At 66.5% G+C, this 55206-nt stretch carries 55 protein-coding genes and 1 pseudogene (1 of these 56 only partly in view); 36 read left to right on the plus strand and 20 right to left on the minus strand.

The window, feature by feature from the left end; translation table 11 throughout:
* Nucleotides 1-353, plus strand: a pseudogene (locus tag EBB59_RS13805) (hypothetical protein); the annotation flags it as partial.
* A gap of 186 nt (nt 354-539) precedes the next feature.
* Here the strand turns inward: EBB59_RS13805 and EBB59_RS07535 are convergent.
* Nucleotides 540-1262 (minus strand): DUF481 domain-containing protein, encoded by a 723-nt coding sequence (locus EBB59_RS07535; RefSeq protein WP_158601745.1) that lies wholly within the window; start codon nt 1260-1262, stop codon nt 540-542.
* 180 nt (nt 1263-1442) lie between these two features.
* On the opposite strand from EBB59_RS07535, the gene EBB59_RS07540 reads away from it, so the two are divergent.
* The 11 genes from EBB59_RS07540 (at nt 1443) to EBB59_RS07590 (ending at nt 11188) form a co-directional block, all read left to right on the plus strand.
* Nucleotides 1443-2429 carry a helix-turn-helix transcriptional regulator gene (locus EBB59_RS07540; protein WP_122101546.1) on the plus strand — a complete coding sequence of 329 codons (987 nt, stop codon included), beginning with the start codon at nt 1443-1445 and terminating at the stop codon, nt 2427-2429.
* A gap of 46 nt (nt 2430-2475) precedes the next feature.
* The gene (locus tag EBB59_RS07545; RefSeq protein WP_122101547.1) at nt 2476-2781 is read left to right on the plus strand and encodes a hypothetical protein; all 306 of its coding nucleotides are present in this window, start codon (nt 2476-2478) and stop codon (nt 2779-2781) included.
* A 72-nt stretch (nt 2782-2853) separates the two neighbouring features.
* Nucleotides 2854-4986: a prolyl oligopeptidase family serine peptidase gene (locus tag EBB59_RS07550; protein ID WP_122101634.1), complete on the plus strand. Its 2133-nt coding sequence runs from the start codon at nt 2854-2856 to the stop codon at nt 4984-4986.
* A 95-nt stretch (nt 4987-5081) separates the two neighbouring features.
* Nucleotides 5082-7229, plus strand: a complete 2148-nt coding sequence (locus EBB59_RS07555) for a S9 family peptidase (protein ID WP_211327709.1) — start codon at nt 5082-5084, stop codon at nt 7227-7229.
* A 105-nt stretch (nt 7230-7334) separates the two neighbouring features.
* A complete protein-coding gene (locus tag EBB59_RS07560; protein WP_122101635.1) occupies nt 7335-7709 on the plus strand; it encodes a YbaN family protein in 375 nt (124 codons plus the stop codon).
* Nucleotides 7710-7762: 53 nt separating this feature from the next.
* Nucleotides 7763-8023: an LPS translocon maturation chaperone LptM gene (lptM, locus tag EBB59_RS14215; protein WP_245979160.1), complete on the plus strand. Its 261-nt coding sequence runs from the start codon at nt 7763-7765 to the stop codon at nt 8021-8023.
* A gap of 41 nt (nt 8024-8064) precedes the next feature.
* On the plus strand, nt 8065-8901 hold the full coding sequence (gene dapF, locus EBB59_RS07570; RefSeq protein WP_122101550.1) for a diaminopimelate epimerase: 837 nt from the start codon (nt 8065-8067) through the stop codon (nt 8899-8901).
* On the plus strand, nt 8898-9587 hold the full coding sequence (locus tag EBB59_RS07575; protein WP_122101551.1) for a DUF484 family protein: 690 nt from the start codon (nt 8898-8900) through the stop codon (nt 9585-9587). The genes dapF and EBB59_RS07575 overlap by 4 nt, the downstream gene beginning before the upstream one ends.
* A gap of 7 nt (nt 9588-9594) precedes the next feature.
* Complete coding sequence (gene xerC / locus EBB59_RS07580) at nt 9595-10500, plus strand: tyrosine recombinase XerC (protein WP_122101552.1); 906 nt, start codon at nt 9595-9597, stop codon at nt 10498-10500.
* Complete coding sequence (locus tag EBB59_RS07585) at nt 10497-10799, plus strand: hypothetical protein (RefSeq protein WP_122101553.1); 303 nt, start codon at nt 10497-10499, stop codon at nt 10797-10799. Before xerC ends, EBB59_RS07585 begins: the two co-directional genes overlap by 4 nt.
* Nucleotides 10799-11188 carry a hemerythrin domain-containing protein gene (locus EBB59_RS07590; protein ID WP_122101554.1) on the plus strand — a complete coding sequence of 130 codons (390 nt, stop codon included), beginning with the start codon at nt 10799-10801 and terminating at the stop codon, nt 11186-11188. The genes EBB59_RS07585 and EBB59_RS07590 overlap by 1 nt, the downstream gene beginning before the upstream one ends.
* Nucleotides 11189-11201: 13 nt before the next feature.
* Here the strand turns inward: EBB59_RS07590 and EBB59_RS07595 are convergent, their stop codons facing one another.
* Both EBB59_RS07595 and EBB59_RS07600 read right to left on the minus strand, forming a co-directional pair.
* Nucleotides 11202-11639: a hypothetical protein gene (locus EBB59_RS07595; RefSeq protein ID WP_122101555.1), complete on the minus strand. Its 438-nt coding sequence runs from the start codon at nt 11637-11639 to the stop codon at nt 11202-11204.
* Nucleotides 11640-11890: 251 nt separating this feature from the next.
* On the minus strand, nt 11891-12127 hold the full coding sequence (locus tag EBB59_RS07600; protein ID WP_122101636.1) for a DUF3297 family protein: 237 nt from the start codon (nt 12125-12127) through the stop codon (nt 11891-11893).
* A 338-nt stretch (nt 12128-12465) separates the two neighbouring features.
* Between EBB59_RS07600 and EBB59_RS07605 the strand changes: the two genes are divergently transcribed.
* From EBB59_RS07605 to EBB59_RS07620, 4 genes are all read left to right on the plus strand, one after another.
* Nucleotides 12466-13395: a L,D-transpeptidase family protein gene (locus tag EBB59_RS07605; protein ID WP_425451814.1), complete on the plus strand. Its 930-nt coding sequence runs from the start codon at nt 12466-12468 to the stop codon at nt 13393-13395.
* Between the two features lie 26 nt (nt 13396-13421).
* Nucleotides 13422-14201, plus strand: coding sequence for a M23 family metallopeptidase (locus EBB59_RS07610; protein WP_122101557.1), 780 nt, complete (start codon nt 13422-13424; stop codon nt 14199-14201).
* 263 nt (nt 14202-14464) lie between these two features.
* Entirely contained in the window at nt 14465-15514 is a 1050-nt protein-coding gene (locus tag EBB59_RS07615) for a class I SAM-dependent methyltransferase (protein ID WP_122101558.1), read from the plus strand.
* Entirely contained in the window at nt 15511-16221 is a 711-nt protein-coding gene (locus EBB59_RS07620) for a pseudouridine synthase (protein WP_122101559.1), read from the plus strand. Before EBB59_RS07615 ends, EBB59_RS07620 begins: the two co-directional genes overlap by 4 nt.
* 9 nt (nt 16222-16230) lie before the next feature.
* Here the strand turns inward: EBB59_RS07620 and EBB59_RS07625 are convergent, their stop codons facing one another.
* Both EBB59_RS07625 and EBB59_RS07630 read right to left on the minus strand, forming a co-directional pair.
* On the minus strand, nt 16231-16788 hold the full coding sequence (locus tag EBB59_RS07625) for a DUF1415 domain-containing protein (RefSeq protein ID WP_122101560.1): 558 nt from the start codon (nt 16786-16788) through the stop codon (nt 16231-16233).
* A 113-nt stretch (nt 16789-16901) separates the two neighbouring features.
* Complete coding sequence (locus tag EBB59_RS07630; protein ID WP_122101561.1) at nt 16902-17384, minus strand: YajQ family cyclic di-GMP-binding protein; 483 nt, start codon at nt 17382-17384, stop codon at nt 16902-16904.
* Between the two features lie 82 nt (nt 17385-17466).
* Here EBB59_RS07630 and EBB59_RS07635 point away from each other — a divergent pair, with 82 nt between their 5' ends.
* Complete coding sequence (locus EBB59_RS07635) at nt 17467-18345, plus strand: DMT family transporter (RefSeq protein ID WP_245979164.1); 879 nt, start codon at nt 17467-17469, stop codon at nt 18343-18345.
* A gap of 232 nt (nt 18346-18577) precedes the next feature.
* Here the strand turns inward: EBB59_RS07635 and EBB59_RS07640 are convergent, their stop codons facing one another.
* Nucleotides 18578-19189: an OmpW/AlkL family protein gene (locus tag EBB59_RS07640; RefSeq protein ID WP_122101562.1), complete on the minus strand. Its 612-nt coding sequence runs from the start codon at nt 19187-19189 to the stop codon at nt 18578-18580.
* A gap of 241 nt (nt 19190-19430) precedes the next feature.
* Between EBB59_RS07640 and EBB59_RS07645 the strand changes: the two genes are divergently transcribed.
* Genes EBB59_RS07645 through lpdA form a run of 3 tightly spaced genes read left to right on the plus strand, consistent with a single transcriptional unit; the run spans nt 19431 to nt 23778 of the window.
* On the plus strand, nt 19431-20855 hold the full coding sequence (locus tag EBB59_RS07645; RefSeq protein ID WP_122101563.1) for a dihydrolipoyllysine-residue acetyltransferase: 1425 nt from the start codon (nt 19431-19433) through the stop codon (nt 20853-20855).
* 9 nt (nt 20856-20864) lie between these two features.
* Complete coding sequence (locus EBB59_RS07650; protein WP_122101564.1) at nt 20865-22004, plus strand: mechanosensitive ion channel family protein; 1140 nt, start codon at nt 20865-20867, stop codon at nt 22002-22004.
* Nucleotides 21991-23778: a dihydrolipoyl dehydrogenase gene (gene lpdA, locus EBB59_RS07655; RefSeq protein WP_122101565.1), complete on the plus strand. Its 1788-nt coding sequence runs from the start codon at nt 21991-21993 to the stop codon at nt 23776-23778. The genes EBB59_RS07650 and lpdA overlap by 14 nt, the downstream gene beginning before the upstream one ends.
* Nucleotides 23779-23799: 21 nt before the next feature.
* Here the strand turns inward: lpdA and EBB59_RS07660 are convergent, their stop codons facing one another.
* Complete coding sequence (locus EBB59_RS07660; protein ID WP_122101638.1) at nt 23800-23997, minus strand: DUF2061 domain-containing protein; 198 nt, start codon at nt 23995-23997, stop codon at nt 23800-23802.
* Between the two features lie 214 nt (nt 23998-24211).
* Here EBB59_RS07660 and EBB59_RS07665 point away from each other — a divergent pair, with 214 nt between their 5' ends.
* From EBB59_RS07665 to EBB59_RS07705, 9 genes are all read left to right on the plus strand, one after another.
* Nucleotides 24212-24607: a hypothetical protein gene (locus tag EBB59_RS07665; protein WP_122101566.1), complete on the plus strand. Its 396-nt coding sequence runs from the start codon at nt 24212-24214 to the stop codon at nt 24605-24607.
* Nucleotides 24607-25410 carry a F0F1 ATP synthase subunit A gene (atpB, locus tag EBB59_RS07670; protein WP_122101567.1) on the plus strand — a complete coding sequence of 268 codons (804 nt, stop codon included), beginning with the start codon at nt 24607-24609 and terminating at the stop codon, nt 25408-25410. Before EBB59_RS07665 ends, atpB begins: the two co-directional genes overlap by 1 nt.
* A 61-nt stretch (nt 25411-25471) precedes the next feature.
* Nucleotides 25472-25756 carry a F0F1 ATP synthase subunit C gene (gene atpE / locus EBB59_RS07675; RefSeq protein WP_100309728.1) on the plus strand — a complete coding sequence of 95 codons (285 nt, stop codon included), beginning with the start codon at nt 25472-25474 and terminating at the stop codon, nt 25754-25756.
* 97 nt (nt 25757-25853) lie between these two features.
* Complete coding sequence (locus EBB59_RS07680) at nt 25854-26324, plus strand: F0F1 ATP synthase subunit B (protein WP_122101568.1); 471 nt, start codon at nt 25854-25856, stop codon at nt 26322-26324.
* Between the two features lies 1 nt (nt 26325).
* Nucleotides 26326-26853 (plus strand): F0F1 ATP synthase subunit delta, encoded by a 528-nt coding sequence (locus EBB59_RS07685; protein WP_122101569.1) that lies wholly within the window; start codon nt 26326-26328, stop codon nt 26851-26853.
* A 102-nt stretch (nt 26854-26955) separates the two neighbouring features.
* Nucleotides 26956-28506: a F0F1 ATP synthase subunit alpha gene (gene atpA / locus EBB59_RS07690; RefSeq protein WP_122101570.1), complete on the plus strand. Its 1551-nt coding sequence runs from the start codon at nt 26956-26958 to the stop codon at nt 28504-28506.
* An 87-nt stretch (nt 28507-28593) separates the two neighbouring features.
* Entirely contained in the window at nt 28594-29460 is an 867-nt protein-coding gene (gene atpG, locus EBB59_RS07695) for a F0F1 ATP synthase subunit gamma (protein WP_122101571.1), read from the plus strand.
* Between the two features lie 45 nt (nt 29461-29505).
* Nucleotides 29506-30927, plus strand: a complete 1422-nt coding sequence (atpD, locus tag EBB59_RS07700) for a F0F1 ATP synthase subunit beta (RefSeq protein ID WP_122101572.1) — start codon at nt 29506-29508, stop codon at nt 30925-30927.
* 26 nt (nt 30928-30953) lie between these two features.
* Nucleotides 30954-31379 carry a F0F1 ATP synthase subunit epsilon gene (locus EBB59_RS07705; protein WP_122101573.1) on the plus strand — a complete coding sequence of 142 codons (426 nt, stop codon included), beginning with the start codon at nt 30954-30956 and terminating at the stop codon, nt 31377-31379.
* A 126-nt stretch (nt 31380-31505) separates the two neighbouring features.
* Here the strand turns inward: EBB59_RS07705 and EBB59_RS07710 are convergent, their stop codons facing one another.
* Complete coding sequence (locus EBB59_RS07710; protein ID WP_122101574.1) at nt 31506-31907, minus strand: GtrA family protein; 402 nt, start codon at nt 31905-31907, stop codon at nt 31506-31508.
* Nucleotides 31908-32022: 115 nt separating this feature from the next.
* On the opposite strand from EBB59_RS07710, the gene glmU reads away from it, so the two are divergent.
* Nucleotides 32023-33396 carry a bifunctional UDP-N-acetylglucosamine diphosphorylase/glucosamine-1-phosphate N-acetyltransferase GlmU gene (gene glmU, locus EBB59_RS07715; RefSeq protein ID WP_122101575.1) on the plus strand — a complete coding sequence of 458 codons (1374 nt, stop codon included), beginning with the start codon at nt 32023-32025 and terminating at the stop codon, nt 33394-33396.
* 339 nt (nt 33397-33735) lie between these two features.
* Nucleotides 33736-34266: an integrase core domain-containing protein gene (locus tag EBB59_RS07720; protein ID WP_122101576.1), complete on the plus strand. Its 531-nt coding sequence runs from the start codon at nt 33736-33738 to the stop codon at nt 34264-34266.
* Here the strand turns inward: EBB59_RS07720 and EBB59_RS07725 are convergent.
* The 6 genes from EBB59_RS07725 to EBB59_RS07750 all read right to left on the minus strand — a co-directional run bounded on the left by EBB59_RS07725 (nt 34263) and on the right by EBB59_RS07750 (nt 41606).
* Nucleotides 34263-35504, minus strand: coding sequence for a sensor histidine kinase (locus EBB59_RS07725; protein ID WP_425451815.1), 1242 nt, complete (start codon nt 35502-35504; stop codon nt 34263-34265). The two genes, EBB59_RS07720 and EBB59_RS07725, sit on opposite strands and share 4 nt — an antisense overlap.
* 70 nt (nt 35505-35574) lie before the next feature.
* Nucleotides 35575-36909, minus strand: a complete 1335-nt coding sequence (locus tag EBB59_RS07730; RefSeq protein WP_122101639.1) for a sigma-54-dependent transcriptional regulator — start codon at nt 36907-36909, stop codon at nt 35575-35577.
* An 88-nt stretch (nt 36910-36997) separates the two neighbouring features.
* Entirely contained in the window at nt 36998-38227 is a 1230-nt protein-coding gene (locus EBB59_RS07735) for an FtsX-like permease family protein (RefSeq protein ID WP_122101578.1), read from the minus strand.
* Nucleotides 38228-38234: 7 nt separating this feature from the next.
* Complete coding sequence (locus EBB59_RS07740) at nt 38235-39536, minus strand: ABC transporter permease (protein WP_122101579.1); 1302 nt, start codon at nt 39534-39536, stop codon at nt 38235-38237.
* A gap of 58 nt (nt 39537-39594) precedes the next feature.
* Nucleotides 39595-40278 carry an ABC transporter ATP-binding protein gene (locus EBB59_RS07745; protein ID WP_122101580.1) on the minus strand — a complete coding sequence of 228 codons (684 nt, stop codon included), beginning with the start codon at nt 40276-40278 and terminating at the stop codon, nt 39595-39597.
* 50 nt (nt 40279-40328) lie between these two features.
* Nucleotides 40329-41606: an efflux RND transporter periplasmic adaptor subunit gene (locus tag EBB59_RS07750; RefSeq protein ID WP_122101581.1), complete on the minus strand. Its 1278-nt coding sequence runs from the start codon at nt 41604-41606 to the stop codon at nt 40329-40331.
* Nucleotides 41607-41780: 174 nt separating this feature from the next.
* Here EBB59_RS07750 and glmS point away from each other — a divergent pair, with 174 nt between their 5' ends.
* Nucleotides 41781-43613: a glutamine--fructose-6-phosphate transaminase (isomerizing) gene (gene glmS, locus EBB59_RS07755; protein WP_122101582.1), complete on the plus strand. Its 1833-nt coding sequence runs from the start codon at nt 41781-41783 to the stop codon at nt 43611-43613.
* A 754-nt stretch (nt 43614-44367) separates the two neighbouring features.
* On the opposite strand, the gene EBB59_RS14480 is transcribed toward glmS, so the two are convergent.
* Both EBB59_RS14480 and EBB59_RS07765 read right to left on the minus strand, forming a co-directional pair.
* Entirely contained in the window at nt 44368-44964 is a 597-nt protein-coding gene (locus EBB59_RS14480; protein WP_342769034.1) for an RHS repeat-associated core domain-containing protein, read from the minus strand.
* Complete coding sequence (locus tag EBB59_RS07765; RefSeq protein ID WP_122101583.1) at nt 44961-46013, minus strand: transglutaminase family protein; 1053 nt, start codon at nt 46011-46013, stop codon at nt 44961-44963. The genes EBB59_RS14480 and EBB59_RS07765 overlap by 4 nt, the downstream gene beginning before the upstream one ends.
* Nucleotides 46014-46198: 185 nt before the next feature.
* Between EBB59_RS07765 and EBB59_RS07770 the strand changes: the two genes are divergently transcribed.
* Nucleotides 46199-47623, plus strand: a complete 1425-nt coding sequence (locus EBB59_RS07770; protein WP_122101584.1) for a nicotinate phosphoribosyltransferase — start codon at nt 46199-46201, stop codon at nt 47621-47623.
* Nucleotides 47624-48085: 462 nt separating this feature from the next.
* On the opposite strand, the gene EBB59_RS07775 is transcribed toward EBB59_RS07770, so the two are convergent.
* The 4 genes from EBB59_RS07775 to EBB59_RS13455 all read right to left on the minus strand — a co-directional run bounded on the left by EBB59_RS07775 (nt 48086) and on the right by EBB59_RS13455 (nt 53484).
* The gene (locus tag EBB59_RS07775) at nt 48086-49360 is read right to left on the minus strand and encodes an aminotransferase class V-fold PLP-dependent enzyme (protein ID WP_122101585.1); all 1275 of its coding nucleotides are present in this window, start codon (nt 49358-49360) and stop codon (nt 48086-48088) included.
* A gap of 1 nt (nt 49361) precedes the next feature.
* The gene (locus EBB59_RS07780; RefSeq protein WP_122101586.1) at nt 49362-51749 is read right to left on the minus strand and encodes a TonB-dependent receptor plug domain-containing protein; all 2388 of its coding nucleotides are present in this window, start codon (nt 51747-51749) and stop codon (nt 49362-49364) included.
* Between the two features lie 304 nt (nt 51750-52053).
* Entirely contained in the window at nt 52054-53178 is a 1125-nt protein-coding gene (locus tag EBB59_RS07785; RefSeq protein ID WP_122101587.1) for a Fic family protein, read from the minus strand.
* A gap of 84 nt (nt 53179-53262) precedes the next feature.
* Complete coding sequence (locus tag EBB59_RS13455) at nt 53263-53484, minus strand: hypothetical protein (RefSeq protein WP_147455535.1); 222 nt, start codon at nt 53482-53484, stop codon at nt 53263-53265.
* 87 nt (nt 53485-53571) lie between these two features.
* Here EBB59_RS13455 and EBB59_RS07790 point away from each other — a divergent pair, with 87 nt between their 5' ends.
* From EBB59_RS07790 to EBB59_RS07800, 3 genes are all read left to right on the plus strand, one after another.
* Nucleotides 53572-54078 carry a sigma-70 family RNA polymerase sigma factor gene (locus tag EBB59_RS07790; RefSeq protein WP_122101588.1) on the plus strand — a complete coding sequence of 169 codons (507 nt, stop codon included), beginning with the start codon at nt 53572-53574 and terminating at the stop codon, nt 54076-54078.
* On the plus strand, nt 54075-55049 hold the full coding sequence (locus tag EBB59_RS07795) for a FecR domain-containing protein (protein WP_122101589.1): 975 nt from the start codon (nt 54075-54077) through the stop codon (nt 55047-55049). Before EBB59_RS07790 ends, EBB59_RS07795 begins: the two co-directional genes overlap by 4 nt.
* A gap of 88 nt (nt 55050-55137) precedes the next feature.
* Nucleotides 55138-55206, plus strand: partial view of a secretin and TonB N-terminal domain-containing protein gene (locus EBB59_RS07800; RefSeq protein ID WP_122101590.1) — the beginning only. 2886 nt of this gene lie beyond the right edge of the window; only the first 69 of its 2955 coding nucleotides appear in the window; it begins with the start codon at nt 55138-55140; its stop codon lies off the right edge, out of view.

Below are 55206 nucleotides of genomic sequence, written 5' to 3' on the forward strand. Positions count from 1 at the left end.
GCTTGCGGATGCTGCCCCCCGACGATCGGGCGATGTTCAGCGCACTGCGCGGCCAAACGCCCGCCCACGTTGGCGACGCAGTGGTCGCGCAGGCGTTGCTGGAAGCCAAGCGAAGCGGCATCCACGAGACGGAACAAGTGGCCGGTGTGACGATGCTGGGCGACCAATTACACGTGATCGGCACGACGCCGGGCCAACGCATCTGGCTGGAGGTGACCGCCGAAGCGCCGCCGCTGCAAGAGAGCATCCAACAGACGCTGCAAGCCAACCAGCAACGCGAGGAGCAACTGGCGGCGCAGAACCAGCAGCAGGCACAGCAACAGACGCAGGCCAGGGCGTTGTCGCTCGGCTGAGCGGTTCCCACGGGCTGGGCTGGCCGTGCCTTCGAGCGGTCGAGGAAGATCCCGTCATGCGTCGGTGATGGCCTGGTGGCTTTCCGCGCGCCGGCCGGCTTCCACATCGGGGCCGGTGGGCGCCGGCGGAAGAAGAAACGGCGCCGGGAATGCCCGGCGCCGTCGGATACCTCGTCCGTGGCGGGATCAGAAACCGTAGACCACGTTCACCGTGGTGAGGGTGTCGGTCTTCTTGATGCCCGGCAGCACGTCGGTGTTGTGGCGGGTTTCCACGCCGGCCTTCAGCGCCAGCGCGTCGGTCATCTTGACCAGCACGCCGATGTCGTTGCGGATGAAGGTGTTGGCCTTGCCGCTTTCGACAAGCAGGGTGTCGTAGATCGCCACGTTGTCGTTGAACTGGTGCTTGAAGTCCATCGAGCCACGGGCGATCGCGCCGTTTTCGTGCACGCGCAGGTTCTGCAACTTGGACCAGCGATAACCGGCGCCGACCTCGAAGGTCAGGTGAGTGGCTTCGCTCTCGATGGCGCGGAAGCCGTAGTTGGCCGAAGCTATGTTCTGGTATTCGTAGCTGGCGTAGTGATCGCGCTCGGTGCGCAGATTGCCGACGATGTAGCTTTTCTCGTTCAGGTCGCGCGCGGCGCTGCCGAAGGCTTCGTAACGGTAGGCGCTTTCCTTGCCGTTGGCCTTGCCGTTCAGGAAGGCGGCGCCGGCGGCATAGGCCCACGGGCCTTGCACGCGTTTGGCGCGCAGCTTGCCGACCAGACTCTGGCTGTCGGTGTTGCCCTTGGAAATGGCGAGACCCATTTCGCCGGTGCCGCTCCAGCCTTCGTCGGTGGCGTCGTGGGCATTGGCGATGGCGGGGGTGGCCAGCAACGAGGCGACGGCCAAAGCGATCAATCGGGTTTTCATCATGAATCCTTATAAAACTGAATGCGCCCCGGATGGGGGTGCTGCATCCTGGGCCAACGGAACTGAATATTGAATTAGTAAAGTTTTCGTTATTCAGTGCGCATCCAGTTTTTGAAAGCCGGCGCGCGTTCAGTGGGGCCGGCGGCGCGATGGCGCGATTCGAGGCGGCATAATCCGCGCATGGATCGTTATGAACGCATCACCGCCCTGCATCGCATCCTCAAGGCCGCGCGGGTGCCGGTCAACGTGCCGCGCCTGATCGACGAACTGGGCTGCTCGCGCGCCACCGTCTACCGCGACATCGCCTTTCTGCGCGATGCCTTGATGGCGCCGGTGCTCGGTGATGGCGAGGCCGGCTTCCGCTACGACCCGCACGAATCCGATCGTTTCGAACTGCCCGGGTTGTGGCTGTCCTCGGAGGAGTTGCATGCGCTGCTGGCCGCGCAGCAACTGCTTTCGCGCACTGGCGGCGGTGTGCTCTCGGCGGCGATGGCGCCGTTGCAGCAGCGGGTGGAATCGCTGCTTTCCGAACAGGCCGGCGGCAAGCGCTGGCCGGTGGAGCGGGTGCGGGTGATCCAGCACCGTATCCGCAAGCTGGACGAAGCTTCGTTCCGCGCCGTGGCCTCGGCGGTGCTGGAGCGCAAGCGCCTGGCCTTCGTCTATCGCGCCCGTTCCACCGACGAGGAAACCCGGCGCACGGTTTCGCCGCAACGCATCACCCATTACCGCGACAACTGGTATCTCGATGCCTGGGACCACGACCGCGAGGCGCTGCGCAGCTTCTCGGTCGATCGCATCCACGGCGCCAAGCTCGGCGGCGAGCCCGCCATCGACGTGCCCGAAGTCCAGCTCGACCAGCATCTGGCCGGCAGCTACGGCATCTTTTCCGGCGAGCCGAAGGGCTGGGCGACGATCGTCTTCGGCCCCAAGGCGGCGCGCTGGGTGGCCGACGAGCGCTGGCATTCCAAGCAGCAGGGGCGCTTTCTGGCCGATGGCCGCTACGAGTTGAAGGTGCCTTACAGCAACGGCCGGGAATTGCTGATGGACGTGCTGCACTACGGCGCCGACGCGGTGATCGTCGAGCCGGCATCGCTGCGGGCGCAGGCGCGCGCGCTGCTGGAGCTGGCACGCTCCAATTACGAGGACGAGAGCGGTCGCGGCTGGTGAGACGGCGCCGGCGCAGTCTGGCGTCCGACCTCACCGGAGCCGTGCCATGTCCCGTTCCACGCCCTCGCAAGACCGTTTGGAAACCCTGCTCCGTCAAGCCGTGATCGCGGCCCTGGCGTGCGCCGTACTGCTGCCGTTCGCGCATGCCCCGAGCGCCGCCTTCGGTTGGTTGCCGCTGTGGCTGGTCGGTCTGCCGCTGGCCTCGTGGCTGGGGCTCGGGTTGTCGCGGCGGGCCGGCTTGCCGGCGGTGGCGGCATCGGCGCGGCCGCGGCGTCGGGCGGCGGCGGTGAAGTGGCGCCGGGGCGAGCTTCGGCGTCGCAAGCCAGGGGCGGCGCGCCTGCATTCGGCATGACTTCCGGCCCGGGGGGCGGCCGGGACGGCTGTGTTAGCGTTCGGGATCGACCATCCCCGTATGGAACCCTTCATGTCCAAGCTGCTCCACGCCGCGCAGACGGCCGGCGCCGCCGCTTTGCTCACGCTCTGCGCCGCCCCCTCCGCCGCCCTTTCGCAGGAAAAAACCGCCATGCCCGCCGCCCAGCAGACCGATTCCCACCAGTGGCTGGAGGACGTCGGCGGCGACAAGGCGCTGGCCTGGGTGCGCGAACGTAATGCCAAGGCCGAAGCCGAACTGGCCTCGACGCCGCAATTCAAGCGGCTGGAAGCCGAAATCCTCGCCATCCTCGATTCCGACGCCAAGATTCCCGCCGTCAAGAAGATGGGCGAGTGGTACTACAACTTCTGGCAGGACAAGGCCAACCCGCGCGGCCTGTGGCGGCGCACCACGCTTGCCGAATACCGCAAGCCCAACCCGAAGTGGGAAACCCTCCTCGACATCGACGTCCTGAACGAGGCCGAGGGCGAGAACTGGGTCTGGCATGGCGCCAACTGCCTGCGGCCGTCGTACGAGCGCTGTCTCATCGCGCTTTCGCGCGGCGGCGCCGATGCCGACGTCACCCGCGAGTTCGATCTCGGCGCGCGCGGGTTCGTCGAGGGCGGCTTTTTCCGCCCCGAGGCCAAGGGCGGAATGGACTGGATCGACCGGGATACCGTCTTCGTCTACACCGATTTCGGCGATGGCAGCCAGACCAGCTCCGGCTATCCGCGCATCGCCAAGCGCTGGAAACGCGGCACGCCGCTGTCGGCGGCGGAAACCGTGTTCGAGGGCAAGCCCGGCGACATGTACATCTCGGCGATGCATGACGACACGCCGGGCTTCGAGCGCGATTTCATCAGTAACACCATCGCCTTCTACAACAACGAGCTGTACCTGCTGGGCAAGGATGGCAAGCTGGCCAAGGTCCACGCACCCAACTCGGTGGAGAAGGACGTGCACCGCGAATGGCTGGCCTTGCAGCCGCGCGAGGACTGGACGGTGGGCGGCAAGACCTACAAGGGCGGCTCCTACCTGGTCGCCAATTTCGACGACTGGATGGCCGGCAAGCGCGAGCTGACCGTGCTGTTCGAGCCGACCGAGCGCAGCTCGCTGGCCGGCGCGACGTGGACGAGGAACCACGTGGTGTTGAACGTGCTGGAAGATGTCAAGAACCGGCTGACGGTGATGACGCCGGGCAAGGCGGGCTGGAAGCGCGGCGAGTTCGCCGGCGCGCCGGCCATCGGCACCATCGGCGTCGGCGCGGTGGACAGCGACGAATCCGACGCGGTGTGGCTGACGGTCTCCGGCTTCACCAGCCCGACCACGCTCGCCATCGCCGAGATCGGCCAGGCGCCGCGGGTGCTGAAGACCATGCCGAGCTTCTTCGACGCATCGAACCAGGTGGTCGAACAACATTTCGCCACCAGCCAGGATGGGACGAAGGTGCCGTACTTCATCGTCCACGAGAAGGACATGAAGCTCGATGGCGAAAACCCCACGCTGCTGTACGGCTATGGCGGCTTCGAGATTTCGCTCACGCCCGGTTATTCCGGCGCGATCGGCAAGGGCTGGCTGGAGAAGGGCGGCGTCTACGTGGTCGCCAACATCCGCGGCGGCGGCGAGTACGGCCCGCGTTGGCACCGCGCCGCGCTCAAGCGGAACCGCCACAAGGCTTACGAGGATTTCGCCGCGGTCGCGCGGGATCTCGCCGCGCGCAAGATCACCCGCCCGGCGCGTCTGGGCATCCGTGGCGGCAGCAATGGCGGCTTGCTGACCGGCAACATGCTGACCCAATACCCCGAGCTGTTCGGCGCGGTGGTGATCCAGGTGCCGCTGCTCGACATGCGGCGCTACAACAAACTCCTGGCCGGCGCCTCGTGGATGGCCGAATACGGCGACCCGGACAAACCGGAGGAATGGGCCTTCATCCGCGAGTTCTCGCCCTACCACCTGTTCGACCCGGCTCGGCAATACCCGCCGACCTTGATCCTCACCTCGACCCGCGACGACCGCGTCCACCCCGGCCACGCCCGCAAGATGATGGCGAAGATGGAAGCGGCCGGAAAGAACGTGCGCTACTACGAGAACATCGAGGGCGGGCATGGCGGCGCCGCCGACAACCGCCAGGCCGCGCACATGAACGCGCTGTACCTGACTTTCCTCTGGAACCAACTGAGCCAATGAGTACCCGGATGCCCCGCCACGGCGGGGTGTTTGTCTTCCCGCGAAGGAACCCCCACATGAATCCCCATCCCTACGCCATCGCCCTTGCGCTTGCCATGAGCCTGACCAACGCCAACGCCGCCCAGAATCCCGCCGCCAGGCCAACGCCGCCCGACGCGGCGAAGAAGCCGCATGTGATCAAGGCCCCGCACGGCGCCGAACGCAACGACGAGTACTACTGGCTGCGCGACGACAAGCGCGAGAACAAGGCCATGCTCGATTACCTCAAGGCCGAGAACGCCTACGCCGACCGCCTGATGCAGCCGCTCAAGCCGCTGGAAGACCGCATCTACGACGAGATCGTCGCCCGCATCAAGCAGGACGACAGCTCGGTGCCGTACCGCGAACGCGGCTGGTGGTACTACTCGCGCTTCGAAAAGGGCAAGGATTACCCGATCCACGCGCGCCGCCGGGATGGCGCGGGCATCGATGCCATCAGCATCCAGAAAGCCAACGACGCCGGCGACTTCACCGGCGAGGAAGTGATGTTCGACGTCAACGCGATGGCCGCCGGCAAGGACTACTACGCGATCAGCGGCCGCGGCGTGAGCCAGGACAACAAATGGGTGATCTATGGCGAAGACACCAACGGCCGTCGCCAGTACACCCTGCGCGTCAAGAACCTGGAAACCGGCGAAACCCTGCCTGAGCGCATCCCCGGCACCGTCGGCTACGGCGTCTGGGCCGACGACGACAAGACCTTCCTCTACATCGAGAACGACCCCAAGACCCTGCTGACCAAGCGGGTGAAGAAGCACGTCCTCGGCACCGACCCGAAGAACGACGCCACCGTCTACGAGGAAAAGGACGAAACCTTCTACATGGCCCTGGGCCGCACCCGCGACGACAGGTTCATCAGCATCATCCTCGACAGCACCGTATCCAACGAACAGTGGTACGCGCCGGCCGCCGATCCGGCCGAATTCAAACGGCTGGCCGCGCGCGAGCGCGACGTGGAATACAGCGCCGATCACTTCGGCGGCCGCTGGGTGATCCGCACCAACGCGGACAAGGCGACCAACTTCAAGATCGTCACCGCGCCGACCGATACCGCCTCGCGCCAGGACTGGAAGGACTGGATCGCGCACGACCCGCAGGTGTTCATCGAAGGCATCGAACTGTTCGACGGCTTCAGCGCGGTGGCGGAGCGCTCCGGTGGCCTCGAACGCGTGCGCGTGCTGCGCGAGGGCGGCCGGGAGGAATACGTCAAGGCCGACGAAAGCGCCTATTCGATGGGCCTGTCCGGCAACCCGGAAACCGATACCGACTGGCTGCGCTACAGCTACACCTCGATGACCACGCCGGCCACCACCTACGAGATGAACGTCAGGACCGGCGAGCGCCGCGAGTTGAAGCGGCAGCCGGTGCCGGGTTACGACCCGTCGAAATACGCCACCGAGCGTGTCTGGGTGCCGGCGCGCGACGGCAAGACCCGCATCCCGGTCTCGCTGGTCTACCGCAAGGACTTCAAGCGCGACGGCAGCGCGGCCATGCTCCAGTACGGCTACGGCAGCTACGGCGCGTCGATGGACCCGGGCTTCAGCGCCTCGGTGGTCAGCCTGCTCGACCGTGGCATGGTCTACGCCCTTGCCCACATCCGCGGCGGCCAGGAAATGGGCCGCGCCTGGTACGAGGACGGCAAGATGTTCCACAAGGTGAACACCTTCACCGACTTCATCGACGTCACCCGCTGGCTGGTGGACAACAAATACGCCGCGAAGGACCGCGTCGCCGCGATGGGTGGCAGCGCCGGCGGCCTGCTGATGGGCGCGATCAGCAACATGGCGCCGCGCGACTACCGCGTCATCCTCTCGCAAGTCCCGTTCGTCGACGTGGTGACGACAATGCTCGACGCCTCCATCCCGCTCACCACCAACGAATACGACGAGTGGGGCAATCCCGAGGCCAGCCAGGAAAGCTACGCCTATATGCTGGGCTACTCGCCCTACGACAATCTGAAGCGGCAGGACTATCCGGCGATGTTCGTCGGCACCGGCTTGTGGGACTCGCAGGTGCAGTACTGGGAACCGGCCAAGTACGTCGCCCGCCTGCGCGACCTCAACACCTCGTCGCACCCGGTGGTGTTCCGCACCAACATGGAAGCCGGCCATGGCGGCAAGTCGGGCCGTTTCCGCCGTTACCGCGAACAGGCCGAGATGTATGCCTTCATGCTCGACCAGCTTGAGGTGAAGCCGGCGCCGTGAGGCCGCCGCCGCGCTCGATGCGCCCCGACCGAGGCCGGGAATCCCCGGCCTCGGCCGTTTCCGCCGCCCTGGTGGGAGCCGGTGGCGTTCCGCCAGGGTGAGCCGATGCGCGGACTGACCCGGCTCGGTTGGTGGCTGCTTGCCTATGCAAGCCTGGCGCTCGGCTTCCTCGGTATCTTTCTGCCGGGCTTGCCGACGGTGCCGTTCGTGCTGCTCTCGGCGTTCGCCGCCGCGCGCGGCTCGGCGCGTCTGCATCGCTGGCTGCTGGGGCACCCGCGCTTCGGGCCGATGATCCACGACTGGCAGTCCGAGGGCGCGGTCAGCCGCCGCGCCAAACGGCTGGCGACTCTGATGATGACGTGCTCGGCCATCGTCATGCTGGCGTTGATGCCCAACCGCTGGTGGGCGCTGCCGGGGATCGTGGCGATGGCCCTGGTGGCGCTCTGGTTATGGCGCCGACCCGAGCCGCGCGGCGGCTGAATCGCCGCCCGCGCGCTCTCCCGGATGGCGGTGCGGCGCGCTACCATCCGCGGATGAAATCGATCCGATCCCCTCTTGCCGCCGCCGTTTTCGCCCTCGCGCTCGCCGCCTGCGGCAACAGGGGGCCGCTGGTAATGCCGCAGAAGCCCGCACCGGCCGAAGCGCCAGCGGTCGAACTGCCGAGCCAACCGAGCCAACCGAGCCAACCGAGCCAACCGAGCCAACCGAGCCAACCGAGCCAACCGAGCCAACCGAGCCAACCGAGCCAAGCAGGGGCCGGCACCGACGCCGGTGCCGGCGAAACAGGCCGGTGACGGCACGCCGCGCTGAGGTGTCGACGCTCGGCTTCAGCAAGATGCACGGGGCGGGCAACGATTTCGTCGTGCTCGACTTGCGCGATGGCCGGCCCGCGCCGGATGTCGCGCTCTGCCGCCTGCTTGCCGACCGCCATCGCGGCGTCGGCTGCGACCAGATTCTGACCATCGAGCCGCCGCGCGATCCGCGCGCGCACGTCCGTTACGGCATATGGAATGGCGATGGCGGCAAGGCCGGGCAGTGCGGCAACGGCGCCCGCTGCGTCGCCGCCTGGATCGCGCGCGCCGACGCGCTGGCGGCATCGAATCTGGTGTTGGAATCGCCGGCCGGTCTGCACCCGGCCGAACGCCTCGCCGACGGCCGTTGGCGCATCGGCCTGGGCCGGCCCCGCTTCGAACCGGCCGTGGTGCCGCTGGCCGGCTTCGACCACGCGGCGGACAGTTACCCGCTTGATGTCGATGGTGAAAGAATCGCCATCGGCGCCGTTTCGATGGGCAACCCGCACGCCCTGCTCGAAGTGGCCGATATCGCCGGCGCCGAAGTCGAACGCCTTGGCCCGCTGTTGCAGCGGAGCGGTTATTTCCCCGATTCGGTCAACGTCGGCTTCGCGCAGGTGCTCGATCGCGGCCATGTGCGCCTGCGCGTGTTCGAGCGCGGCGCGGGCGAGACGCTGGCCTGCGGCAGCGGCGCTTCGGCGGCGGCGGCGATATTGATGCGGCGCGGGCGGCTCGATCGCCGCGTCAACGTGTCCTTGCCCGGCGGCGAGTTGCTCATCGAATGGACGGACGACGCCGCGCCGCTTTCGATGAGCGGCCCGGCCGCTTTCGTTTTCGATGGCGTGCTCGACGCCGACAGCCTGGGGAAACCGATCGCATGAACACCAGTGAAGACAAACAGGGCGCGCACGAAATCGCCGTCTGGCTGCGCCGCCATCCCAATTTCCTGAAACAGTTCCCCGACCTCGCGCTGAGCCTCGTGGTGCCGAAGGAGAGCGGCCCCGCGGCCTCGCTCGCCAGTTACCAGTTGGACGTATTGCGCGACAAGAACCGCGAACTCAACCGCCGCCTGCACGAGTTGTTCGCCAACGCCCAGGAAAACGAACGGCTGGCGGTGCGTACCCATCAGCTCACCTTGCAATTGATGCAGCAGGGCAGCGCCGCCGACAGCGTGCGGGCGATGGCCGCCTCGCTGGCCGAGGATTTCCAGGGCGATCTGGTGCGGATCGTCCTGTTCCGGCCGGTCGAGGGGCTGGAATCGGGCGATTGGCTGCGCGTGCTGCCGGAGGGCGATGCCAGCCTGACGCCGTTCCGCGACGCGCTGAAGGACGAGGAGCCGCTCTGTGGCCGGCTCAATCCCGACAAGAACGCGCTGCTGTACGGCCCGCGCGCCGAGGAGGTGCAGTCCAGCGCATTGCTGGCATTGCCCGGTACCGGCCTGATCGCCGTCGGCAGCCGTGACGCCAACCGCTTCTATCCCGGCATGGGGACGTTGTTCCTGCGGATGATGGGCGAAGCCTTCGTGGCCGTGCTGGCGCGGTTCCGGGAAGCGCCGGCCGCCGAGTGACCGGACCATGCGGGACGATATCGACGCCTTTCTCGACCATCTCGCCGTCGAGCGGCGGATGTCCGCGCACACGCTCGACGCCTACCGGCGCGACCTCGACGCCTTGTGCGAATGGGCCGGGAAAAACGGCGTGGCCGCGATCGAAGACCTGCGAGGCGACGACGTGCGTCGCTTCATCGCCAGCGAGCATCGGCGCGGGCTATCGCCGAAAAGCGTGCAGCGGCGCCTGTCGGGCTGCCGCAGCTTTCTTGGCTGGTTGCTGAAGCGGGGCCGCATCGCGGCCAATCCCGCCGCCGGCATCCGCGCGCCCAAGGCCGCGCGCAAGCTGCCGCGGGTGCTGGATGTGGACGAGGCGGTGCAACTGGTCGAAGTGCCGACCGACGTGCCGCTCGGCACCCGCGACCGCGCGATGCTGGAGCTGTTCTATTCCTCCGGCCTGCGCCTGTCGGAACTGTGCGGCCTGCGTTGGGGCGATCTCGATTTGGCCGAAGGGCTGGTGCAAGTGCTGGGCAAGGGCAACCGGCAGCGCATCGTCCCGGTCGGTGCGCATGCGTGCCGTGCCCTGCGGGAGTGGCGGAAGGACAGCGGCGGCGGCGATGCCGCTTTCGTCTTCCCCGGACGTGGCGGCGACAAGCCGATCACCCCGCGCGCAGTACAGCTCCGCGTGGGCCGGCTGGCGCACCGCCAGGGCATCTTCAAGCGCGTGCATCCACACTTGCTGCGGCACAGCTTCGCCACCCATGTGCTGGAATCCTCCGGCGACCTGCGCGGGGTGCAGGAGCTGCTCGGCCATGCCGACATCGCCGCCACCCAGATTTACACCCACCTGGATTTTCAGCACCTGGCGAAGGTGTACGACGGCGCCCATCCGCGCGCGCGCCGCAAGCGCCGCGGCGAATCCGGCGAGGCTTGACCAAGGTCAGCGCGGCCAGCCGCCGCGCGGCGCAGACTGCGGCGATGATCGAAACCATCGAGGCTTGGCGTTGCGTTGGCTGCGGTCGTTTGCAGGCCGAACGGCCGTGTGTCGGCATCTGCACCGATCGCCGTGTGGAGCTGGTCGAGGCGCAGACGGTCGCCGACTTGGCGTGGCGTGTCGAGCGGCTGGAAGCCGCGCTCGCCCTGATCGCCCGCGTGATGCCGAAGGAAAGCGAATTGATGACGAACTGGCTGGCCCTGCAAGCGCGGGCTCGCGCATTGCTGGATGAAGCGTGATGCCGCGCAAGGGCGTCATCCTGGAATTCTCGCGTGAACACCACGGCGCACTGGTGCTGGCGCGCGATTGCCAGCGCATCGACGATGCTGCGCCGCCGGCCGTGATCGCGGCGATGAACCAGCGCATCGCCCGTTATTGGGACGAGGAGATGCGTGCGCATTTCCGTGCCGAGGAAACGCTTCTGCGGGCGCATCCGCAGGCACTGCCGAAACCGTTGGCGGTCGCCTTGCTGGACGACCATGGCGTGCTCGCCGTCGGCTGCACCCGCGCCGGGGCCGGTGCGCTCGCCGCCGCAGACCTGCGCGCGTTCGGCGAGCGCCTGCACGCGCATGTGCGCTTCGAGGACCGCCGCTGCTTCCCGCTGTTGCAGGCGGCCCTGGGCGATTGATCCGGCCGCCGGCCTACCTGCCCGCTTCCTCGATGATGAAGCTGCCGAACGAAACGCCCAGCGTGCGACCGCTGCCCCGGCCGCTCAGCGCCAGCGAGATCGAGCCTTTGGTCACTACCTGCGCCTTGCTGGCGGAACCGCCGCCGGCGTTGGCTTCCGCCGTGGCGTAGCCGCCAATCAGATCCTTGATGTCCAGCACGGGAGAGAACTTGCCGATGCCGTCCTCGATCTTCGAACTGCCGAAAGTCAGCCCGCCGCCCCGGGAGCGGATCGTCACCCGCATCGACTGGCCGTTATCGCAGGTGATGGTGCCCTCGCCGGCCGAGCGCTTGTAGAACGCGCCGCCGCCGGACATGTTGTATTTCAGAGTGCAGCGGACTTCCTTGGCCTGCGCGGCCGGTGCCAGAAGCAGGCCACCGGCGATGGCCGCGAGAATCAACGAACGACGCATGGCAACACCCGTGCTATGAGGAGAACGCAAGCCTAGCAGGGGACCGCGTGTTGAAGGTGGATGCCGCCGCCCTGGCCGCCCAATCGAGCCGCCGGCTTGCCGGACGGGGCCGATAGCCCCGTTCCCGGCGGCGGAGCGTGGGGCGGGTCGCCAGCCCGGCGCGTATCGGGTTTCCCATGCCACTGGAGCCGGCGCGGAGACGGCGGGCCGGGGAAAGCACCGGCCCGGCCGGGTCGCGGCGAGGCGTGGGTTCAGGTACGGAAGTAGGCTTCGACCGTGCCCTTGAGCTTCATCGTGATCGGCTGGCCGTGGCGATCCAGCGCGCGCCCCATCGCCACCCGCACCCAGCCCTCGCTGACGCAATATTCCTCCACGTTGCTGCGCTCCTCGCCGTTGAAGCGGATGCCGACGCCGCGCTCCAGCAGGGTCTCGTCGTGGAACTTGCTGCGCGGATCGTTGCTGAGACGGTCGGGGGGCGTGTCGGACATGGTGATCGGGGCGCGGTGGAAAGGCGCAAGAATACGCGGCGGCGGGAACGCGGGCCAGCGCGGATACGGTGGAATTTCACGCCATTGCAGCATGGAGGCGGTCAGTATCCGCATTCATGAACATTCCCATGTCGCGCATCCCGCTCGTGTTCGCCGGCCTGCTGGCCGTGTCGCTGATCGCCCCGCCGCTGCAAGCGCGGACGCCGCCGCTGCTCGCGCCGCCCCCGGTTTCGCTACAGACGCCGCCGGCGTCGCCCGCGGCGCCCGCCGAACCGCCGCCGATCGTGCTGCCGGCCCCGCCAACCGCCGAAACCGTGCCGAGCCAGGACGAGAAGCCGTTGCCGGAGCGCGATCCGGCGTCCTTGCGCGAGGCCGAGCCGCCCGCGCCGCCGCCGGTCGCCGCCGGGCCCGACGTGCTGACCGACCGTACAGGTTTCGTCGGCCTGCTGCGCGCGCAGGTGCTGATGGATCGCGCCTGGGTCTCGCCCGGCGAGATCGACGGCCGGCCCGGCACCAACACCACCCGCGCCATCGGTGGCTTCCAGCGCCTGTCCGGGTTGCCGGTGACCGGGCGGCTCGACGAGGCCACCTGGGAGGCGCTGGAGAAACACGGCCCGGCCCTGACGCGCTACACCCTGACCGAGGCCGACGTGAAAGGCCCGTTCCGGCCGATGCCGGGCGGCATGTACGGCAAGGCCAAGTTGCCGGTGCTTTCCTACAGCAGCATCGGCGAGGCGTTGGGTGAGAAATTCCATATCCGCCCCGTTGCGCTTGCCGAGCTCAATCCCGGGGTGGATATGTCCCGGGCCGGTACGGGGATCGTCGTGCCCAACGTGCGGGACATCCCGGCGCTGCCGCAGGCCACCCGCATCGTGGTCTCCGAGGCGGCCAAGCTGCTGATGCTCATCGACCAGGACGGCAAGGTCTATGCCCAGTTCCCGGTCACGACCGGGAGCGAGCGCGACCCCCTGCCGATTGGTGAATGGGAACTGCGCAGCGTGGCGAGAAATCCGCACTACAACTACAACCCCAAGCTGTTCAAAGGAGCCAAGCCCGGCCCGCCGGTCACTTTGCCGCCCGGCCCCAACAGCCCGGTCGGGGTGATGTGGATGGGTTTGTCCAAGCCGCATTACGGTATCCATGGCACGCCGGAGCCGGGCAGTATCAGCAAGACCCATTCCAATGGCTGCATCCGCATGACCAACTGGTCGGTATTGCAGGTATCGAATGCGGTCGCGCGCGGCACCCCGGTGACGTTGATTCCCTGATTCCCTGTCCCAAGCGGAGCGATGCCATGAACCAACCCGCCACGCCGCCGCCGGCCGATACCCCGCCTCCCTCTCCGCCGCCGGGCGTGGTCGAGAAGCGCGTGGTCGAATATCGCGGCGCCGGCCTGTTTCGGCAGTTTCTGCTGTTCGTCGCCGGCCTGCTGGTTGGCGCCAACGGCGTCTATTTCTGGATGCAACGGGAAATGTCCGGCGCGGCGCCGGTCGCGCCGGTGGCCGCCTTGCCCACGCCGGGCGGTACGGGCGCCGCTCGCATCGTCAACGAGCCGGCCGGCATCGCGATGCCGGCGCCGCCCGCCGCCACCGCCGGCGGCCCGGTCGCGCGCACGCCGCTGGAGACGCCCCCCGCCAATGCGCCCACCGGGTTGCAGGTGCCGGTGCAGGGCGTCAGCGCCACGCAGCTTTCCAACACCTTCGATGACGCCCGTGGGCAAAACCGCGTCCATGACGCCATCGACATCATGGCCGACGCAGGCACGCCGGTGCTGGCCGCCGCCGATGGCAAGGTGGTCAAGCTGTTCGAGAGCAAGCAGGGCGGCACCACGCTTTATCAGTTCGACCCGAGCGGCAGGTACGTCTACTACTACGCCCATCTGCAAGGCTACGCGCCGGGCATCGCCGAGGGCAGCGAGGTCAAGCGCGGCGAAGTGATCGGCCAGGTCGGCAGCAGCGGCAATGCCAGCCCGGACGCGCCGCATCTGCATTTCGCCATCGGTCTGCTCGGTCCCGAGGGCGAATGGTGGGACAGCACGCCGATCAACCCGTATCCACTGCTCGGCGGCAAGTGATCTCGTACCACCGGGAAGCGGGATGCATGGCGCATGGAGCGACCCGGGCACGCCGGCAAGATGCTTCCCATGCGGGTTTCCGGGGCCGGGCCGGTTGGCCGCCAGCGCGGCCCGGCATGGCCGCGTATCGAATGCACGCCTGCCGAAGCGCCACGGACGAAGAAGCGGCCGGCTTCGCCCAGTGGCTGGAAACGCGGGGCGCGAATACCCGCGTGAAGCATTCGGCCGGGCGGGATGCGGCCCGGCACCGATAAAATGCCGCGATGAAACCAGACCCCGCGCTTGACGCGCTCTGCCTGCCGTTCGCGCAGGGCCTGCTCCACCGCAGCGATGCCGGCACGCTGTTCCTGCATGGCCGCGAAGGCGCCGCCCTGCATGCGGTCAAGCCGCCGCGGCTGACCTGCGTACAGCCATTCAAGCCCTGGGCCGATGCCCTGCAACGCGCCGGCATCGCCGCCGCGCCGCAGCCGCCGGCCGGCGCGCGCCATGCCCAGGTTTGGCTCTTGCCGCCGCGCCAGCGCGAGTCGGCGCGCGCGCTGCTTGCCGCCGCTTTCGATGCCTGCGAACCGGGTGGGCGGGTGGTCGTGAGCGTGGCCAACGACGAGGGCGCCAAAGCGCTCGAAGGTGATTTCAGAAAGCTTGCCGGCGCGCTCGATGGCGGCCTCAGCAAATACCATTGCCGGGTGTTCTGGGCGAAGCGTGAGGAGACCCGTCTCGATGCCGCGCTGCTGGCGCAATGGCGTCGGGCCGATGCGCCGAGGCCGATCCTCGATGGTCGTTTCATCAGCCGCCCCGGCGTGTTCGCCTGGGATCGGATCGATGCCGGGTCCGCGCTGCTGGCCGAACACCTGCCGGCGAACCTGTGTGGGCGCGCCGCCGATCTCGGCGCCGGTTGGGGCTTCCTGGCCGATGCGCTGCTGACGAGGAGTCCGGCGGTCTCCGCCGTCGACCTGTTCGAGGCCGACCACCGCGCACTGGCGCTGGCGCGGGAGAACCTGGCCGCGCATGGTGAAAAAATCGCCATCGGCTACCACTGGCGCGATGTGACGGCCGGGTTGCCGGCCGGCGCTGGCTACGATGTCATCGTCAGCAACCCGCCGTTCCACGACACCGGTAAATCGCCGCAGCCGCAGCTTGGTCAACGCTTCATCGCCGCCGCCGCCGATGCGCTCTCGCCCGCCGGCGCATTCTGGCTGGTGGCGAACGCGCACCTGCCCTACGAGGCATTGCTCGGCGCGCGCTTCGGCCGCCTGCGCGGCGTGGCCGCGAGCGGCGGCTACAAGGTGATCGAAGCCCGGGAGCCGCGCCGGTGAGCGGCAAGGTCAAGCTGCTGCGCTATCTCGCCAACCTGGGCTACGGCAGCCGCCGCGAAGTAATCGGCCTGTTCGCCGATGGCCGCGTCACCGATGCGCGGGGCGCGCCGCTCTACGGCGACGATATCCGGGCGCATACGGATATCCGGCTCGATGGCGCACCGCTCGATGCCGCGCCCGGCGTGCTGCTGATGCTCAACAAGCCGGTCGGCGTCACCTGCTCCCGCAAGGATCATGGCCGGCTGGTGTACGACCTGCTGCCGAAGCGTTTCCGGCTGCGCGCACCGGTGGTCTCGCCGGTGGGCCGGCTCGACCGCGATACTTCCGGCCTGCTGCTGTTCACCGACGATGGCCAACTGCTGCACCGGATCATCGCGCCCAAGTCGAAGCTGCCCAAGGTCTACGTGGCCGACCTGGCCCGCGACCTGCGTGGCGACGAAGGCGATGTTTTCGCCAGCGGCCATCTGCTGTTGGAAAGCGAAACCACCCCGCTCCTGCCGGCGGATTTACAAGCGCTCTCGCCGCGTCGGGCGCGACTCACCTTGCACGAAGGGCGTTACCACCAAGTGCGGCGGATGTTCGCGGCGCTCGGCAACCACGTCGAGGCATTGCACCGGGAGCGCATCGGCGGGCTGGCGCTGGGCGATTTGCCGGCAGGCCAATGGCGGTTGCTGGACGAGGAAGACCGCGCGCGGCTGTTCGCCTGAGACGCGCGCTCAGCGCTTCGCAAGCAGTGCGCGGTAGCCGGCGTTGCCGAGTTCGTCCATCGCGGCGAGGTTGCGCGCGATGATCGCGTCCGGCGCCGGGTAGGCCGCCACCGCGCGGTCGATGCTCTCCTCGCGCAGCAGGTGCAGCACCGGCCACGGCGCGCGATTGGTGTTGTTGCCGGGATCATCGGGCAAGCTGCCGGCGAAGCGGTAATCGGGATGGAAACTCGCCACCTGTAACACGCCGTCGAGGCCTAGCGCGCCGAGCAGGGCGTCGGCCTCGTCGAGATAGTCGTTGTAATCGAGAAAATCCCGCAGCACCCGTGGCAGCACCAGCAGGGTGGTGTCGATCCGCTCGGGCGGGGCGTCGCGCAGGCGCAGCAGTTCCTCGCCCAACTCGGCGCCGAGGTCGTCGAGGTTGTCGGCATCGCTGATGACGATCCGCACCTGGTGGCGCGCGTAGACCGACTTGGCGAACGGGCACAGATTGAGGCCGATCACCGCGCGCTCCACCCAGCGGCGGATGTCGGCTTCCACCTCGGCCTTGTCGACGTCGATGGCGGTCATGGCGAAATCGCCCGTTGGCGCGCGCGATGCGGAGCGTCTGGCCGGCGCCGGCTGGCGCCATGCCGGGCGAGGTCCGGCATGGCCGGGCCGGGGCGGGCGGGGCGGCACGCGTCTCAATCCCTGAAGTTCTCGAATTGCAGCGGCAGCTCGAATTCCTTGCCGCGAAGCAGGGCGATGGCTTCCTGTAGGTCGTCGCGCTTCTTGCCGTTGACGCGCAGCTTGTCGCCGTTGATCTGGCTCTCGACCTTCAGCTTGCTGGCCTTCAGCTCGCCCTGGATCTTCTTCGCCAGCTCGCGGCCGATGCCCTGCTTGACGGTGATCTTCTGCCGCGCGCCGGCCACGTTGGTCTCGATCTCGCCGGCATCGAGCGCGCGCGGATCGATCTTCCGCGCGATCAAACGCGCGCGCAGGATGTCGCTCATCTGCTGCAACTGGAACTCGCTTGGCGCGTGCAGGGCGATCACCGCGTCCTCCAGCGCGAAGCCGGCATCGACCCCTTTGAAGTCGAAACGCGTGGTCAGTTCGCGGTTGGCCTGATCGACCGCATTGGTCAGTTCGTGGCTGTCCACTTCGGAAACGATGTCGAAGGCGGGCATGGCTGCATCCGTGTCGAGGGGGCCGCAGGATAGCCCAGCCCGCGAGTGCTAGCCTGAGCGGCCGCCCTCTTGCCGCATCGACATGGTTCATCGTCCCGACTCCCGCCGCGCGCTGTGGTTGATGCTGGGCGCGGTGCTGGCCTTCGTCGGGATGGATGCCTCGATGAAGCTGCTCGCGGCGCATTACCCGCCGTTGCAGGTGGGTGCGCTGCGTGGGCTGTCCTCGCTGCCGTTGGTGTTGGTCTGGGCGGTGGCGACGCGCGGCTGGGCCTCGCTCAGGCCGGTCAACTGGCGGCTGCATCTAATCCGCGCCGCGCTCGGCATCGCCATGATGGCGAGCTTCGTTTTCGGCCTGTCGCGGCTGCCGCTGTCGAGCGCCTACGCCATCACCTTCGTCGCGCCGATGCTCGTCACCGCGATGGCGGTGCCGCTACTGGGCGAAAAAGTCGGCCTGCGGCGCTGGATGGCGGTGATCATCGGCCTGGCCGGCGTGCTGGTGATCCTGCGCCCGGGCGCGGGCACGATGTCCTGGCCGGCGCTGGCGGTGCTGGGCGGGGCGTTCTGCTACGCCGCCAGCGCGATCAGCGTGCGCATCCTGACCCGTACCGACAGCACCCAGGCAATGGTGGTCTGGGTGCTGCTGCTGATGGGCCTTGGCGCCGGCGCGCTGGCCTGGCCGCAATGGTTGGCGATTCGTCCGCAGGATATCGCCGTGATTGCGATGGTCGGGGTGTTCGGCGCGTTGGGGCAGGTGGCGCTGACCGAGGCGTTCCGGGTTGGCGAGGCTTCGCAAGTGGCGCCGCTGGAGTACACCGCGCTGGTGTGGACGGTGCTGATCGACGTCGCCGTCTGGGGCGTGCTGCCGGATGCGGCGACCTGGCTCGGCGCCGCGATCATCGTGATGGGCGGCTTTTACCTGCTGCGCCGCGAGCGCGTGCACGATGTCGGCGAGCACCCTTGAGCGAAGGCATCCCGCCCACATGCCATTTCTGCCGGTTCCGCTGGCGACTCTCGCCTTCGTCCCGCCGATGGCGCCGTCGTTGCCATTCCCGATGGCACCGGGGATCGTGGCCGGGCGGGCGGCGGCAAACGCCCGCGGTGGATCGGCGCGCTCAAAGCCTGGGCGATGCCGGCAAAGAAAAACGGGCCCGAAGGCCCGTCTTTCCGTCTGGAGACGTCGATGCGCGCCGCGATCAGAACCGCGCGCCCACGCCCACGCCGACCACCCACGGGTCGAGCTTGGCTTCGCCAACCTTCTGGCCGGCCATCTTCACGTCCGACTTGCCCTGCATGTAGCGCGCCTCGGCGCGGGTGAACACGCGGTCGGTGATGTTGAAGTCGGCGCCGATGGTGCCGATCGCGCCCTTGGGCGTGCTCATGCCGAAGGTGTTGCCGGCGGCGTCGCGCTCGCCGCTGATGTTGGCCTCGTAATAGCCCAGGCCGACATACGGACGGATCGCCTGCTCGGGCTGGCCGAAGTGGTACTGGCCGCTGATCGCGTAAGGCTGCGCCTTGACCTGGCTGCCGCCGCCGATCTTGTGGGTGCTCTTGTCGACCGCGCCCCAGGCTTCCACGGCGATGTTGGGGGTGATGTGATAAGCGGCCGAGAGTGTCGGCATGCCGCTGCCCTTCACGCCGGTGTTGGGCGCGTCGAAGGCATTCGTGCGCGGCTTGATGTGGGCATAGCCACCGGCGATGGAAAAGCGCTTGCTGCCCGCGGTGTCCGTGGAATCCTGCGCGAAGGCGGCGGGGGCGGACAGGACGAACGCACCGGCGATGGCGAGGCTCAGGGTGCGAAATTTCATGGGGATCTCCTTGGTATCGTTTCGCCCTTCGGAGTGGGCGGGGGATACCTTATCGACGCCCTCATGAATACTTGCTGGGCCGGCGGGATCGCGGCGGGGCGGTGTTCAGTCTCGATCCGGGGAGGCTTGGGAAATTGTTTCCGGGTCAAAAGATCGGCGTGGCCACCATCCGCCCCCGTGTATTTGTGGCGGGCGGCTTTCTCCGGCCACAATAGGGCCTCGACACATCCCCGGAGCGGTCATGGCTGAATTGAAGGAAGCGCGCGTCCCCGACATCGGTAGCGACAGCGACGTCCCGGTGATCGAGTTGCTGGTCAAGCCTGGCGATACCGTCGTCAGGGACCAGGGTCTGGTCACGCTGGAGTCGGACAAGGCGACGATGGAAGTGCCTTCCCCCTTCGCCGGCATCGTGAAGGAAGTGAAGGTGGAGCTGGGCGACACGCTTTCGTCCGACGACCTGGTGGCGCTGATCGAAGTCGGCGAAGAGGCCGGCGCTTCCGTCGATGCGCCGCCGCGCGCCGAGCCCGTCGCCGCCCGGCCCACCGCCCGCGCCAGCGAGACCGGGACGAAGGTCGAGCCGGTCGAGGTGCCGGCCACGCCCGATCGCCTGAGCGAGGCGTCGATCGAACAAGTCGACGACCTGACCGCGCGTCGTTCCGCGCGCGGCGAATCCGCCGATCTTGCCGATGCCGAGCCGGGCCGCCCCGCCGTGCGCTTCGAGGCCGATGCCGTGCTGCCCGGCAAGGTGCCCTATGCCAGCCCGGCGGTACGCCTGTTCGCCCGCGAACTGGGCGTCGATCTGATGCAGGTGAGCGGCAGCGCCGACAAGGGCCGGATCACCCGCGCCGACGTTCAGCGGTTCGTGAAGACGCTGATGGAAGGCGGCCGCCGGCCGCCGGCCGCCGGTGCGGCGCTGACTGGCGGCGGCCTCGACCTGCTGCCGTGGCCGAAGGTGGATTTCGCCCGGTTCGGCGAGATCGAGGTCAAGCCGCTGCCGAGGATCAAGAAACTCTCCGGCGCCAACCTGGCCCGCAACTGGGCGATGATCCCGCACGTCACCCAATTCGACAGCGCCGACATCACCGACCTGGAAGCGCTCCGCGTCCAGCTCAACAAGGAAAACGAGAAAGCCGGCATCAAGCTCACCATGCTGGCCTTCCTCATGAAGGCGGTGGTCTCGCTGCTGAAGCAATACCCCGATTTCAACGCCTCGCTGGACGAGACCGGCGAAAATCTGACGCTCAAGAAGTATTTCCACATCGGCTTCGCCGCCGACACGCCGAACGGCCTGGTCGTCCCGGTGGTGCGCGATTGCGACAAGAAGGGCGTGATCGAGATCGCACAGGAAACCTCGGCGCTGGCGAAGAAGGCGCGCGAAGGCAAACTTGGCCCGGCCCAGATGCAAGGCGGCTGCTTCAGCATCAGCTCGCTCGGCGGTATCGGCGGCACAGCCTTCACGCCGATCGTCAACGCGCCGGAAGTGGCCATCCTCGGCGTGTCGAAGTCGGACATCCAGCCGGTCTGGAATGGCCGGGAATTCGCCCCGCGGCTCATGCTGCCGCTCAGCCTGAGCTATGACCATCGGGTGATCGACGGCGCCGCGGCGGCGCGTTTCACCGCCGCGCTGGCGCGGCTCCTGGCCGACATGCGGCGCGTCCTGCTGTAGGCTCCGCGCATGCAGCCCGACGCCGCCAGCCAGGTCGAGCGCGTCGCCGAACGCGTGCGCGATGGCGTCGATACGCGTGCGCTGAGCGGCCTGCAACCGTTGCTGGAATACCGGCTGGTCGAACTGGGCGGCAGCATGCTGACGGTCGGCGGCGTGCTGAGCGCGCTGCTGGCGGTGGTGGCGATGCTGCTGCTTTCGCGGTTGGCCGGCAGCGCCATCAAGCGCTACGGCAAGCGCAACCCGCGTGCCAACCCCGCATCGTTGTACACGGTCTCACGCATCCTGCATTACCTGCTGCTGGCGCTCGGCGTGATGTGGGCGCTGGACGCGCTCGGCATCCCGATGAGCAAGTTCACCGTGTTCGCCGGCGCGCTCGGCGTCGGTCTCGGCTTCGGCTTGCAGCAGATATTCAGCAACTTCGTCTCCGGCCTGATCCTGCTGTTCGACCGCTCGCTGAAAGTGGGTGACTTCATCCAGCTCGACGACAACGCGCGCGGCGTGGTCAAGGCGATCAACATCCGCTCGACCCAGATCACCAGCAACGACAATATCGACATGCTGGTGCCGAATTCCGAATTCGTCAGCAAGCGCGTCACCAACTGGACCTATCGCTCGGTCAATCGCCGCATCCGCGTGCCGTTCGGCGTCGCCTACGGCGTGGATAAGGAATTGGTGAAGAAAGCGGCGCTGGAGGCGGCGTCGAACGTTCCCTTCACCCTCAGCATGACTGGCGACAAGGCGCCGCAGGTCTGGTTGGTGGAATTTGGCGACAGCAGCGTGAATTTCATCCTCGCGGTCTGGCTGACCGAGGCCGCCGCGCGCCGCAACGTGGCGGTCAAGGCCGCCTACATGTGGGAATTGGACACGGCGCTCAAGAAATACGGCATCGAGATTCCGTTCCCGCAACAGGATCTGCGCCTGCGCAGCTTGTTCGGCCTGGAAGGCGCGCAGGCACTGGCCGCCCTGCGCGGGCAAGTGCCCGAACGGGACGACGATGCCTCCCCCGAAAACCAACAGCTCGGCGAGGAAGAACGCGCGCGGCTGGCGCGCAACGATGCGCGCGCCGACGCCGAACGCGAGATCGAGACCGACGCGCTGGCAGAAAGACAATTGCAACAAGCACGGAGAGACCACGATGGCCCAGGTTGAAGTGAAAGTTCCCGACATCGGCGGCCATGCCGACGTGCCGGTGATCGAGGTGCTGGTGAAGCCGGGCGAGGTCGTCGCCCGGGATCAGGGGCTCGTCACGCTGGAATCCGACAAGGCGACGATGGAAGTCCCCTCCAGCGTGGCCGGCACGGTGAAGGAAGTGAAAGTGACGCTGGGTGATACGCTCTCGGAAGGCGGCGTCGTGGCGATCGTCGAGACCGAAGGCGAGGCCGCCGCCGTGCCGGAAACGCCGGCCCCGGCCGGAAAGCCCGCATCCGCCAGGCCCCCCGAAACGCCGCCGCCGGCGAAGGCGGAAACCGCATCCGCGCCGAAGGCGGCTTCCGCCAGCGGTCAGCCCGCCGACATCGAATGCGCGATGGTGGTGATCGGCGCCGGCCCCGGCGGCTACACCGCCGCCTTCCGCGCCGCCGACCTCGGCCTCGATACCGTGCTCGTCGAGCGCTACGACACGCTCGGCGGCGTCTGCCTCAACGTCGGCTGCATTCCTTCGAAGGCGTTGCTGCACGCCGCGGAAGTGATCGACGCCGCCGCGCATGCCTCGGATTTCGGCGTGCGCTTTGGCAAGCCCGAGATCGACGTCGAGCAACTGCGCGGCTATAAGGAAAAAGTCGTCGGCCAGCTCACCAAGGGATTGGCCGGCATGGCGAAACAGCGCAAGGTGCGCACCGTGCGGGGCACGGCGAAGTTCGCATCGCCGCATGAGCTCGTCATCGAAGAGGCGGGCGGTAAGATCCAGCGGCTGCGCTTCCGGTATTGCGTCATCGCCGCCGGCTCCCAGGCGGTGAAGCTGCCCGGCTTCCCCTGGGACGACCCGCGCGTCATGGATTCCACCGACGCCCTCGCGCTTGCCGAGGTGCCGAAGAAACTGCTGGTGGTCGGCGGCGGCATCATCGGGCTGGAGATGGCCACCGTCTATCGTGGCCTCGGCAGTGAAGTGACCGTGGTGGAGCTGGCGCCGCAACTCATCCCCGGTGCCGATGCCGACCTGGTCAGGCCGCTGGCCGCGCGCCTCAAGGCGCAGGGCGTCGCCGTGCATCTGCGGACCAAGGTGGTGGAAGCCAAGGCGCAGAAAAACGGCATTCACTGCGCCTTCGAAGGCGAAAGCCTGCCCGAGGCCAAGCGCTACGACCGTGTGCTGGTGGCGGTGGGCCGCAGCGCCAACGGCGGCAAGCTCGATGCCGAAAAGGCCGGCGTCGCGGTGGGCGAGCGCGGGCTGATCCCGGTCGATGCCGAAATGCGCACCAACGTGCCGCACATCTTCGCCATCGGCGACCTGATCGGCCAGCCGATGCTGGCGCACAAGGCCACCCACGAAGGCAAACTGGCCGCGGAAGTGGCGGCGGGCGAGAAGAAGACGTGGGTGGCGCGGGTGATCCCCAGCGTGGCCTATACCGACCCCGAGATCGCCTGGGTCGGCGTGAATGAGAACGAGGCGAAGGAAAAAGGTCTGAAGATCGGCGTCGGCAAGTTCCCGTGGGCCGCCTCGGGCCGCGCGATCGGCCTTGGCCGCACCGAAGGCTTCACCAAGCTGGTATTCGACGAGGAAAGCCACCGGGTGATCGGTGGCGGCATCGTCGGCCCGCATGCGGGCGAATTGATCAGCGAAGTGGCGCTGGCCATCGAGATGGGCAGCGAGGCGGCCGACATCGGCCACACCATCCACCCGCACCCGACCCTGGGAGAATCCGTCGGCATGGCCGCCGAGGTCTACGAAGGCACCATCACCGATCTCTACATTCCGAAGAAAAAATAGCGAGGTCCGCCCGCCGGCGACTCAGGCGGGCAGGGGCTGGCCGGCGCGCCGGGCCTCGATGCGTTTCCAGACCTTCTCGTGCAGATGGAAAGCGACGGTGTTGCAGGTCGGCTCGACCAGCGCCAACGCGCCGCCGACCCAAAGGCTGCCGGTCATCAGCCAGCCGACCAGAAAGGCGACGCTGAAATGGACGCAGGCGAAGCTGAAAGTCTTGGACATGACGAAATCCATTGAATGATATTTCGTTTCATTTAGTGACGGGTCACAGCGATTGTCCAATTCAACCGATCGCCTGTTTCGATTTGTCTTATCTATCGAAAGAGACGGTTGGAACTGAATGGAGGCTTGGCTTGTCTCGGCTTTTTCACGCCTGCTATACTTTCAAGGCTTCGCGGGGCCGGTTTTCGGCCGGAAGCGCGCCGCAGGAAAGCCCATGTACGATCCAGTCGCCCGATCCAAGCGGATGGTGAGGCAGGCCGCCTTGCGGCAGATGTTGGCAGTGGCGTTGGCCGCCGTGGCCGCCGGATTTCTGGCGCCCGGGGGGCTTCGCTTCGGTCTCGGTGTATTCGTCGGTGGTCTGGCCGTTGCCCTGGGCAACTGGCTGGCCGCGCGGATCGCCTTGGCAGGGGGCGTGGCGCCCGCCAACGTCGTGCTGGTTCGCTGGTTCGCCGGCATCGTCGTGCGCTGGGGCGTGTTCCTGGCGGTGATGGTCGGGGCCGTCGCGGCATGGAAACTGCCGCCATTGGCCCTGCTGATCGGCGTGCTGGCGGCACTGGTCGCTTATGTGGTGTCGGTATCGTTGAAAACTGTCAGGAATTCCAACCAGTGATGGCTCCCGAACAAGGCGGCGCGTTGACGCCGACCGAATACATCCAGCACCACTTGAAAAACTTGACGGCGAATGTCGGCCAGGGTGATTTCATGACCCTGCACGTCGACACCTTCGTCACCGCGGTGCTGATGGGCCTGTTCATGGTCTTCCTGTTCTGGCTCGCCGTGCGCAAGCCGACCGCCGGCGTGCCGGGCAAGTGGCAGGCGTTCGTCGAAATCTGCCTGGAGTTCGTCCATACCCAGGTCAAGGACACCTACCACGGCAAATCCAAGCTGGTGACGCCGATCGCCATCACCATCTTCTTCTGGATCCTCCTGATGAACCTCATCAAGATGATCCCGGCCGACTTCATCGCCAAGCCGCTCGAACTGGTCGGCATCCACTTCTGGAAGCCGGTGCCGACCGCCGACGTCAACGCCACGCTCGGCATGTCGATCAGCGTGTTCTTCCTCATGATCGTCTTCTCGCTGCGCGCCAAGGGCCTGGGTGGCTTCACCAAGGAATTCCTCACCGCGCCGTTCGGCGAATGGATGATGCCGTTCAACCTGATCCTCAACATCGTCGAATGGGTGTCGAAGCCGATTTCGCTCGCCATGCGACTGTTCGGCAACATGTTCGGCGGCGAAATCGTCTTCCTGCTGATCTGGGTGCTCGGCGGTGCCGGCATCCTCGGCATGCTCGGCGGCGCGGCCTTCGGCTTCGGCTGGATGCTGTTCCACCTGCTGGTCATTCCGTTGCAGGCGTTCATCTTCATGATGCTGTCGATCGTCTATCTCAGCCTCGTCGAAGACGCGCACTGACCCTTTCGTTTCACCCTTCGCTGTTCCCCTTCACTTCGCAAAAACCCGTTTGGAGATCACCATGGAAGCTCTTGCCAACCTCGCACAGGTCCAGTCCTTCACCGCGCTGGCCGTCGGCATCATGATCGGCCTGGCCGCGCTCGGCGCCGGTCTGGGTCTGGCCATCATGGCCGGCAAGTTCCTCGAATCCGCCGCCCGCCAGCCGGAACTGATCCCGGCGTTGCAGGTGCGCATGTTCATCACCGCCGGCCTGATCGACGCCGCGTTCATCATCTCGGTCGCCGTCGGTCTGCTGTTCGCTTTCGCCAACCCGTTCATCGGCGAATTCGTCTCGCGCCTGGGCTGATCTCCGGCTTGCGGGGCGTGGCCGCGCATCGCCGGCCACGCCCGGTTCCAACCGCGTCGCAAGGCGCGAAGCCTGAAGTCAACGCCGAGACCCGGACATGAACATCAATCTCACCCTGATCGCACAAGCGATCGCCTTCGCCGGCTTGATCCTGCTGGTGGCCAAGTTCATCTGGCCGCCGCTGCTCAATGCCATCGAGGAGCGCCAGAAGAAGATCGCCGAGGGCCTCGCGGCCGCCGACAACAGCCAGAAGGCGCTGGCCCAGGCCGAGGAAAAGGCCAACGAGGAACTCAAGGTCGCGCGGGCCAAGGCCAACGAGATCATCGAGCAGGCCCATCAACGCGCCAACCAGATCGTCGAGGCCGCGCGCCACGAGGCGGTCGAGGAAGGCGTGCGGCAGAAGGCCATCGTCGAGGCCGACATCGCCGCCAGCGCCAACCGCGCCCGCGAGGATCTGCGCAGGCAGGTATCGATGCTGGCGGTGGCCGGCGCCGAGAAGCTGATCCGCCGCGAGATCGACCCGAACGCGCACAAGGCGCTGCTGGACGAACTGGCTGCCGAGATCTGACATGAGCCAGAACGCCACCCTCGCCCGTCCCTACGCCCGCGCCGCGTGGCTGGCCGCCCGCGATGCGGGTGGCGCGGCCGCATGGTCGGAAGCGCTGGGCTTCGCCGCCCGCGTGGCCGCCGATCCTCAGGTGGACAGCCTGCTGGGCGATCCGCGTCTGAGCCGCGACGACGCGGTCAAGCTGCTTTCGCCGGAAAACGCCAGCGAGGCCGTGCAGGGCTTCATCCGCCTGCTGGCCGAAAACGGTCGCATGAAGCTGCTGCCGGAAATCGCCGGTTTGTTCGAACAACTGCGCGCCGAAGCGCAGCGCGTCGTCCGGGCGAAAGTCATCACGGCCGCGCCGATATCCCAGCCGGAGCTGGGCAGGCTGGTCGAGGCGTTGAAACGTCGCTTCGGTCGGGAGGTCGAGGCCGAGGTCAGCATCGACGAATCGCTGATCGGCGGCGCGCTGATCGACGCCGGCGACGTGGTGATCGACGGCTCGCTCAGGGGCAAGCTGGCCCGGCTGGAAACGGCATTGGCGCAGTAGGGCGGGCATCGCGCGCGACTTTTTGCCGCGCGCCGGGCCCACTTCCAAACAAGATGAAACCGTCGTGCCGCAGGCGCGGCACACGACACAGGAACCACAGACATGGCAACCACCACGCTCAACCCGTCCGAAATCAGCGAACTGATCAAGAACCGCATCGAGCAGGTCAAGCTGGGCTCGGAAGCGCGCAACGAAGGCACCGTGACCAGTGTGTCCGACGGCATCGTGCGCATCTACGGTCTGGCCGATGCGATGCAGGGCGAAATGATCGAGCTGCCGGGCAATACCACGGCGCTGGCGTTGAACCTGGAGCGCGATTCGGTTGGCGCGGTGGTGCTGGGTGATTACGAGCATCTGCGCGAAGGCGACGTGGCCAAGACCACCGGCCGCATCCTGGAAGTACCGACCGGCCCGGAACTGCTGGGCCGCGTGGTGAACGCGCTGGGCGAGGCGATCGACGGCAAAGGCCCGATCAACGCCGCCACCTCGGCGCCGGTGGAAGCCATCGCCCCGGGCGTGGTCTGGCGCAAGTCGGTCAGCCAGCCGGTGCAAACCGGCTACAAGTCGATCGACAGTATGATCCCGATCGGCCGCGGCCAGCGCGAGCTGATCATCGGCGACCGCCAGACCGGCAAGACCGCCATCGCCATTGACACCATCATCAACCAGAAGTCCTCGGGCATTAAGTGCGTCTACGTGGCGATCGGGCAGAAGAACTCGACCATCGCCAACATCGTGCGCAAGCTGGAAGAAAACGGCGCGCTGGCCTACACCACGGTGGTGGCCGCCTCGGCTTCGGAATCGGCCGCGATGCAGTACATCGCCGCCTATTCCGGCTGCACCATGGGCGAATACTTCCGCGACCGCGGCGAAGACGCGCTGATCATCTACGACGATCTCAGCAAGCAGGCCGTGGCCTACCGCCAGATTTCGCTACTCCTGAAGCGCCCGCCGGGTCGCGAAGCCTTCCCGGGCGACGTGTTCTACCTGCACAGCCGCCTGCTGGAGCGCGCCGCGCGGGTCAACGAGGACTATGTGGAGAAGTTCACCAACGGCGCGGTGAAGGGCAAGACCGGCTCGCTGACCGCGCTGCCGATCATCGAGACCCAGGCCGGTGACGTGTCCGCCTTCGTGCCGACCAACGTGATCTCGATCACCGACGGTCAGATCTTCCTGGAAACCGATCTGTTCAATGCCGGCATCCGTCCGGCGGTGAATGCCGGTATCTCGGTGTCGCGCGTCGGCGGCTCGGCCCAGACCAAGATCATGAAGAAGCTTTCGGGCGGCATCCGCATCGCGTTGGCGCAGTACCGCGAGCTGGCGGCCTTCGCCCAGTTCGCCTCCGACCTGGACGACGCCACCCGCAAGCAGTTGGAACGCGGCCAGCGCGTCACCGAGCTGATGAAGCAGAAGCAGTACTTGCCGATGTCGGTGGCCCAGCAGTCGCTGTCGATCTATGCCGCCGACAAGGGCTACATGGACGACGTGCCGGTCGCCAGGATCGGTGCCTTCGAGGAGGGCTTGCAGGCGCACTTCGCCAACAGCCTGGGTGAGCTGATGAGCAAGATCGACGCCACCGGCGATTGGAACGACGAGATCGAAAACGCCTTCAAGCAGGGCATCGAGGACTTCAAGAAGACCGGCACCTGGTAATGGAAGGGATCAGGGGCCAGCAAAGGCGGCTTACCTGACCCCCGACCCCTGGTCTCTGAACCCTAGAGCGAGCAAAGCGAGCAAAAAATGGCAGGCGGACGCGAAATCAAAACCAAGATCAAGTCGGTGCAGAACACCCGCAAGGTGACGCGCGCACTGGAAATGGTCTCGGCCTCCAAGATCCGCAAGGCGCAGGAGCGCATGAAGGCCTCGCGTCCGTATGCGCGGGCGATGAAGCAGTTGATCGGCCATGTCGCCCAGGCCAACGGCAGTGACTACGTGCATCCGTGGATGGTCGAGCGCAAGAGTGTCAAGCGCGTTGGTTACATCATCGTCTCCTCCGACCGCGGCTTGGCCGGCGGCCTCAACAACAACCTGTTCCGTAAGCTGCTGGGCGAGATACGCAAGTGGCACGAGCAGGGCGTGGAAGTGGATATCGTCACCATCGGCCAGAAGGCGTCGGTGTTCTTCCGCCGCATCAAGGTCAACATGCTGGCGACGGTGACGCACCTTGGCGATACCCCGCACGTCGAGCAGCTGATCGGCGTGATCAAGGTGATGCTGGATGCCTACGACGCCGGTAGCGTCGATCGCGTGATGCTTTGCTACAACGACTTCGTCAACACCATGACCCAGCGCGCGGCCTTCGACCAGTTGCTGCCGCTGCCGCCGGCCGAGGCGCAGATGGCCCGCCACAGTTGGGACTACCTCTACGAGCCGGATGCGCAAACGGTGCTGGAGCACCTGATGGCTCGTTACGTGGAATCGCTGGTGTACCAGGCGGTGATGGAAAACGTCGCCTCCGAGCACGCCGCGCGCATGGTGGCGATGAAGGCGGCCAGCGACAACGCCACGAAGCTGATCGGCACGCTCAACCTGGTCTACAACAAGGCCCGCCAGGCGGCGATCACGCAAGAGATTTCGGAAATCGTGGGCGGCGCGGCGGCGGTCTGACGCCCAAGCGACGCCACAACAAGACAAGAGACTGAGGAAACCACCATGAGCCAAGGCAAGATCGTCCAGATCATCGGCGCCGTCGTCGACGTCGAATTCCCGCGCGAAAGCGTGCCGAAGGTGTACGACGCGCTGAAGGTGCAGAACACCGACATCACGCTGGAAGTGCAGCAGCAACTGGGCGACGGTGTGGTGCGCGCGATCGCGCTGGGCTCGACCGATGGCCTGAAGCGCGGGCTGGTGGCCGATAACACCCACCGCGCCATCGCGGTGCCGGTGGGCGAAGCCACGCTCGGCCGCATCATGGACGTGCTGGGCAACCCGATCGACGAGGTCGGCCCGATCCAGGCCAAGGATCACTGGGAAATCCACCGCACGGCGCCGAGCTACGAGGACCAGGCATCGACCAACGAACTGCTGGAAACCGGCATCAAGGTGATCGACCTGATGTGCCCGTTCGCCAAGGGCGGCAAGGTCGGCCTGTTCGGTGGCGCGGGCGTGGGCAAGACCGTGAACATGCTGGAGCTGATCAACAACATCGCCACCCAGCACAGCGGCCTGTCGGTGTTCGCCGGCGTGGGCGAGCGCACCCGCGAGGGCAACGACTTCTACCACGAGATGCAGGAAGCGGGCGTGGTCAAGCTCGACAACCTGCCGGAATCCAAGGTGGCGATGGTCTACGGCCAGATGAACGAGCCGCCGGGCAACCGCCTGCGCGTGGCGCTGACCGGCCTGACCATGGCCGAATATTTCCGTGACGAAAAGGACGCCAGCGGCAAGGGCCGCGACGTGCTGTTCTTCGTCGACAACATCTATCGCTACACGCTGGCCGGTACCGAAGTGTCCGCGCTCCTGGGCCGCATGCCCTCGGCGGTGGGCTACCAGCCGACCCTGGCCGAGGAAATGGGCGTGTTGCAGGAGCGGATCACCTCGACCAAGACCGGCTCGATCACCTCGATCCAGGCCGTGTACGTGCCGGCGGACGATTTGACCGACCCGTCGCCGGCCACCACCTTCGCGCACTTGGATTCGACCGTCACCCTGTCGCGCCAGATCGCCTCGCTCGGCATCTACCCGGCGGTGGACCCGCTGGATTCGACCAGCCGCCAGATGGACCCGAACGTCATCGGCCACGAGCACTACGACACCGCGCGCCGAGTGCAGGGTACCTTGCAGAAGTACAAGGAACTGAAGGACATCATCGCCATCCTCGGCATGGACGAGCTGAGCGAAGAGGACAAGCTGGCCGTGGCCCGCGCGCGCAAGATCGAGCGCTTCTTCTCGCAGCCGTTCCACGTGGCGGAAGTGTTCACCGGCTCGCCCGGCAAGTACGTGTCGCTGAAGGACACCATTCGCGGCTTCAAGATGATCGTGGATGGCGAGTGCGACGACATCCCCGAGCAGGCGTTCTACATGGTCGGCGGCATCGACGAGGCCATCGAGAAGGCGAAGAAGATCGCGGCCTGACCGCGGCGGGCTGAAGGGAGAATCCGATGGCTAACACCCTCCGTTGCGACATCGTCAGCGCCGAGGCCGAGATATTCAGTGGCGAGGCCACGATGGTCGTCGCCACCGGCGAAGTGGGCGAGCTGGGCATCGCGCCCAGGCACGCACCGCTGATCACCCGCCTCAAGCCCGGCAAGGTCGTCGTGACCACGCCGGCCGGCGAGCAACTCGACTTCGCCATCTCCGGCGGCATCCTGGAAGTGCAGCCTGAAGTCGTCACCGTGCTGGCGGACACCGCCGTGCGCGCCGATGACATCGACGAAGCGGCCGTGCGCGCCGCCAAGGAAGAGGCCGAGCGCATCCTGGCCAACCGTGGCGAGGCGATGGAAGTGGCCGAGGCGCAGAAGCGGCTGGCCGAGGTCACGGCCCAGCTTGCCGCGCTGGAGCGCCTGCGCAAGAACCTTAAGCACTGATTTTCCGCGTTCGCGGGATGGAAAGCGGCGGATCATCCGCCGCTTTTCCGTCGTGTGCCCGTCGCGTCGCCGTCGCCTGGCGGATTTGTCGGCCAAGGTGGCGGAAGGCGGCGTTTTCCCCCGGCGCTAGGCGCCTGCCGGTGGCTTGCGCTTGTATATCCAGTGACGTGAAAGCACGAAGCCGGCCACGCCCAGCGCGATTTCGACCACCGGCTTGGCCAGCCACGCCCAGGCGATGCCGAAATAGTCGTCCACCCGCGTCACCGCCCAGGTGCTGACGAACGTGGTGCCGATCCACATCGCCAGGAAGCGCGCGAACTGCACGCGCCCGATCTCGGTATCCCCGTCGGCGAACGTGTAGCGTCCGTTGAGCCAGTAACCCAGCAGCGCACCGCTGATGCGGCCGGCGATGTTGGCGTGCGCCACCGATAGCCAGAGATGGCTGAGCAGCACCATCACCCCCCAGTCCAGGAGCCACTGGATGCCGCCGACTAGCAGATAACCGCCTGCGTGTCGGCGCAGGCTCATGGGAGGCGTTCCAGGCGGTGGAAGGGCATGAGGCGGCACGGGGGAATCGGTGGCGCATCGTAGCAATGCGCCACCGCGTGGTCGTTAGAATATTGTCACGAATCAGGAGCCGTCCATGACCGATGCCCCGTTGCATGTCGTGATCCTCGCCGCCGGCGAGGGCAAGCGCATGAAGTCCCGCACGCCGAAAGTGCTGCAAAAGATCGCCGCCCGGCCGATGCTGGCGCACGTCGTCGATGCCGCGCGCGGCCTGGCGCCGGCCGGCATCCACATCGTTTACGGCCACGGCGGCGAACAGGTGCTGGATGCCTTCGGCGACCAGCCCGATCTGCAATGGGCCGAACAGCGCGAGCGCCTCGGCACCGGACACGCCGTGCAGCAGGTCATCGAGCAGATTCCGGATGGCGCGCGCGTGCTGGTGCTCTATGGCGACGTGCCGCTGACCGCCGCCGATACCCTGCGTAAGCTGCTGGCGAAGGAGGCGCGGCTCGCCGTGCTGGTGGCCGATCTCGACGACCCGACCGGCTATGGTCGCATCGTCCGCGATTCGCAGGGCAACGTCGGGGCCATCGTGGAGGAGAAAGACGCCAGCGCCGAGCAGAAGCGCATCCAGACCATCAACACCGGCATCCTCGCTGCCGATGGCAATGCGCTGCGCAATTGGCTGGCGCATCTCTCCAACGACAACGCGCAGGGCGAGTACTACCTGACCGACGTATTCGTCCGGGCCGCGCGCGAATATACCGCCGCCGAGATGGTGCACGTCGCCGACCCGATGGAAACCGAGGGTGCCAACGATCCCTGGCAGCTTGCCCAGCTCGAACGCGCTTTCCAGCGGCGCGCGGTCAAGGCGTTGTGCGCGCAGGGCGTGCGCTGCGCCGATACCGCCCGGGTGGATGTGCGCGGCAGGGTGCGCGCCGAGGGCGATGTGGAAGTGGATGTCGATGTGATTTTCGAGGGCGAGGTGGTGTTGGGCGAGGGCGTCAAAGTCGGCCCATTCTGCCGGCTGAAGGACGTGACGCTCGGCCCCGGCACCGAGGTGCGCGCGCATTGCGACCTGGAGGGCGTGCGCACCGAGGGCGCGGTGCAGATTGGCCCGTATGCGCGGCTTCGCCCGGGCACGGTGCTGGCCGATGGCGCGCGCATCGGCAATTTCGTCGAAATCAAGGCCTCGGTGTTCGGCGTCGGCAGCAAGGCCAATCACTTGAGCTACATCGGCGATGCCGAGATCGGCGCGACGGTGAACATCGGCGCGGGCACCATCACCTGCAACTACGACGGCGTGAACAAGGCGAAGACCCGCATCGGCGATGGCGCTTTCATCGGCTCGAACTCGTCACTGGTCGCGCCGCTCGCCATCGGCAAGCGGGCCACCATCGGTGCGGGTTCGGTCATCACCCGGGATGCGCCGGAGGGCGAGCTGAGCGTCGGCCGGGCGCGCCAGCAGACGTTGGAAGGTTGGCGACGCCCGGTGAAGAAACCGGCGTGAAGCCGGCTTGCGCGCGCGGGTATCCGCGTGCGCTTAGCGATCCATCGAAGCACCGAATGCCGGCCCGTCGATGGCGGTGATCCGGCATCGATCTGTGGCGTAACGTTCGATGACCCGTTGGGACGCGGTATAAGACGCCGTGTGCCGGGCGAGTGTTGAGCGCCATAGCCCGGCCGCGACCCATGCATCCCTGCCGATCTTCGAATGAGGGGCGGCGAGGCGCGGCCATGGTGGCGCTTCGCCGCGTGGTGCCAGACTGAGCCGGCCGTCGGATGGGTGCCCGGCATCTCTGGAACCGGCTTCACCTGAAATCGCCACGAGTACGCGGCACCCAGCCAATTGCCGTATCTGAACATCAAGAAGCTCGCCCGCTTCCAGCGACCCGGCCATCGTGTCACCGACAATCGCCGGATCAACTCCGATGGCATCGGCTGGGAGTATGTGTACCTGGCGATCGGTGATCACTTGCGCGTGGCGTTCGGCTCCATCGAACTGGACGCGTGTGGCATCAGCGCCTGCCGGGCACTGCTACAGGCCCGCAGGCTGGGCGTGCGCTTCGAACGTGTTCTCGCCGACAGCGGTGCCTGTTACCGCTCACGGCTCTTCCGCCGTGTCGTCCGTCGGCTTCGCATCCGCCATCCACGCACGTGCCCCCACACGCCACGTATCAATGGCAAGGCCGAACGCCTGGTGCGAACGCGTCCGCGTGAATGGGCCCATGCCCGATCCCATGCAATGTCCGATCACCGTGCCGACGCCTTCGTGCACTGGCTGCACCAGTACGATTGGCGCCGGCCTCACGCCAGCCTGGGCCACAAGCCGACTATCTTCCGTATCCCGGTGAACAACCTGGTGGGTTTTCTCGGCTAGTCCGGCAGCGAGAGGCTGACGCACAGGCCGCCGCCTTCGCGGTTGGCCAGCGCGATATGCCCGCCGTGGGCCTCGATGATCTCGCGGGTCAGCGCCATGCCAAGGCCGGTGCCGTGGCGTTTGGTGGAGTAGAACGGCAATAGCGCCTGTCCCAGCACCGCTTCGCTCATGCCGTTGCCGCGGTCGAGTACGTCGATGCGCCACCCCTTCGGTTGGCGGCGTAGTTGCAGCCGCACTTCGTTGCCGTCGCCGCCGGCTTCGTGCGCGTTTTTAAGCACGTTGAGCAGGGCCTGCTCCAGTTGCGCGGGGTCGGCGCGGAAGCCGGCATCGCCATGGGTTCCATCCCAGGCGAAAGCCACCTGGCTTTTCAGCGGCACGAGAAACAGCGACCACAGGTTGGATCGCAGACGCGGCGCGGGCAGTTTGGCGAAACGAGCGTAGTCGCGGATGAACGCTTCCAGGTGGCGGGCACGCTCTTCGATGGTGGCGAGCGCCAGTGGAAGCCTCTCGTATTGACGGCGCCGCAGCAGCTCGCCGCCGGAATGCGCGAGCGAGGCGATTGGCGCCAGCGAGTTGTTCAATTCGTGGCTGATGACGCGGATCACCTTCTTCCAGGTCTGCACTTCCTGCCGGCGCAGCTCGGCGGTGAGCTGGCGCAGCAGCACCAGTTCGTGGCGGCGACCGTTGAGGCGGAAATGCCGGCGGGAGAGGTGATAGATGTCCTCGTCGTCGTCGCTGCCGATGCCGAAGATCGCATCGCCGCCACGTTGGAAGGCCAGCCGCAGGGCATCCGGCGCGGTATCGAGCAGGGCGGCGAATTCCCTTCCCTCGATGCGATGGCCGTCGCCCAGCAATTTGCGCGCGGCCAGATTGCCCAGTACCACGCGGCTGGCGTTGTCCACCAGGGTCATCGCCACCGGGGTGTTCTGGACGATGGTGTCGAGCAACAGTTCGCGTTGCACCAGTGCGATACGCTGCTCGCGCAGGGTCTCGCCCAGGCGGTTGTGCGCGGCGACCAGTTCGGCCAGCTCGTCGCGCCAACGCCAGGCCAGCGAGAAACTGAAATCACCATCGCGATAACTGTCCACGGTGCCGGCCAGCGCGCGGTACATCGATTGCACCCTGGCTTGCAGGTACAGGACGTGCAGCCACATGGCCGGGATCAGCGCCGCCGCCGCGCCCAGCGCCAGCCATGTGCCGCCGCCCTGGTGGAGCACGCCGCCGGCCACGCCGAGCATCGCCAGCGCGTACAGCGCCGCCAGACCGGCGATGCGGTGCCGGAAGGCGATGCGGCTCAGCATGACGCGTTCATTCCCGCCCGATTCCCAGCCGATCCATGCGCCGGTACAGCGCCTGCCGCGAGAGGCCCAGCTCCGCCGCCGCCTGCGCGATGATGCCGCGGTGGCGGCGCAGCGCGCCTTCGATTTCCGCGGTGGTCGGCTCGTGATGCGCGGATTCGCGGGTTTCGCCTGGCTGCAATCCGAGTGCTTCCGCCTCGATCCATTCGTGTCTGGAAAGCAGCGCCGCGCGTTGGACGACGTTGCGCAGTTCGCGCACGTTGCCCGGCCAGGTGTGCGTCAGCAAGGTGCGTTCGGCCTCCGGGGAGAGGCGCTTGTCGTCGCCCAGGAAGTGCCGGGCCAGGGGCAGGATGTCCTCGCGGCGCTCGGCCAGGGGCGGCAGGCGCAGCTCGATGGCGTTCAAGCGGTAGAACAAGTCCTCGCGAAACTCGCCGCGTTCGATCATGGCCGGGAGGTCGGCATTGGTGGCGGAGACCACCCGTACCGTCGCCGTTTTCTCGCGGTTGCTGCCCAGGCGCGAAAAGCGGCCGGTTTCCAGCACGCGCAGCAGCTTGGCCTGCCCGGCGGGCGGCAGGGTGCCGATTTCGTCGAGGAACAGCGTGCCGCCGTCGGCGGCCTCGAACTTGCCTTCGCGGGCGCGGTTGGCGCCGGTGTAGGCGCCGGCTTCGGCGCCGAACAGTTCGGCTTCGATCAATTCGGCCGGCAATGCGCCGCAGTTGAGTGCGACGAACGGCCCGCGCGCCACCTGCGAATTGGCATGGAGGATTTCGGCGATCTTTTCCTTGCCGCTGCCGTTTGGCCCCGTCACCAGCACCGGCAAGGGCGAGGCGGCGATCTGGCAGGCGAGGGCGAGCACGCGCTCGCTGGCGTCGTCGGCATAGACGACGCCGCGCAGGTCGTGCCTGTCGGCCAGTGCCTCGCGGCGTTTGCGCGTTTGCCGGGTGTTGGCCGAGAGCGTGCGCTGAACTTCGGAAAGCTCCAGCAGGTTGCGCACGCTGGTGAGCAGTTTGCTGTCATCCCAGGGTTTGCCGAGATAATCCGCCGCGCCGGCCTTGACCAGTTCCACCGCGCGTTCGAGCTGGGTCCAGGCGGTCAACAGAATCACCGGCATGTCGGGCCAGGTCGCGCGGATGTCGTTGAACAGCACCACGCCTTCGTCGCCGCTGGTGGTGTCGGCCTCGAAGTTCATGTCGGCGATCACCAGGTCGATGTCGCCGCGTTCGAGCCGCGCCAGGCCCTCGCCGGGGCTGGCCGCCGCCACGGTGTCGATGCCGTGCAGTGAGAACAGGAGTTCCAGCGCGGTGGCGACGGAGGGGTTGTCGTCGATGACGAGGACGGTCGGCATGGCGTTCAGCAAGAAAACCCGGATGACATTGTAGGAGCGAAGTCGGCCGCGACGGCTTCTCTCTCATGGGGAATGGGCATGCGCGGGCTCAAACGCTGCGCGTCGCCGTGGCCGGCGGAATCGACGCCGCGCGCAACGCCGGCCACAACACCGCCAACTGGCCGAGCGCCCACAGCAGCAGCGCGCCGATGGGCAGGTATTGCAGTGGCAGGCGTGGCAGTTCGTACTTGGACATCAGCCACTGGTTGACGCCGTAGGCCAGCAGCATCCCCAGTGCGATGCCGACGCTGGCCAGGAGGAGATTCTCGGTTTGGAAATAGCGCAGGATGTCGCCGCGGGTGGCGCCCAGCGCGCGGCGCACGCCGATCTGCCGGGCGCGCTGCTGCACCCAGAAGCTGGCCAGCCCGACGATGCCGAAGGCCGTCACCGCGAGCAGAATGATCGAGACGATGGCGAGCAGCCAGACCATCGCCTTGTCCTGGGCGAAGAAGTTCTTGCGGATTTCGCCAAAGGTCTGTTGGTCGAGAATCACCCGGCGCGGGTTCTGCTTCTTGATTTCGGCGACGGCGGCTTTCAGCACCTCCCGCGGGTTCGCGTCCGGCCGGGTGCGGATGAGGTAGCGATGCGCCAGCGTGTAGGGGAGATTCATCGGCAGCAACATCGAATATTGCGCTTGCTCGGGCGACCATTGGGTACTGCTGGGGCGCAGCAGCGAATCGACGATGCCGATGATGGTGGTCGCTTCCTCGCCGATGTAGAACGGCTTGCCCAGCGCGCTTTCTCCAGGGTAGAGCTTCTCCGCCATGGTGCGGGTGACGATGGCGACTTTGGGCGGATGGGTGTTGAAGGCGGATTCGTCGGGGATGTCCACGAACTCGTCCGGGGCGAACATGCGCCCGGCCGTCAGTTTCAGGCCGAAGGTGTCGAGCATCGCTGCCTCGCCCATGTACATGGTGGCGTTGAGCATCTGGCCTTCGGCGCCGGGCTTGGTCGAGATGCCGCTGTTCCACGAACTGTTGACCAGCGGCAATTGCGATACGAGGCTGGCGTTGGCGACGCCCGGCAACGCGCGGAGGGCGGCCAGGTCGGCGCGAGTCTGCGCCATCGCATTGTCCTGGCGGCCGATGCCCGACAAGCTGATGTGCAGCAGGTGGGCCTCGTCCACGCCAGAGCGCACGCTCACCGCATCGATGCGGCGATCGATGAGGAACAGGGCATTGCAGAGGATGGCGCAGGTCAGCGCCACTTCCGCGAGCAGGATGGCCACCGCCGATTTGTGGCGGGAAAGCGCGGAGAGGATGGGGCGGAAATGTTTCATGGCGTCCTCACTGCGTCTTGAGCTGGATGGCGGGGGCGATGCGCATCGCCCGCCAGGCCGGCAGCGCGCCGGCGAGCAGGCTGGCGAGGAGCGCGACTGCGAAGGTGGAGGCGAGCATCGGCAGGTTCATCGATGCCAGTTCGGCGTATTGCGCCGGCTGCTGGCGCACCCCCCACAGGCCGAGGAAGGCCAGTGCGAGGCCGGCCACGCCGCCGGCCAGGCCGACCAAGGCGGCCTCGATCAACAACTGCATGAAGATCTGCCCGCGGCTCGCCCCCAGCGCGCGGCGCACGCCGATCTCGCCGCTGCGGCGCAGGAACTTGGCCAACAGGAGGCCAACCACGTTGACCAGGCAGACGATGAGAAAGCCCAGCGACAACCACAGTTGCAGCTTGACGTCGGAAGGCACCGCCTTGGTGAAATCCAGCCACGCCATCACGTTGCGCAGGCGTACGTTCGGCGGCCGCGCGAAGCGCCCGGCGGCCTTCTGCTGCCCGGAATAGTTTTCCAGATAGCGCTTGAATTCAGCCGCCCGCGCGGGGGATTCCAGTTCCACCCAGTATTGGAGCCAGACGCAAGGCTGATTGAGGTCGGTGTCCTTGCCTTGGCGGCTGGCGCTGAAGCAGTTCATGCTGCCACTGTTGCCCCACTCCAGCTCGCGGGCGGTGGCGTAGGGGACAAAAACCATTTCGGTCTTGCCGAAGGTGCTGGCGTTGTTGTCGTAGAACCTCGGCGTGGGTCGCCATTCATCCATCACCCCGACGATGCGGAACTCCGTGTCTTCCAGCCTCACCGTCTTGCCGGTGGCGTCGGCGCCACCGAACAGCTTGTCGTTGAGCTCCGGGGTGATGACGGCCACCCGCGCGCGCGCGTCGTCGTCGGCGCGGCTCCAGGGTTTGCCGTGTTTCATCGGTACTTGGAACATCGGAAAGAAATCCGCCGAGGCATTGCGCGCGGTGGCGATGAAGGGCTGAGCGGCGGCGCCGGCTTCGATCACGATCGTGCTCGCCACGGTGATGGCCTGCGCCTTGGCGCGCCTGGCGGCCAGCAGGGTCTCGGCATCGTAGCGGCTGAGGTCGGCCGGCGGTTCGCTGTTGGTTTTCTTCGCCGTACCCGGATACATGTCCAGTTGTACGCGAAACAGCCGCTCGCTCTTGTCCGGGATAGGATCGCCCGCGAGCGTGCGGAACACGGTGAGCGTGGTCATGGTGGCGCCGATGCCGACGGCGATGGTCAGCACCATCAGCACGGTCAACGCCTTGTTGCGTTTCAGGCTCTTCAGGGCGAGCTTGAGGTAATAGCCGAACATGAGATTTCCCCTGCGGTGTTGACCTCGCCCTTCCCCGATGCGGAAGGGCGTGCTGGCGTCACGCGGCTTTTTCCGCGTGCAGGTCGGTGGCGATGCCGTCCACGATGTGCACGTTGCGTTGCGCGCGCGCGGCCAGTTCCGGGTCGTGCGTCACCATCACGATGGTGGTGCCGCGGCCGTTGATGTCCTCCAGCAGTTCCATCACCCCGCGCGCCATCTGCGAATCCAGGTTGCCGGTGGGTTCGTCGGCCAGCAGCAGGCGCGGTTCGCCCGCCAGGGCGCGTGCGATCGCCGCGCGTTGTTGCTGACCGCCGGAGAGCTCGGCCGGATAGTGCTTCATGCGCGAGGCCAGGCCGACATCGCTCAATGCCTTTTCGATGCGTTCCCTGCGCTCCTTGCCGCCCATGCCGCGATAGCGCAGCGGCACGTCCACGTTGTCGAACAGGTTGAGGTCGGGGATCAGGTTGAAGCTCTGGAAGATGAAGCCGATCTTGCGGTTGCGGAGCCGGGAGCGCGCATCGTCGGAGAGCCCGCGCACGTTCTCGCCGTCGAGCACGTATTCGCCGCCGGTGAATTCCTCCAGCAGCCCGGCGATGTTGAGGAAGGTGGTCTTGCCCGAGCCCGAAGGCCCGGTGACAGCGACGAACTCGCCCTCCTTGACGTGCAGGTCGAGCGCGCGCAGCGCGTGGGTTTCCACCAGCTCGGTGCGGTAGACCTTGGTGATTTGTTTCATGGAGAGCATGCGGGTTTCCTTGGTGGCGGGGCGGGAGGATTCGAAGGGAAGGGGATGCGTTAGTTGATGCGGACTTTCTCGGCATCGCCGAAGCCGTCGGCGCCGGAGACCACCACGCGCTCGCCCGCTTTCAGGCCGGAGACGATCTCCACAGCGTCCAGGCTTTGCGCGCCGGTCTCGATCTCGCGCTTACTGGCGACGTTGCCGTCCATCACCCAGGCGTTGCGGCCGCCGCCCTGTTCCACGAACGGCCCGCGTTCGACCATCAGCACGTTTTTCCGGGTGTCGAGCAGGATGCGCGCGGACAGCCGCTGGTTCTGGCGGAGAACCGGTGGCTGCGCGCCTTCGTCGAAGCGAAGCCGCGCGCTCACTTCGCCGTTCACCACCTCGGGCGATACCGCGGAGACGGTGGCGGGGTAGCGCTGGTTGTTGCCGGTGAGTTGCGCCGGCATGCCGATGCCGAGATCGCGGGCGAAGCTCTCGGGCACCTTGATTTCCACTTCGAACCGGGTCAGGTCGATGACGCTCAGCACCGGCGCGTTCGCCAGCACGTTCTGGCGCTGGGTCACGAAGACCTGCCCGACCTGCCCATCGAACGGCGCGCGGATGGCGAGCGCGTCCACTTGTCGCCGCAGTTCTTCCACCACGGCGCGCTGGCGGCTGGCCAGCGCCATCTTGTTGCGTGCGTCCAGGCCGGCGGCCGCGCCTTGCAGGCCGGCATCCTGGCGGGCGTGGCTGAGGCCGATATCGGCTTTCTGCACCGAGTCCTGCGCGCGGGCGAAATCCACTTGCGCCACCGCGCCGCCTTCGAAACCGCGCTGGTAGCGCTGCATCTCGCGGGTGGCGGCGATCTGTTCCACGCGCGCCTGATCCAGCAGTTTGCGGGCGTTGGAGCGCGCCAGGCGGGCATCCACCGCCGCGCGGCTGGCCTCGCCTGCCAGGCTGGCCAGCGTGGCCTGCTCCTGCGCGAGCCGGCTCAACAGCTCCGGGCTGTCGATCTCGGCCAGCACCTCGCCCCGCTTCACCGCGTCGCCGGCCACCACCTTCAGCGTGACCGTGCCGCCGCCGATCGCGTACAGACTCGGGCTGTTGGAAGCGATGACCCGGCCCTCGGCCGCGATGTCGCGCACCAAGTCGCCCCGCTTCACTTGCGCGATGCGCACGCGCGCGGCGTCCACCGAGCGGCCGCCGGAGAGCCAGCCCGCGCCGATCCAGCCGGCCAGCGCCACGAACGCGGCGGCGGCCGCGGCGACCAGGATCACGCGTTTCTGGCGCGCCTTTCGCTGTGGGCCGGAACCGAGGCGGGTGTCTTGCGCGGAGGTGTCGCGGATGCTCATGCGGATTCGAGTGGCGGGAAGGGATATCCACTTATTGCAAATCGCGTGCCAACTTCAAATTGTTGATTAACAAGTGAATTTTTGTGAAGTGGAGCGTCCGTTCACCCTGACGGACGTCCGCCGGACACCGCCGTGTCCGGTTAAAATCGCCTCTCTTGGAAAAGGAGTTGTCCCATGTGCGGAATCGTCGGCGCCATCGCCCAGCGTGATGTGGTCCCCGTACTGGTCGAAGGGCTGAAGCGGCTGGAGTACCGCGGCTACGATTCTTCCGGCATCGCCGTGATGGCCGATGAAAGCATCCGCCGCGTGCGCCGCACCGGCCGCGTCGCCGAAATGGAAGCCGCCGCGCTCGCCGAGGGCTTCGATGCCGGTCTCGGCATCGGCCACACCCGCTGGGCCACGCATGGCGGCGTGACCGAATCCAACGCGCATCCGATGGTCAGTCACGGCGAGCTGGCGCTGGTGCACAACGGCATCATCGAGAACCACGAGGCGCAGCGCGAACGGCTGCGCGCGCTCGGTTACGAATTCACCTCGCAGACCGATACCGAGGTGATTGCCCACCTCATCCATCACTACCGGCGGACGGGAAAATCGCTGCTCGCCGCCGTGCAGCAGGCGGTGAAGGAACTCGAAGGCGCTTACGCCATCGCGGTGATCGACAAGCGCGACCCTTCCCGCCTGGTCGCCGCGCGCATGGGCTGCCCGCTGTTGATCGGGCTGGGCGAGGGCGAGAATTTCGTCGCCTCGGACGTCTCGGCGATCATCCAGGCCACTCGCCGGGTGGTCTTCCTGGAGGAAGGCGACACCGCCGAGGTGCGGCTCGACGGCGTCACCGTGTTCGGCGTGGACGATGCCGAAGTCCAGCGCGAGGCGCACCTGTCCGACGTCTCGCTGGCTTCGTTGGAACTTGGCCCGTACAGCCACTTCATGCAGAAGGAAATCCACGAACAGCCGCGCGCGCTGGCCGACACCATCGAGGGCGTGGCCGATCTCGGCGCGTTCGACGCACAGCTTTTCGGCGACGAGGCGGCGGCGGTGCTGGCCGATGTCGAGTCCGTGCAGATCCTCGCCTGCGGCACCAGCTTCTATGCCGGGTCGGTGGCGAAATACTGGATCGAGGCGATGGCCGGCATCCCGTGCGCGGTGGACATCGCCAGCGAATACCGCTATCGCGAGGTGGTGGCGAACCCGAAGCAGTTGATCGTCACCATTTCGCAGTCGGGCGAGACGCTCGACACCATGGAGGCGCTGAAATACGCCAAATCGCTGGGCCAGGGCAAAACCCTTTCGATCTGCAACGTGCCCGAGAGCGCCATCCCGCGCGCCAGCCGTTTGGTGTTCCACACCCGCGCCGGGGCGGAGATCGGCGTGGCCTCGACCAAAGCGTTCACCACCCAGCTGGTGGCCTTGTTCGTGTTGGCCGGCACGCTGGCGAAACTGCGCGGACGGCTGGAGGCGGCCCGCGAGGCGGAAGCGATCGAAGCGCTGCACCACCTGCCCGGCAGCGTGCAGCATGCGCTCAACCTGGAACCGCAGATCAAGGCATGGAGCGAGAAATTCGCCCCGAAGCAGCACGCGCTGTTCCTGGGCCGCGGCGTGCATTACCCGATTGCGCTGGAAGGCGCGTTGAAGCTGAAGGAAATCAGCTACATCCACGCCGAAGCCTATCCGGCCGGCGAGCTGAAGCATGGCCCGCTGGCGCTGGTGGACAAGGACATGCCGGTGGTGGTGATCGCGCCCAGCGACCGCCTGCTGGAAAAAGTGAAGTCCAACATCGAGGAAGTGCGCGCGCGCGGCGGCGAGATGTTCGTGTTCACCGACGACGACAGCCACTTCGGCGAATCCGATGGCGTGCACGTCATCCGCACCCCGCGCCAGGTCGGCGCGCTTTCGCCCATCGTGCAATCGATCCCGGTGCAGCTCTTGGCCTACCACGCCGCCCTGGCGCGCGGCACCGACGTGGACAAGCCGCGCAACCTGGCGAAATCGGTGACGGTGGAATGACCGCCCGGGCGGCGGCGATGCCGCCCGACTGCGGGGGATGAAGGGTTTGTCCCGGTTACGGGTGGAGGCCGAAATAAGCTGGTCGAGTGGGTGCGGGTTTGCGCGTTTGAGCAAGGGAATGACAAGCCCAAGCGGATTTGATGTCGGGAGGGCTGGAAGTGCTTCCAGCGGTGTGGCTGGAGGCACGTCTCTGGATACACAAGCGGGTGTGCTGCCGGTGCCGGCTTGGGTTGAACCTGGCGTGGCGGATACGCCATGGACGCATTAATTGGCGGGAAACATACGCTGCGACCCTGGCTGCGAGGCGATACCGATGAGCTGGAGCGATAGAGCCGAGCTCGCGGCATCTGCTCTGCATGGGAGTCGCTCGTATCATTTCAGTGCGTTAACGCACATCCCAATACCTGGTCATGGTAAAACACGATGCGGTGGCAAGCGGGTTGCTGAACAATCGTTTCAGCCTTATGCCGCGCCAATGAGTCTGGTAGTCCATTTTCAGATCGAAAACATATCCTTCGAGGCCGTGCTTCGTTCTTGCCAGATAAAATAAGTCGCTACCCGTGTCGAAACATTCAATGATCTGAATTTCGGATTCCGGGGGGATTCGTGCGATGGCGGTCTTTGATGTGGGGGTCGGATAAAGTTTTGTCTCGACCGGAGGGGTGGCCGTATAGCTAAGGGAGGACAGGGCGCTCCATGTGAATAGAAGTATCAGTGTCAGGGTTATGGTCGTCAATCTTGGGAATGTCATTTTTTACGGATTCGCCCTGTGCCAAATGACTGACTTGACTACGCCCGCGTTGAACAGGGCTTCACGGAATCGTGCTGGGCTCATGGACATCGGGATGGGTATCCCTGCCCGGAGGAGGCAGCCCTGTGCTGCGGTCGTGCAGTTATTGGTTGCAAAGTTGTAGTCACCCATTGTTGGCTTGTCTTTTTCGCCCTGCATGCAAGCATCAAACCTGGCGTCCTGTTTTGGCGTCATTTCAACCATCAATCCCATTCCACTTCGGCCAACTCCCTGCGTTTGACGTTGGATGTAGGCATTCGCCATGGGGTATCTCGTATCCCATCCGCCGGTGCCGAATGAGAAGTTTCTCCCGTCGCCCCCTACTGAGGAAACGTGTCCAAACATGGACCCTGGGTTGGGAAGTGGATTCCAAAAGATGATTTGACGATCCAACCCCCAGGGGTCGGTGTAATTGACCGGGTTTCCTGCAACGTAAGCGTACGTGTTGACGCCGCCGGCCAATCCGATTGGATCGGATTGTAGATAACGGGCCTGAACAGACAGGCTTGCCACGGTCATTGTCAATGCTGTGATGGTCGCGGCAAGCAGTTTCATCGTCATGGTCGCGCTCCCTGTTGGGCCTCTTTCGTTCGTTGAATGACCTGTTGGTACGTCGTGTCTTGCCTTGTCGTCGGCTGTGCCCACCCCAGTGCCTCGGCTTTCTGGAACCAGAGGATATTGGCTCGGGCGAGGATTGCAAACTCGGCTTGCTTCTCCGGCGGGATGGCTGCCTGCGATGGATATCGATCCATGTAATTCGTCTTCATGATCAGGTAGTGCGCGCTGCCTTTTTGCAGCATCGCCGCCGTGTCCTTCGGATCGAGCTTTAGCGCCATATCCGCTACCTCGATTTGTTTCGTGTATTTGCGCTTATCCCGGTAGGATTCCATCAAGGTGCTCAGCATCACTCCGAGCGATTCGCGTTTGCTCAACGGCCGCAGATAGATGCCGTTGGCCATTGCCCTCGGCGTGATACCCATGTCGTGCTGGTAGCTGCTATCCAGCTTGAAGCCACCGCTGGTCGCTTCCACATTGACCCACTTGCCGTCGTAAGGGTTGTGGAACTTCGCCAGCACGTGCTGCGGCGCTGTCGCCAGTGTCAGGTTCAGGTCGAGCTTCTGGCCTAGGATGACCAGCAGGATCGGCATGGACACGCAATTACCCTTGCGGGTATCCAGATAGGTGGACAACAGCTTGTTCCGAATGATCTTGCCGGATGGGTCATCGAGGTCGTAGCTGAAGGGACGATAGTCATTCCATGGACCGGGTTGGCCCAGGGAAGCCAATAGCAGTTCCATCTTGACCGCGTCGTTTGCGTTCGCAGGAAAGCGCGCCTTGACTCCGGCAGCCAGCGCATCGAGCCGCCGCAGCGTGCCAGGCACATCGATTGTCGAGTCGATGAACTGATCGATGGCAAGCTTGGCCCGGGCCAGGTCAACCTGGTTCTCGGGTGTTGCTACGAGAGCCCTTATCGGTCCAAGGGCGGGATCCTGCGCTGGCTTGGGCGGCATTGGTTGATTCGCCCTCTGCTTGCCTGTGTTCGCCGCGAGTGCATCCGGGCACGTCACCGAAAGGCCGGTGCAAAGCAGTATGATCAGCCAAAACCGCATCGCTACTTTCCCCAAAGTCAGCTACGGTCATCCTAGATGACAACGACAATGGCGACAACCGCTGGCTTCCACGCTTGAGGCACTGCCGGTTCTAGCGCTCTCGGTTGGAAATCCACGAGGGAGTGCATTTCCGTCCCGCCGGCGGACAGACCGCCGGCTTCACTCGACGCGAAGGAGTTTCCGTCATGCAATGCCTCAACAATCCGCTTCTCAATACCGACAGCTACAAGGCCAGTCACTGGTTGCAGTATCCGCCCGGCACCGATGCCACCTTCTTTTACGTGGAGTCGCGAGGCGGCACTTACGACCGCACCGTGTTCTTCGGCCTACAGGCCATTCTGAAGGAATACCTGGCCAGGCCCGTCACCCATGCCGATGTCGACGAGGCGCGTGATCTGTTCGCCGCCCACGGCGAGCCTTTCAACGAGGCCGGGTGGCGATATATCGTCGATCGTCACGGCGGCCGGTTGCCGATCCGTATCCGCGCCGTGCCCGAGGGGACGGTGGTGCCGACCCACAACGCGCTGATGACTATCGAGTCGACGGACCCTCGGGCCTTCTGGGTGCCGTCCTATCTGGAAACCATGCTGCTGCGCATCTGGTATCCGGTGACGGTGGCGACCACCAGTTGGCACGCCAAGCAGACCCTCCGTCAGTTTCTGGAACGCACCAGCGACGACCCGGAAGGCCAGTTGCCCTTCAAGCTGCACGACTTCGGGAGCCGGGGCGTTTCCAGCGTGGAATCGGCGGCGTTGGGCGGGGCGGCTCACCTGGTCAACTTCCTGGGTACCGATACGGTGTCCGGCCTGCAACTGGCCAGGGCCCATTACCACGCGCCGATGGCGGGTTATTCCATCCCGGCCGCCGAGCACAGCACCATCACCAGTTGGGGCCGGGAGAACGAGGTCCTGGCCTACCGCAACATGCTGACCCACTTCGCCAAGCCCGGCGCCACCGTGGCGGTGGTGTCGGACAGTTACGACATCTACCACGCCATCAAGACGCACTGGGGCGGGACGCTGCGCCAGGAAGTGATCGATTCCGGCGCCACCATCGTCATCCGTCCCGACTCCGGCGATCCGGTGGCGGTGGTCCATCAATGCCTGGAGTTGCTGGACGAAGCCTTCGGCCACAGCGTCAACGGCAAGGGCTACAAGGTGCTCGATCACGTACGGGTGATCCAGGGAGACGGCATCAACCCCACCAGCGTTCGCGCCATCCTGGAGCGGATCACCAGCGCCGGCTATGCGACCGACAACGTGGCTTTCGGCATGGGCGGCGCGCTGTTGCAGCGGCTGGATCGGGATACTCAGAAGTTCGCGCTCAAGTGTTCGGCCGCCCGCGTCGATGGGAAGTGGATCGATGTCTACAAGGACCCGGTCACCGACAAGGGCAAGCAGAGCAAGCGCGGGCGCATGACGTTGCTGCACCACCGCGAGTACGGCAATTTCCGAACGGTGCCGGTCCCGGCGGCGGCCGAATCGCTGGCCGAGGTCGAGAAGCCCCTGGGTTTCGAGGATGCGATGGTGACGGTCTGGGAGGATGGAAAGATCGTCCACGACGATACTTTCGCCGACATCCGCGCCCGCGCCGACGCCGCCCGCCTCTGAGCGCTACCTGTTTCCGCTTCCGTTGGTGCCCATGGTACGCGCGACTGGACGCCCGGCCCGTCGCGTAATGTCGATGTCGCTGTGGGCCGGTCGAAGCGGCCAGCCCGCCAAGCGGCCAGCGACCGTATCGCCCGACCCGTGGCGTTGTCGCGGCGATACGGGGGTGCGGATTCTGGCGGCCGCGTCGTCGGCCGCCCCAATGCCGATGATGTCGGCGCGCCCGGCAGCCTGGCAGGCGATGGGGGCTTCAACGACAGGGGATCGGGGGCTGGCGGCAGGCCCGCCAAAGCCGGAGGTTGCCCGCGGAAGTGCCAATCTCTCAGTGCGCGCGCAGCCGCCGCAACGCCGCGATCAACCGGTCGATCTCGCGCTCGCGGGTGAAGACCGCCGGCGTCACCCGCACGCGGGCGCCCGAGGCCAGGCCGGCCAAAGCCGGAGGTTGCCCGCGGAAGTGCCGATCTCTCAGTGCGCGCGCAGCCGCCGCAACGCCGCGATCAACCGATCGATCTCGCGCTCGCGGGTGAAGACTGCCGGCGTCACCCGCACGCAGGCGCCCGAGGCCAGGCCGTCGCGGTGCACGGTGAAGACGCCGCCGCTTTCCAGCAGATGCCGGGACAGGGCGATGTTGTCGGCCAGCGAGGTTTTGCCGCGCAGGCGGAACGAGGCGATGGCCGAGGCCAGACGCGGGTCGTCCGAGGCCAGCACTTGCAGCGCGGGCATCTCGCGCGCGGCGGCCAGCCAGCGCTCGCGCAGGTATTGCAGGCGGGCTTGTTTCCTTGCCGTGCCGATCGTCTCGTGCAGTTCGAGCGCGGCGGGCAGGGTGGCGAAGGCGGCGAAATTGACCGTGCCGGTGTGGACGCGGATGCGGATGTCCCCGGCATCGCCCGGCTCGCCCATGTACGGGTCGATGTCCGCCACCCGGCCGCGGCGGATGTAGAGCGCGCCGAGGCCGACCGGCGCGCCGATCCATTTGTGTAGATTGATGCCGGCGAAATCCGCGCCGAGTCGCGGCAGCGTTTCGTCGATCTGGCCGATGCCGTGCGCGGCATCCACGATCACGTCGATGCCGCGCGCGCGTGCCAGCGCGGCGATTTCGGCCACCGGCAGGCGCAGGCCGTGGCGGTGGCTGACCTGGGTCAGCAGGATCAGGCGCAGGCGCGGATGCCGTTCCATCGCCCGTGCATAGGCGTCGATCAGATTCTGGTGGGTGAACGGCTCGGGCAGGTCGATCTTCAGCACTTCCACGCCGCGCCGCGCGTTGAGCCAGCGCATGGCGGTGATCATGCCGTCGTAATCGGTATCCGCGTGGAGCACGGCGTCGCCAGGGCGCAGGCGGTTATAGCCGCCGATCAGCGCCTGGAGAGCTTCGGTGGCGCCGCGCGTCAGCGCGATTTCGTCCACGCCCACGCCCAACGATTCCGCCAGCCGCGCGCGCGCGGCTTCGAATTCGCGGGGAAACGCATGGCGTCCGTACCAGGCGTTGTCGTGGTTGGCGCGGGCGCTGGCGGCTTGGTAGGCCGTCAGCACCGGCTTGGCCATCGTGCCCCAGTAGCCATTGTCCAGCATCGCCACGTCGCGGGTGATGTCGTAGAGGTTGGCCACCGCGTCCCAGTAGTTCGCATCGGTGGCCGCGCCGCCGCTTGGAAGCCCGGCGGCGGGCACGCCGGATAGCCAGCCGCTGGCGCCGAGGCCCAGCAGCGCACCGGATTTCAGCAACGTGCGGCGACGCGCGTCCACGTCAGAATTTCACCCGGTATTCCAGATAGAGATTGCGGCCGTCGGTGTCGTAGGGCGCGTTGCGCGAGTAGACCAGGCCGCGGCTGGCCTGAAAAGTGGCTTCGTCCGGATAGGTGTCGAAGAGGTTGTCCGCGCCCAGTCGGAACTGATGTATGCCGACGCGGTAGCGCAGTGCCAGGTCGAACAATTGGATCGCGCCGAAGCGCTGGAAGATGTCGCCGCTGGCGTTGCCGGACGAATCCGTCCATGCCCCGTAGTGGCGGAGCCGCGCGGTCGCACCCCAGCGTCTGGCGTCGAAGTCGGCGGTCAGGGTGGCTTTGTTGCGCGGTAGCCGCTCCTCGAACAGGATGCGCTGGGTCGCGTTGCTGGCAACGCCGGTGTCGCCGCGATCCACGCGGGTGCGGTTGTAGTTCCAGGCGGCGGTCAGGTTGAGTTTTCCCGCCGCCCCGTCGCGCAGCCAGCCGGCGATCACGTCGACGCCGCGCGTGGTGGTGTCGAAATCGTTGGTGAAGAAGCTGACCGAGCTGTAGCGCATCGGGTTGGGCATGCCGGCGGGGATCGCATGACTCGGCGACTGGCTGAAGCGGTCGGTCACTTTGATGTCGTACACGTCCACCGAACCGGAAAAGCCAAGATCGTTCCGCCAGGCCATGCCAAGCGACAGCGTGCGCGATTTTTCCGGCCCCAGCGGTTTCGCGCCAAGCGCGATGGCCAGCGGATCGTTGGGTGAGAGCCGCCCCGAGGTGAATACTTGCAAGGTGACGGTATCCAGCCCCTGCACCGTATTGGTGGAATGTACCTGGCCCGGCGTGGGGGCGCGAAAGCCGGTCGACCACGCGCCGCGCAGCGCGAGGGCCGGCGAGAGTTCGAGCCGGGTGGAGAGCTTGCCGTTCAGCGTGCCGCCGAAGGTGGAGAAGTTTTCGTAGCGCAGCGCGCCGCCCAGATTCCAGCGCTCGGTGAGTGGGGCCTCCACGTCCAGATAGGCGGCCAGGCTGCGCTGCGTCCACTTGCCGGCCTGGCGGTCGCTGTAGCCGGGCGCGCCGTTCGAATTGGGCGACAGGCCGCTGGCCGCGCCGGGGCCGACGGCGTAGGCGGCCGCATCGCCGGCTTTGACGCCGAAGGTCTCGCTGCGCCGCTCGGCGCCGAAGGCCACGTTGAGCGGTGCGGGCAGGGCGGCGAGTTCCCACGAATAGACGAAATCGGCATTGAGGTTCAACTCTTCCTGCGAGAGCTGGCCGAGCTGGAAGAAGGTCGGGCTTTGCGGGCCGAGCGAGGCGTTGATGGTGTTGCCAAGCGTGTAGCGGATGGCGCTCCGGCCCCAACTGGCGCTGACGTCCCAACGGAAGTTTTCGTTGAACTCGCCGCGCACGCCGCCCATCAACTGGGTGTCGCGCTGGCGGCTGCCGTACTTCGGCGAAAAGCCCGCCGGGTAGAGCGCGCGCAGATCCCAGCCGGGAAATTCCGCCACCTGCCGGTAGACCGAGGGCGTGCCGTCGGGGTTGCGCCAGTTGAAATCGGAAACCCCCTTGCTGGTCGAATGGATGCCGTATCCGTACAGCGCGGTGTAGCCCGCCAGTGGGACTTCCAGGTTGAAGCCGAGGTGGCGGTTGTCGAGGTCGGGCTGGCCCCAGCGCTGTACCGGATTGGGGACTCGCACGTCGGGATTGGCGTTCTGGAAGGCGATGGCGTCGGCGCGCTGGCGGCTGCGCGAGGTGGCATCGCCGTTTTCGCCCTCGGCGAAGAGCACGACGTGGCCGGTGTCGCCGAGGGCGAAGCCGGTCTTGCCGCCCAGCCGGACGGCCTTGCCGTCGCCCGCGCTGTATTGCGAGACGCGCGCGGAAAGCTCGGTGGCGGTGGCGTCGTCGAGGATGATGTTGATGACCCCGGCGATGGCGTCCGAGCCGTACTGCGCCGAAGCGCCATCGCGGAGGACTTCGATGCGCTTCACCGCCGTGACCGGGATGCGCGCGAGATCCGCGCCCTGCGCGCCGCGCGCGCCGAGAAAGGCGGAACGGTGGAAACGCCTGCCGTTGACCAGCACCAGCGTCTGGTCGGGTGAGAGCCCGCGCAGCGTGGCCGGACGCACGAAGACCAGACCGTCGTTCATCGGCAGGCGCTGCACCACGAAGGAAGGCACCAGTTGCGCCAGTACGTCGTTGAGATCGACCGACTCCACCGCCTGGATGTCTTCCGCCGAGAACACGTCCACCGGCGCCATCGTGTCGAACTGGGTCCGCTGGCTGCCGCGTGTGCCGGTGACGATCACGTTGTCGAGTTTCGTCGAGGCGTGCGAGACGGCCGGATCGGCGTCGGTCGCGTGCGCCGAGGCCGGCAGGGCGGTGGCGCCAAGCGCGAAGGCGATGGCGCGTCCCAAGGTTCCCGGTTTCATTTCGTTTTCCGCGTATTAAGGAATGCGAAATATTCGTTGGCGCAGGTTACTCACGGTTGACAGTCTGATGGCGGTTGCATGAAGCCTCCGGGTGTCCATGCCGCTCGAATGCCGGCACCGGGTGCGATACGGGCATGGCGGGGGCGGGCGTTGTGCTTTACCGGGGCGCTCGCCATCGAGTATCGGCCCGGATCGGGTGGATGCGGGCGACGCGTTTGTGGCGGCCGCGGGTTTCCTGGGCGGGGCCCGCGGGGTTCGATGTCCGTCCCGGCGTCGTCTGGCCGGCGACGCCATCTTGCGCGTGTCAGACGCGGACGCGCGCCATCAAGGGCTCGAATCGATAAATGGCCGACCGGCGTCCGGAGGCTTCCCTGACCACTTGCAGCAAGCCCGCTTGCAGCAGCACGCGGCTGAAGCGCGCCGCCGTCTGCGAGGGGATGCCCGCGCTCTTGGTGAAGCGGCTGTTGCTGAAGACGGGATGGGTGAACAGGTAGTCCAAGGCGGCCACCGCGTACTTGGAAGCCAGCAATGCGGCGAACCGCGGTTTCATGTCTTCGTAAAGCGTGCCGATGGACTGGGCCGCCTCCAGGTTGTCCACCGCCTGCCGCTCGACCGCGCTCAGGAAGAAGCGGCACCAGCCTTCCCAGTCCCCGTTGGATGAAACCTGGCGCAGCCGTTCGATGTATTCGTCCTTGTTTTCCTCGAAATAGCGGCTGATGTAGAAATGGGGCGCGGCGATGGCATCGCCCTGCCACAGCATGAGCGTGACGAGCATGCGCCCGACGCGCCCATTGCCGTCTTCGAACGGGTGCAATGCTTCGAATTCGGCATGCGCCAGCGCCGTGCGCAACAGCACCGGCATGCGATCGTCGTTGATCAGCGCGAACAGCGCCTCCATGCCGCCGGGCAGGTGCTCCGGCGCGATCGGGACGAAACTCACCCGCCGGCTGCCCTGCTCGCCGATGTAGTTTTGCTGCCGCTTGTAGGCGCCAGGTGCCTTGCGCGCGCCACGGCCGAGCGACAGTAGCTGGCGGTGGATGCTCTTAAGTAGCGATTCCGATAACGGTTGGCCTTGCTGGATCTGCGCTTGGGCGGTGTTGAGCGCACGCCGGTAGAGCAGGGTCTCGATGGCGTCGGAGCGGAATTCCTGGGCGGCGCCGGCGTCGTCGTCACCGAACTCGGCCTCCACTTGCAGGATCTCGTCCAAAGTGCTGATCGTGCCTTCCATACGCGAGGAGACCACCGCCTCCTGGCCGCGCAGCGGAGCCAGGAACAACTCGCTGTTGTGCAGGCCGCGCAGCATCTGGTCATAACGGGCGAGCGCCGCATTGGCGGCCAACAGGCCGTTCAGTAAAGGCGCCAGCGCCAGGTCGCGGGGCGGGAATTGGCCATCGTGATAGTGCGTGGCTTGGCTGATGTCCAGGGTCATACGTCTATCTTGTGATTTGTCTTCAATAAAATCAACATTGTTAACGACAATACGTTTGTTGTTCACGGATGGGGATCAAGTGCTTCAGACATCAACATTTCCTGTTTTGTTGACGACAAACCCGATTGATGTCGATGGGTGATACGCAACGTTGTTTGCCATCAATGAATGGCGCAGGATGAACATCGAGCGCTGATGGGCCGTATGGGCGAGGTCTTCCCGGGCATGCGGGCGCGCCCGCCTGATCTCCGCCAGCCCCCGAGGCATGGCGGCGACAGCCGCAGGCCGAAGCGGCGCGCGTTTCATCCCGGGCCGGTGGGATTTCGATGCATGGTGGGAAGTCCGGCTCAAGGGTCTATAATCGATAATGATTATCGTTTGCTGAAGAAGCGAATGCCCGACACTCACTTGCAGCTGCATCCTGTCGCACGCCTGTTCGATGCGCACGGCAATTGGTTGCAAGCCTGGCTTGGCCGGCGGCTGGGGTGCCGCGAACTGGCTTCGGATCTGGCGCAGGACACCTTCGTCAAAGTCTTGCGGGCGGGCACCGATGCCGCATCGCTCCAGGAGCCACGGGCCTATCTAGTCACGATTGCCCGCCGCCTGCTCGCCAACCATTACCGTCGCCACTCACTTGAGCAGGCATGGCTGGAAGCCTTGCGCGGCCTGCCGGAAGCCAGGGCGCCCTCGGAAGAGGAGCGCTGGGTCGTGCTGGAGACCTTGCACTTGCTGGATGAGGTTCTGGACGCTCTGCCCGCGCGGGTGCGTCGGACGTTTCTCTTGTCCCAACTCGAAGGCATGACCTATCCCGGCATCGCCGAGCGTTCCGGGGTGAGCGTGCGCACGGTCAAGCGCGACATGGCATCCGCCTTCGTGCATTGCCTGAAGGTGCTGGGGTGAGACGGCCCGGCGAATCGGGCAAGGCGGGCGCCACGCCGGCCGAACTGCCCGATGGGGTTTTGCATGCCGCCGCGGAATGGATGGCATTGCTTGCTTCCGGCGAGGCCGGGCAGACCGACATCGACGCATGCCGGGCATGGCGGGACCAGCATCCGGATCATGCCAGCGCATGGCGGCGCGCCGAACGGGTGTTCGGCCGATTGGAAAGCTTGCCCGCGCCCCTGGCGAGGCAGGCGCTGGATCGCCCGCGCTCCTCGTCGCGGCGGACACTGCTGCGCAATGCCCTGCTGCTGGCGATGGCGGTGCCGATTGGCGGCATTGCTTGGCGTCGGCTGTATGGGGTGGATCACCGCACCGGGCGAGGTGAGCGCCTGCAAATCGAGTTGGCCGACGGCAGCGCGCTGATGCTGGATGCCGACACGGCGGTGCGAGTGGATATGGGGCGGGATGCGCGCCGGCTCGAACTCGTGCGCGGCAGGCTTCACGTGCGCACGGCGACCGGCCCGTTGGCGCCGGCGCGTGCGCTGCAAATCGTGACCCGGCAAGGCGTCCTGCGTACTGGCGATGCCCGGTTCGGCGCCGGGGAGGCGCGCGCGGGGTTGCTCGTCATGGTCGAACAGGGCGTGCTGGAACTGGTCGCGGAAGCCGACCGGAGGGGCGGCACGATCGCGGCGGGACGGATGGCACGCATCGTCGATGGCGCCATCACCGAGATCCGCGCATTGGGCGGGGAGGATCTCGCCTGGGTGGCGGGTCTCCTGCATGCGGACGGCGAGCGGCTGGACGCGTTTCTGGAGCGACTGGCGCGTTATCACCGTGGCTGGCTGAGGTGCGACCCCGCGGTGGCGGGCTTGCGGATTTCGGGCACGTTCCGTACCGACGACCCGGAAGGCGTGCTCGCGGTCGTGGTGCGGACCTTGCCGGTCAAGGTCGTGCGCCGCGGGCCGTGGACCCTGATCGAGGCGGCCTGAAAACGCACGCCCGATGCGTGTCCCCTTTCCTGTCGGCGCGTGTCAATGACAGGGAAAGGCGAGTCGTACCGCCGAAAGGAACCCCACCGTGAATCCGAACCACCCCTCTCCCTGGCCGGCGCGCCGCTGGCTGACGCATGCGCTGTGCCTGTCGATT

Origin of the sequence: Solilutibacter pythonis (assembly GCF_003697345.1) — a bacterium.
Lineage (GTDB): Bacteria > Pseudomonadota > Gammaproteobacteria > Xanthomonadales > Xanthomonadaceae > Solilutibacter > Solilutibacter pythonis.

Excerpts from the sequence above, each read along its gene's own strand:
- EBB59_RS07740 (WP_122101579.1), bottom strand. The coding sequence starts at position 39,536 with ATGTTCGGCTATTACCTCAAGCTCGCCCTGAAGAGCCTGAAACGCAAC.
- EBB59_RS07750 (WP_122101581.1), bottom strand. The coding sequence starts at position 41,606 with ATGAGCATCCGCGACACCTCCGCGCAAGACACCCGCCTCGGTTCCGGC.
- EBB59_RS07790 (WP_122101588.1), top strand. The coding sequence starts at position 53,572 with ATGCCCGACACTCACTTGCAGCTGCATCCTGTCGCACGCCTGTTCGAT.
- EBB59_RS07650 (WP_122101564.1), top strand. The coding sequence starts at position 20,865 with ATGCAGCCCGACGCCGCCAGCCAGGTCGAGCGCGTCGCCGAACGCGTG.
- atpE (WP_100309728.1), top strand. The coding sequence starts at position 25,472 with ATGGAAGCTCTTGCCAACCTCGCACAGGTCCAGTCCTTCACCGCGCTG.
- EBB59_RS07625 (WP_122101560.1), bottom strand. The coding sequence starts at position 16,788 with ATGACCGCCATCGACGTCGACAAGGCCGAGGTGGAAGCCGACATCCGC.
- EBB59_RS07710 (WP_122101574.1), bottom strand. The coding sequence starts at position 31,907 with ATGAGCCTGCGCCGACACGCAGGCGGTTATCTGCTAGTCGGCGGCATC.
- dapF (WP_122101550.1), top strand. The coding sequence starts at position 8,065 with ATGCACGGGGCGGGCAACGATTTCGTCGTGCTCGACTTGCGCGATGGC.
- EBB59_RS07660 (WP_122101638.1), bottom strand. The coding sequence starts at position 23,997 with ATGTCCAAGACTTTCAGCTTCGCCTGCGTCCATTTCAGCGTCGCCTTT.
- EBB59_RS07745 (WP_122101580.1), bottom strand. The coding sequence starts at position 40,278 with ATGCTCTCCATGAAACAAATCACCAAGGTCTACCGCACCGAGCTGGTG.
- atpA (WP_122101570.1), top strand. The coding sequence starts at position 26,956 with ATGGCAACCACCACGCTCAACCCGTCCGAAATCAGCGAACTGATCAAG.
- EBB59_RS07685 (WP_122101569.1), top strand. The coding sequence starts at position 26,326 with ATGAGCCAGAACGCCACCCTCGCCCGTCCCTACGCCCGCGCCGCGTGG.
- EBB59_RS07725 (WP_425451815.1), bottom strand. The coding sequence starts at position 35,504 with ATGCTCGGCGTGGCCGGCGGCGTGCTCCACCAGGGCGGCGGCACATGG.
- EBB59_RS07640 (WP_122101562.1), bottom strand. The coding sequence starts at position 19,189 with ATGAAATTTCGCACCCTGAGCCTCGCCATCGCCGGTGCGTTCGTCCTG.
- EBB59_RS07550 (WP_122101634.1), top strand. The coding sequence starts at position 2,854 with ATGTCCAAGCTGCTCCACGCCGCGCAGACGGCCGGCGCCGCCGCTTTG.
- glmU (WP_122101575.1), top strand. The coding sequence starts at position 32,023 with ATGACCGATGCCCCGTTGCATGTCGTGATCCTCGCCGCCGGCGAGGGC.
- EBB59_RS07705 (WP_122101573.1), top strand. The coding sequence starts at position 30,954 with ATGGCTAACACCCTCCGTTGCGACATCGTCAGCGCCGAGGCCGAGATA.
- EBB59_RS07770 (WP_122101584.1), top strand. The coding sequence starts at position 46,199 with ATGCAATGCCTCAACAATCCGCTTCTCAATACCGACAGCTACAAGGCC.
- lptM (WP_245979160.1), top strand. The coding sequence starts at position 7,763 with ATGAAATCGATCCGATCCCCTCTTGCCGCCGCCGTTTTCGCCCTCGCG.
- glmS (WP_122101582.1), top strand. The coding sequence starts at position 41,781 with ATGTGCGGAATCGTCGGCGCCATCGCCCAGCGTGATGTGGTCCCCGTA.
- EBB59_RS07765 (WP_122101583.1), bottom strand. The coding sequence starts at position 46,013 with ATGCGGTTTTGGCTGATCATACTGCTTTGCACCGGCCTTTCGGTGACG.
- atpD (WP_122101572.1), top strand. The coding sequence starts at position 29,506 with ATGAGCCAAGGCAAGATCGTCCAGATCATCGGCGCCGTCGTCGACGTC.
- EBB59_RS07595 (WP_122101555.1), bottom strand. The coding sequence starts at position 11,639 with ATGCGTCGTTCGTTGATTCTCGCGGCCATCGCCGGTGGCCTGCTTCTG.
- EBB59_RS07590 (WP_122101554.1), top strand. The coding sequence starts at position 10,799 with ATGCCGCGCAAGGGCGTCATCCTGGAATTCTCGCGTGAACACCACGGC.
- EBB59_RS07555 (WP_211327709.1), top strand. The coding sequence starts at position 5,082 with ATGAGCCTGACCAACGCCAACGCCGCCCAGAATCCCGCCGCCAGGCCA.
- EBB59_RS07785 (WP_122101587.1), bottom strand. The coding sequence starts at position 53,178 with ATGACCCTGGACATCAGCCAAGCCACGCACTATCACGATGGCCAATTC.
- EBB59_RS07665 (WP_122101566.1), top strand. The coding sequence starts at position 24,212 with ATGTACGATCCAGTCGCCCGATCCAAGCGGATGGTGAGGCAGGCCGCC.
- EBB59_RS07645 (WP_122101563.1), top strand. The coding sequence starts at position 19,431 with ATGGCTGAATTGAAGGAAGCGCGCGTCCCCGACATCGGTAGCGACAGC.
- EBB59_RS07630 (WP_122101561.1), bottom strand. The coding sequence starts at position 17,384 with ATGCCCGCCTTCGACATCGTTTCCGAAGTGGACAGCCACGAACTGACC.
- EBB59_RS07735 (WP_122101578.1), bottom strand. The coding sequence starts at position 38,227 with ATGAAACATTTCCGCCCCATCCTCTCCGCGCTTTCCCGCCACAAATCG.
- EBB59_RS07535 (WP_158601745.1), bottom strand. The coding sequence starts at position 1,262 with ATGAAAACCCGATTGATCGCTTTGGCCGTCGCCTCGTTGCTGGCCACC.
- lpdA (WP_122101565.1), top strand. The coding sequence starts at position 21,991 with ATGGCCCAGGTTGAAGTGAAAGTTCCCGACATCGGCGGCCATGCCGAC.
- EBB59_RS07545 (WP_122101547.1), top strand. The coding sequence starts at position 2,476 with ATGTCCCGTTCCACGCCCTCGCAAGACCGTTTGGAAACCCTGCTCCGT.
- EBB59_RS07560 (WP_122101635.1), top strand. The coding sequence starts at position 7,335 with ATGCGCGGACTGACCCGGCTCGGTTGGTGGCTGCTTGCCTATGCAAGC.
- EBB59_RS07540 (WP_122101546.1), top strand. The coding sequence starts at position 1,443 with ATGGATCGTTATGAACGCATCACCGCCCTGCATCGCATCCTCAAGGCC.
- atpB (WP_122101567.1), top strand. The coding sequence starts at position 24,607 with ATGGCTCCCGAACAAGGCGGCGCGTTGACGCCGACCGAATACATCCAG.
- EBB59_RS07635 (WP_245979164.1), top strand. The coding sequence starts at position 17,467 with ATGGTTCATCGTCCCGACTCCCGCCGCGCGCTGTGGTTGATGCTGGGC.
- EBB59_RS07680 (WP_122101568.1), top strand. The coding sequence starts at position 25,854 with ATGAACATCAATCTCACCCTGATCGCACAAGCGATCGCCTTCGCCGGC.
- EBB59_RS13455 (WP_147455535.1), bottom strand. The coding sequence starts at position 53,484 with ATGAAACGCGCGCCGCTTCGGCCTGCGGCTGTCGCCGCCATGCCTCGG.
- xerC (WP_122101552.1), top strand. The coding sequence starts at position 9,595 with ATGCGGGACGATATCGACGCCTTTCTCGACCATCTCGCCGTCGAGCGG.
- EBB59_RS07600 (WP_122101636.1), bottom strand. The coding sequence starts at position 12,127 with ATGTCCGACACGCCCCCCGACCGTCTCAGCAACGATCCGCGCAGCAAG.
- EBB59_RS07575 (WP_122101551.1), top strand. The coding sequence starts at position 8,898 with ATGAACACCAGTGAAGACAAACAGGGCGCGCACGAAATCGCCGTCTGG.
- atpG (WP_122101571.1), top strand. The coding sequence starts at position 28,594 with ATGGCAGGCGGACGCGAAATCAAAACCAAGATCAAGTCGGTGCAGAAC.
- EBB59_RS14480 (WP_342769034.1), bottom strand. The coding sequence starts at position 44,964 with ATGACGATGAAACTGCTTGCCGCGACCATCACAGCATTGACAATGACC.
- EBB59_RS07780 (WP_122101586.1), bottom strand. The coding sequence starts at position 51,749 with ATGAAACCGGGAACCTTGGGACGCGCCATCGCCTTCGCGCTTGGCGCC.
- EBB59_RS07615 (WP_122101558.1), top strand. The coding sequence starts at position 14,465 with ATGAAACCAGACCCCGCGCTTGACGCGCTCTGCCTGCCGTTCGCGCAG.
- EBB59_RS07730 (WP_122101639.1), bottom strand. The coding sequence starts at position 36,909 with ATGCCGACCGTCCTCGTCATCGACGACAACCCCTCCGTCGCCACCGCG.
- EBB59_RS07610 (WP_122101557.1), top strand. The coding sequence starts at position 13,422 with ATGAACCAACCCGCCACGCCGCCGCCGGCCGATACCCCGCCTCCCTCT.